Here is a 55,274-nt window from a genome sequence, read left to right as displayed (position 1 = left end):
AAGAGTTCGTCTTCCAAAAATCATACCACTAGCAAGATCGTCGCAAAGTCAATATTACGATTATTTTTTGTTTTGTTCGCGATGTTGCTGGCTTTTTATATCACACAGGATGCCGCTCAATTGAGCAGGATCAACCTTTACTTTACAAATAAATGGGTACTACTTTTCCCATTCGCCCTATTCGTGATTTTCGTTGCACTATTGATTATGGTGTTGAAAAGTAAGTACATGCGTACGGAATTCAACTGGCTCATGTCCTTAAGTGGCGGCTTCCTAATCGCCTATACCTTGCTATTATTTGGGCGGATTTATCCTTTGGTTTTTGGATAAGGTATTAAAGCAGTATCATATCAACGTGAAAAAAGATAAAACATCGTAAATAGGAAATAAATAGCCGTGATAGCTATCAGTTAAAAATTTTCCAAAACATCTGGGCACCGAAAAATTACCCATGGCTACAGAGGTAGCATCTCAATTAGAATCATCATCTTTACCCGACGTAAAATAAAAAAATAGCATGGCGAATATCATTATTACTGGAGCAAGTAGCGGTATAGGTTTTGAAGCGGTCTTGGATCTGACGGCAAAGAAGGAAAACAAGGTTATTGCCTTAGCAAGATCTGCTGATAAATTGCGAAAATTGCATGAAATTACGAGATCACTCAATCCCAACGGCGGAACTTTGTACCCTGCACAGTTTGATATCGTCAATGATAACTACACGGACTCACTAGTTCCTTTTATCACATCCAAATTTGAGCACGTGGATATTTTAATCAATAACGCAGGCGTACTAGTAAACAAACCATTCTTAGAAACTTCTGCGGAAGATTTTGCACACGTATTACAGACGAATTTGCTGGCACATAGCAAGATGATTCAGCACATCGTGCCGATGATGAAAGCAGGTGCTCATATTGTGAATATTGGTAGCATGGGCGGTGTTCAAGGTTCGTCCAAATTCCCAGGATTAGCGGCTTATTCAGCAAGCAAAGGTGCTGTGGCAATCTTGACAGAATGTCTTGCAGAAGAATTTAAACCGTTAGGTATTTCGGTAAATTGCTTAGCACTAGGCTCCGCACAAACAGAAATGTTTGAACATGCATTCCCAGGCGTACAGGCCGGCACACTCGCCTTCGAAATGGGCAGGTACATCGCAGAATTTGCGCAAACAGGACACAAATTTTTTAATGGCAAAGTACTGCCCGTGGCCAATACAACTCCGTAGATCTGCTCACATCAGACGCAGCTACAATCCTTTAATCCAATCGGCAATATTTTTCAACAGTGTTGGATCGATCGTAGTTTCAATAGTATAATACTCTTGTAACCCGCCAGTTTTGGCCGGTTGTAGCAAGTGATTTAAGTTGGGATATGTCTTAATTCTGCTTTGCGGATTGCCCGGAAGATTGGCGACCAATGATTCCTGATTTTCTTTGGCAGGTACTTGCACATCTTTGTCGCCGAATGCCGCATATATTGGGATGTTGATCTTTTGAATAAAAGGCACGGGATCTATGCGCATAAAATAGCGGTAAGGCTCTAGCAGCATCACTTGCAGCTCTTTCTTCAGCGCACCAGAAGCGCCACCCACCGACTTCATATTGTCCAGCAACTGTGTCATAGCCTGCGGCGCAGGCAACTCACTTTTGACCGTTTCAAAATTCTTGCGATTGACAGGGCGCACTTTGGCCAATTGTGCTTCGCTCATTCCCTGGCTCTTGCCCACGTGATACAATTGCAACACCATGAGCGAATCGATTGGTAGGGAAGGCCCAGCCAAAGACACGATAAATTTTAGATCGGGTGCATGCTGCCCCGCAAGCAGGAGCGATATCAATCCGCCTTCACTATGTCCGATCATGCCTAAGCGCGTAGAATCTACTTTTGCTTGCGATTTTAAAAACGACAAGCCGGCTAGCGCATCTCGACTAAAATCAGCAATATTACTTTGTATAAAATTACCAGTGGATTGTGCTACTCCGCGATCATCGTACCGCAGCACGACCACACCTTGGCGCGTAAGATAATCGGCTAACACTTCAAATGGTTTGTGATCCTCGACTTCCGAATTACGATTTTGTGGCCCAGAGCCACTCACTAAGATCACCGCAGGATATTTCCCCGGCGCTTTTGGTTGGGTCAGGGTGCCAGCCAGTGTTATCTCACTCGACGTATTATCAAAAGACACCTCTTTCAAGTCATAAGGAAAAGGGGCTACAGGTTGTTGCGGTCGTTTGACTGTTTGCGTGCTATCATATCTTCCCAATTGCAGAGGCGCCGTATAATTACCTTGACGAAAAGTGCCTTCTACATGTTCGCCATCTGCTGTGATGCGACCATGATATGACATGCCTAATGCGGCAGATTTCAGATGTATAGAATCTCCGATAACTTCAATGACGTTGAGTTTAAAATCTAATCGTGTTTGCGACGGACTGCGCATCGTACCGGTCCACGTATCTCCTTTTTCCAGAGAAAACTGAAGTGGCAAGGTGCCCGTTGGCACCGCTAAATCACCTTTCCATCCTCCTTCAAACGACTGCGAAACACCGCGACAGGAGTAAATAAGCGTCATCAATATTATAAAAGCAATTCTCATTTTATCTATTTAACGTAAGGGCCCCACAAATGAAGCAGTGTATCTGCTAACAAGGTGACTAATATAATCCATACCGCGTGAACCCTTTTCTTAGAATTCATGGCTATCTTCATGCCAACAACCAATAAGTAGAAAAAATAAACGAGCATAGCCAATCCAATTAAGCCTGTAATGGCGGTTACAAATAGATCAAAAGGCGCCACTGTTTCTAACCTCATGTCGCCTGCTTGCACCGCAGCAAGCAGCAATTCACTTTTGGATCTGGCATAAGGATTCATTATCAAAAAGCCGGTAATATAATTGACCGCTTGCGATAGTAGCAGCACGATCAGCACATCCTGCCAGCGAACCTGATGGTAAAGCACCTTGGCCAGCAGCCACAATAGCGCAGCTGGAAATAGAATATTGATCGCGACATTGACAAAACCGGCATACCATGAAACTTCCGCCACTAGATGCTGCTGAAAAACACCATCAGGCACATAGCGAAATAAATAAACTTGTACCGAAGCCCACACATAAGCGATTAAACCAACCCGAAGCATGGTGCGGTCAGATAAATTAGCAAAAGGATTTATTAAGACTTGGCTAAAGCTGTTCATGCTTGATTTGATCTAAAAATTGTTGTACTTCTTCAGTCCGTTGCGTGCCGACCAATATCTTTTCCCCATTTTTTAAATGGATTTGAAAACCATACTTTCCTTTTACCGTATATGCCGTACCCTTGGGACCTATCCGATATCCCCACCCTCCGTAATCCAACAAACTGTACTTTTTAATTTGCACATCAGCGATTTTGTCCCAGCGCCACACCTTACGCCATAGAAAAGGTTTAAAATCGACCATTATCCCAGTTCTATCGACCGAAGTGCGCAGCCTGACAAAAGCAAAAAATACAATCGTCAAGAAAATGATAGACAAGCCAATAATCGGCTCTAAACTCCACTCCTTTTCTCGGATCGCGCCAAAAACGCCTACTCCAACTAACAATAGGAATAAGACGAAGAACCATCGCGACCAAAAGCTTTGGGTTTCTACATAAATATTATTCTTCATAATCTATGATTTTAAAAGCGTCTACCGACTTATCACTTATTGGTTTTTGTGCTTTTTAACTTTGAGATAAGATCATCTAACTTATTTCTGACCGTCGGATAACTTTTGCCCATCTGGCTGGCCATTTCTTTCAAGCTACCCGAATTTTCTAAAAAGCGAATCACAAACTCCTGCTCTTCTCGATCCAGCAACATCAATGGTGGCAAATCGTATGTGCCACTCACCGCTGTACCGCAAGCAAGGCATTCCAATTGGGCAACGCGGAGATCGGCATCGCAACTAGGACATATAGTGGGTAGTCTCATCTTCAATTTTAACTTTATTAAATATAATATAAATAATATTAAAAACAAAATTAACATTGTAAACACATTCGCTTTGCTCGAGCTATCGGACATTTTGTATCTTTGCAAGTAGTTTAAATTATGAGAAAAATTATTGGTTATCTGCTATCACCGATCTTCTACGCCGCGTTTGGTGTGCTGATTGTGATCTTTCATCCTATTCAATGGCTTTGCTTGAAATTAGGAGGTTATGCTGCGCATAAGCGCAGTGTAGACATCTTGAATGGGGGCTTGGTGGCTTGCAATTATTTACTGTTCAATCGTGTACGCTTTATCGACAATCCGCGATTACCCACTGGCAGACCGATTGTGTTCGTCGCAAATCATCAAAGTATGTACGATATTCCGGCGCTCATTTTCTTTCTACGCCGTTTTCACGGAAAATTCATCTCCAAGATAGAGCTGGCCAATGCTAGCATTCCGAGTATCTCGTTTAATCTAAAACATGGTGGTGCGGCCAACATTGATCGTAAAGATCCCAAACAATCTATTGCCGAAATTTTGAAACTTGCGCAAAATATGCATGATCAACAATGGTCTGCCTTTATATTCCCAGAGGGCACACGCACTAAAACCGGACAGATGAAGACCTTCTCGATTGGCGGCATTGCTACGCTATTGAAGAAAAATCCGGATGCATTGGTGGTGCCGATTGCGATTAATGGCTCGTACAAAATGGTGCAATGGGGTATGTTTCCATTAAGACCTTTTACGACGATGTCTTGGGAAGTATTGCCTGCTTTAGAAAAAGGAGATCTGCTGTTGGATGAAATCGTATTGGCCGCGGAGAATGCGGTTCGTGCAAAGATAGACGCTTAATTTTTTATTTGACGGTCCGCCCCTTCCAATCGTATTTGCCAATATTGCCGGCTACACCAATATAAACAAGGTACAAGGCGTGTGCAAACGATAAGAAAGGAAGATATCGTAATAACTCTGTACGACGAACAAATTGGGTAATGGGCAACAGAAATATAAACTCTACCGCCACTTTTAGTACAACGCAGATAGCAAATACCCAATCAAACACAGGGAGCATATAAAAGAAGTGCACCGTTCCCCACAATAGTGCCAGATTGAACAGCCAAATCACAATGCCTAGCGCCACAATGCGCTTATCTTTATATTTCGTACTCTTAGATGCCCAACGTTTTCTTTGGCTGATGAAAGAAGCTAGCGTAGGTTTGGCTTCGGTGTATACGATTGCATCAGATGATCTGCAGAAACCAATTCGATGCGCTGCGCCCTCTGAAACTTTATGCAGCAATAATTCATCATCCCCCGATGCCAAATCATCTATTCCTTTAAAACCACCAACTCTATAAAAGGTTTCTTTGCGGTACGCCAAATTCGCACCATTACATGTAGTGGGTATGCCATTGCCAATTCCAGATGCTCCCAAGCCAATTAGGTAGAGAAACTCCAGAGTTTGTAACCTTTCGAATAGTGACTTCTCTTCGTGATAAGCGACAGGAGATGATACCATTTCTAAACTGCCGCGTTCCATATAATCTACGACGGTTTTCGCCCAATCAGCCCCCATCCGACAATCTGCATCGGTGGTCATGATGATATCACCGGAAGAAAGATCAATCGCCTTCGCAATAGCTAGTTTTTTATACGAATTGAGCTTATCACCTTCATCCAATTGCAGCAAACGGACTCCTTGATCTTGGTAGCTACGTACAATTTCGGCCGTGAGATCGGTAGAATGATCATCAATCACAATCACTTCTAACAAATGCTTGGGATAAGATTGCGCGATCATACAATCTAAGGTTCTGCCTATATTATCCTCCTCATTTCGAGCGGCGATTAACACAGATACCTTATTTACATTACTTTCCTGTGTGCGTATGACCGAGAGGCCCGTACGATACCAACCGAAACGCATATACAGCACTAAACCCACGTACACCAACGTGACTAGCAATAAACAACCGTTAAGACTTTCCATTACCCCCAACATAATTAACTTGAAACACAAAGAAAGTACCTATAATAGCTGGTAAGATCAGGTTGACAAACCATACAAAAGACACGATTGCCATGACTGCAATTTCCTGCGTGGTAATGTAGGCATATAAATTACTCGCGACGAAGCTGCGCACGCTGAAATCAAAAAGATCCAGAGAAGGCACCGCGGCCTGCACAAAAAATAAGATAAAAATCATTAATACCATGGATAACACTGGTAGCTCTGGCAAGAAGAAAAGCATGAGCACCATATATTGCGACGTGAAGATAGCAAAGCGCGCAAAAGAAATCAATAGTACGTGCCACAATTCGCGAGAAGAGAAGTTTTCCAAAATACCGAAGAAGGGCTTGACCTTGGCCAAAAACTTAACTTTCCCAACCAAAGTATCGATCCAGTGCACATTGAAATAAAGTATAAGGAAAGCACCAGCGTAGATACTGGCTATCATCCAAACGGCCAACTTTACAAAAACGGGTGTAGGGAGAAAAGTCTGTACAAACCAAGCAATACTCAATGCACCAAATACAGTGGTCAGCACGAGCTGCGCGAATAATCCAACGCCCATGGCGACTGCTCCTGAAGCGCGATTCTCGGGCTGTAGCAACAGCACACGTCCGCCATATTCTCCAATGCGATTGGGGGTAAAAATTGCCCAGGTTAGTCCACAAAAAACCGATCGAATGGCAGTCCACCAACCTAGTGGTTCAATCTTTTGACTCAAATGGCGCCACTTTACGACTTCCAGAAACCAATTCCCAAACATCATTACGACGACCAAACCCAAAATCAACCAGATGGACGATCCGTCGAATTCGTTGATCAAATCGTTGAACTGCTTCAAGTTTTGTTGATGACTGATCTTGCTGTATACAAACCACGACGTCAACGCTACGATGAGCACTTTGATGAATATATTGAGATATGTCTTCTGTATTTTATTCAAGATAATTTTGAAAGCACAATGTTAAGAATTTTTTAACACATACTCGGGCAAACAGATCGGTAATTTATTGGTGATTTGAGCGTATCTACACGCACTAGACCGTGTAAACCGCGATCCAGACTGTCCATAATATTTTGTAATATTGCTCCATGCAAAGGGAGAAGGCGAAAGAGCGAATTATATTGGGGATAGATCCCGGCACGGTCGTATTAGGTTACGGCGTCGTGAAGGAGGTTGGCAGTAAAATTACGCTGGTGAGCATGGGCGTCATTAAGATGGGACATCTGGACGATCATGCACTCAAGCTACAACGGATCTTTAAAAAAACCACTTCGCTAATCGAACAATATAAACCCGATTGCATGGCTCTGGAAGCTCCTTTCTATGGCAAAAATGTACAGGTAATGCTAAAACTAGGGCGCGCACAAGGTGTAGCCATGGCGGCAGGACTGAACTACGATCTGCCGATCTTCGAATATGCTCCACGCAAAATAAAACAGTCGGTAACCGGAAGCGGAAATGCGACGAAAGAGCAAGTCGCTGCTATGCTCAAAAGCCTTTTGCAATTTGAGGAAAGCCCCGAATTCTTGGATGCGACGGATGGTTTGGCCGTAGCCGTTTGTCATTCCTTTCAAAAAGTCGGTACATCAGGCAAAAGCTCCAGCTATTCTGGCTGGGAATCCTTCGTGAAAGACAATAAATCGCGGATAAAGTAAAACACCTACAAACGTACCTGTCGGATCACATTTTTTACATTCAACTCTACAATATCGATCATCGTCTTGCATCGTTCGTACGCGCTGTTTTTATAAAATTCCGCATAGCCTGATTTGAGCTGTTGAATATTTTCCGGCGTAGATACGGGCTGCATACGCGAAGCATCACGCAGATCCTTGATGCGATGCCGTTCGCTACGTACGCGATGCACAATAGACGAATGCTCCTCTTGCTGATATTGCAAAACCGTCCGCTCCGTAAGATATTCCATAGAAAGCTTCACGTATGGAAAGTTTTCTTTAAAAAACTGCGGCATGTACACTTTGGGATTGCCTTCGTAGAATTGCTGATCGAAATCTATCGCTCTAATCCGGAATTGATAATCGTCGAAATCTGGCGTAATCTGCATGACAAAATTATAGGCACGCATATCTCCTAGCAGTGATATGATACAACGTTCATTAAATTTCACAAACTCTTTGGCAATCCGAGTTTGGTTGAAATCTTCTCGATGCATACTGGTTTTTGAAAACACATCACCAGGGATGCCCACGATATGCTCCTCTACCAAAGTATCCCGATCATAAATATAATTGACCTGATTGGGCGAGATGATCTCCTCCAACTCTAATCCTAATATGCGCGAAGCATCAGCCTGCTTGATGTAGAAGTAGTCGTACACATCGTTCAAGCGATTAATAATCCGTACCCTAAAAGGTTTCGTATTCCCAAATGCACAATATTCAATCCGATCTACAATCTTGTGCTCTACAATCTTGGTGTTACCAGATGCTTTTAGACTAGCGTACACGACCTTGAGTTTGGCGTGCAACTGCTCCAATGTATGCTGCGGATACAGCGGAGATTCCCAATAGGTATCTTCCCCATGTTTATCGTATACGGGCACCGATTCATCAAATTCTAGCAAATCGGTATAGGTTAATGGCAAGCGTGCATCGCGCTGATAAAATTTGAGGTACTTGGATAACCCAGCATGTACCGGAAAACGCGGCTTCTTTCTGGAAATATTTACATCATCTTGCATCTGTCTTGATATTGAATTTGAGTGTGGTAATACGCGCCTATGTCATTAGCAACTAGAAAATCAGCTATTTATTAAATACATCAGGAAATCTTTCGACGCTATGAACGAAGGCCTGCTATCACTGTAACCTCATAAATTTAAGCAATCTATTTGAGTCGTACATATCCTACAAGTATGATAATATCATAAAAAACAGCCCTCAATATTACAAACAAAACATAATAATACGGTTAAATCTTATTATTTTTGAAAAAGTTTAATCTACTGACTTAACTGAATTTTATATGGAAAAGAAATATGCGAATTATGATCTAGATAATTTGGATGTTCAAATCTTGTCAATTCTAATGGAGAATGCATCCATACCTTATACGGAAATAGCTAAAAAGCTAATCGTATCTGGTGGAACGATCCACGTGCGCATGAAAAAAATGGAGGAGTTGGGCATTATCCGCGGCTCTCACTTGATGATAAATCCTCAGAAAGTCGGATATGACATCACTGCGTTTCTAGGTATTTATTTAGAAAAAGGCTCACAATACTCTGATGCGGTGGATCAGTTAAAAGAAATCAAAGAAGTCGTGGAGCTTCATTATTGTACTGGACAATACAGCGCATTTGCTAAGATTGTTTGTCGTGATACGGCACATCTTAGAAAGGTGCTGAACGAAGATATTCAAGCGCTAAAAGGTATACAACGCACGGAGACTATCATCTCTCTGGAAGAGAGTATCAAAAGACAGATTACGTTATAAAATCTCTTGCAGTAGCTGGATATAGAGCTCGACACCGTCGTTGATCTCGGCTACATAGATAAATTCATCCGCGGAATGGGAGCGTGCGGAGTGCCCTGGACCTACTTTTAATGAGGGAATTGGAAGTAAGGCTTGGTCGCTCATCGTCGGGCTCCCATACGTCTTTTTGCCCAGTTTCACTCCCGCTTTCACGACCGGATGATCCATGGATATCGTTGACGAGTTCAGTCGGGTAGAACGTGGCGTTACGTCGGACTGCACTTGTGAGCGGATGATTTCCAATACTTCGGCATTACTATATACATCCGTTGTTCGCACATCGACCACATAATGGCATTCGGCGGGCACAACATTGTGTTGCGAACCTGCATTTACCATCGTGACCGACATTTTTATAGGACCTAAATAATCGGATACCTTGGAAAATTGATACGAGCGAAACCAGTTAATATCTTCGATTGCTTGGTAAATAGCATTTATACCTTCTTCACGTGCGGCATGTCCAGATTCACCGTGCGCTACGCAGTCTAGTACCATCAAGCCTTTTTCTGCTACGGCCAAGTCCAACAAGGTCGGCTCGCCCACAATCGCAAACTCGCAGGGTTTGATAGATGAATAAGCCAACTCAACCCCATTCTTGCCAGACACTTCTTCTTCGGCTGATGCAATGAGACATAAATTATAAGCTAAATTGGGTTTCTCATAATAATGGCAGAAAGCGGCTATCAAAGCAACCAAGCAACCACCTGCATCATTAGAACCCAAGCCATACAATTTACCATCAACGATCTCGGCTTGAAATGGATCGCGGGTATATCCTGGATTTGGTTTTACCGTATCGTGGTGCGAATTCAGTAAAATGGTCGGTTTTGCGGTATCGAAAAATTGGTTGTAAGCGATTACGTTATTTCCCACACGTTGAGAAATGATTTCTTTTTGAGTCAGGAAGTTTTCAATCAATTGCGCGGTATGCTCTTCTTCCCTGCTAAATGACGGTATTTGAATCAGCTGCTGCAGTAAGACAAGGCTGTCTTGTTGCAACCGCTCAATCGTGCTTTTACTCATCGTACAGTCCTCCTGCTTTTTGTGCAGATAATTTGATGCCTTTGATGAATGCAGAGCTAAAACCATGATGTTCCATCTCGTTGAGTCCGGCTATGGTACATCCTTTTGGCGAAGTCACTTTGTCGATCTCACTTTCTGGATGCGACTGCATTTGCAACAATAAATCTGCGGCACCTTTGGCGGTTTGCACCGCCATTTTTAAGGCATCATGCGCGTGAAAACCTATTTCTACACCGCCTTGTGATGCTGCACGAATACTGCGTAAGAAGAAAGCGATTCCGCAAGCGCACAAAGCCGTCGCTGCAGTCATCAATTCCTCTTGGATAACGACGACAGAACCGACGGTATTGAACAGTTTTTCGACCACGGCTACTTCATCGCTGGTGGCATGATCGGTCGTAATACACGTCATCGACTGCCCGATGGCAATGGCGGTATTGGGCATAGCGCGTACGATAATCGCTTGCTCACCCAATATGGCACGCATGTCGGCACAGGAAACACCAGAAACAACCGAAACGATGACCTGCTCCGGTTGAAGTGCTGCACGAATCTCTTCCATCACCAGCTTTGCTTGTTGTGGCAAAATGGCTAGTACGACAATCTCCGCTCCTAGTACGGCCGCTGCATTATCTGCGCTGACGGAAAAACCAGCCGCAGATTCTTGCGTGAGAGACTGTACTGAGCGCCTGGTCAACGTAATATCTCCAGGTCTATAAATGCCTGCCTGGGCAATCCCCTTGGCTAGAGAAAACCCGATGTTGCCACTTCCGATGATGGTGATTCTAGCCATGATGCTCTGTTTTGAAATTTTATAGCCGGTTATGCAGACAGCCGCGTACCGAATTTTTGTTGTTGAAAATGATGTAGATTGTCGGCATTGCCGATAAATACATCTACTACTCCTTTTGCAATCGCATCAAAAGCATTTTGCAATTTTGGAATCATACCAGCGTGTACGACCTGATTTGCTTTCAGCGATTCAAATTCGCCACTTCTAATGACTTCAATCACCGAGCTATCATCATTGACATCTCGTAATACACCATCTTTCTCAAAACAGTATAATAGGGAAACATTGTACGAAGACGCTAAACCTATAGCAAGTGCTGATGCAATCGTATCGGCATTGGTGTTGAGCAACTGGCCTGTACCATTGTGTGTGATAGCCGAAAACACGGGTGTAAAACCCGATTCCAGAAAACGTTTGATCGCATGCTCGTTCACGGAATCTGCTAAAATATCCCCCGCAAAACCATAATCAATCTCACCGACTGGTCGCTTTACCGCTTTGATGGCATTACCATCTGCACCACTTAAGCCAATGGCATCGCAAGAATATTTTTGCAAGTACGCGACGATTGATTTATTAGTGAGACCCGCGTACACCATGGTTACTACTTTTAGCATTTCTGCATCGGTAATACGTCGACCATCTACCATTTGTGCTTCCAAACCTAAATCCGAGGCCAAGCGCGTCGCAATTTTGCCTCCGCCGTGTACTAAGATTTTTTTTCCGGGCAGTGCTGCAAATTTCTCGAGAAACGCATTCAATCTGGATGAATCATCAATGATATTGCCGCCGATTTTTATAATACTTAAATCCGAATGATTTGACATGTTTAGTATACGTGCTATTTAAGGTTTTCCAACATACGTTTCAGCACCAATTGTGCTGCCCAGACTCTATTGCTGGCTTCCTGTACGACAAGGGAATGTGGACCATCCAACACTTCAGCTGACAGTTCCAGATCCCGGCGCACAGGCAGACAGTGCATAACCTTAGCAGCATTTGTCTGCTCTAATCTTTTGTGTGTAATCAACCAATCTTCTTCTACCGGATATACTTTACCATAATCCTGAAACGAAGACCAGTTTTTGACATAGACAAAATCTGCGTCTACCAGCGCTTTGTTCAAATCATTAGTAATGTTTACTCCGTTGGTAAACTCCTCCGATAATTCATATCCTGCGGGATGTGCAATCACGAAATCGACCAATCCTTGTTCCTGCGCTTTGCCCATCCATTCGCTGAATGAATTGGGTACCGCCTGTGGCAATGCTTTAACATGTGGCGCCCACGCGAGTACAACTTTAGGTTTCTCGACCTTTTTATGTTCTGTGATCGTGATAAGATCCGTCAAACTTTGCAAAGGATGGCGCGTTGCACTTTCTAAAGAAACGACGGGAACACCACAGAATTTGATAAATTTATTAAACAAATCTTCGGTATAGTCGGCTTCCTTGTCTTTCAAGGATGGAAAAGAACGTAAGCCTAAGATATCACAGTACTCTCCCATCACGGCGGCAGCTTCACGAATATGCTCTACGGTGGTGCCATTCATGACTACGCCGTCCTGCGTTTCCAATGCCCAGCCATCTTTATCCATATTCATGACCATCACATCCATTCCAAGTTGAACAGCAGCCTTTTGCGTGCTTAAGCGCGTACGCAGGCTAGGATTTAAAAAAACGAGGCCTAAAGTTTTGTACTTTCCCAATTCAGCGTGTGCTCTTGGGTTGGCTTTCAATGTTAACGCTTCTTGTACAGCTTCAGACAAATTGTCAATGTCTGCTGCTGAGAAAAATTTTTGCATGCTTGTATTCTAAAGTTATGTTTGCTGCTTCTATTGGAGCAATCTATTGCTGATAAATCAATTTGATCCTGCCCGGATCTATTAAGCCGTAACCTGTGCTGCTTGGAGCTGTTCTGCAAATGCTGCCAAAAACTGGTCGGCGTGCTCCATACTAAGATTCAAAGCAGGTAGTAGTCGAATTACATTTGGCTTCGCCTCACCTGTGAAGATTCTACTTTTCATTAAAAGATCTTTCTTCACTTGGCTCAATTCAGCTGGTAATTCTATTCCAATCATTAGACCACGACCGCGCACTTCCAATACCTGATCAAATGCTTGCAATTGCTCAATCAGGTAATTCCCAACTTTGGTCGCATTGCTCATCAGATCTTCTTGTTCCATTACATCCAACACGGCGATCGCGGCTGCACAAGCTAAGTGATTGCCCCCAAAAGTGGTACCTAACATACCGTAGGACGCTTTGAATTTGGGCGAAACAGATATCGCTCCAATTGGGAATCCATTTCCCATTCCTTTGGCCATGGTATAAATATCGGCTTCTACGCCGGCATAATCGTGCGAGTAAAATATTCCTGTACGACCATAACCACATTGCACCGAATCAGCGATGTAGATTGCTCCGTACTGATCACACAAACGTCTGATGGCTTGCAAAAATGAAACAGAGGCTTCACGAATACCGCCTACGCCTTGTATGCCTTCAATGATGACGGCGGCAATATCGTTTCCTTGCGAAGCAAAGACTTGCTCTAATGCTTCCTCATCATTGAAAGCGCTAAAAATAATATTATCGGTTTCGTTTATTGGAGCCACAATCGCTGGGTTGTCGGTAGCAGCTACCGCTAGTGAAGTACGTCCGTGAAACGCTTTGGAAAAAGCCAATACTTTTTTTCGTCCGGTATGAAAGGAAGCTAATTTTAAGGCATTTTCATTGGCTTCTGCACCCGAATTACAAAGAAATAGTTCAAAATCTTCTTTACCGGATACACGACCTAATTTCTCGGCCAATTCTCGTTGTAGAGGCATCTCCACAGAATTGGAATAAAACCCGATACGATCTAGCTGCTGCTTCAGCATATCCACATAATGCGGGTGCGTGTGGCCAATGGAGATCACGGCATGACCACCGTAAAGATCGAGGTACTGAGTGCCTTTATCATCCCAAACGGATGATCCCATTGCCTTGCTAATGCTAATCGGGTTAATGGGGTAAACGTCAAATAGTTTCATTGCAGTAGTAATTTGCCAGCTCTACGAATTTGTAAACATCTGTACTAGCAAATATAGCTAAGGAGAATTGAAAAAGGATGGAAAATAGTAATTATCAATAGCATAAAAAAGCCTGTCGTGCATTTGCACAACAGGCTTTCTGTAAGTTAGAAACTAATAAAGTATTAGTCTTTCTTTTCTTCTGAAGAATCTTCTTCTGTAGCTGGAGTTTCTTCTACAGCTGGTGTAGCGTCAACTTCTTCTACTGCTACTTCTTCCGCCACTACTGTTTCTTCAACAGGAGCTGCTTCTTCAGTTGCTTTTTTCTTTGCACCACCACGACGACGAGTTGTTTTCTTCTCTGTCTGTGCAGTTTTGCCGTAGATCTCGTTATAGTCTACCAATTCGATGAATGCCATCTCTGCGTTATCACCTAAACGGTTTTCCATTTTGATGATACGAGTATAACCACCTGGACGATTAGCTACTTTCTCAGAAACCTCACGGAAGAGCATAGTAACAGCATCTTTATCTTTAAGATAAGCAAATACTGTACGACGAGAGTGCGTAGTATCATTTTTAGATTTAGTGATTAATGGCTCTACATATTGACGTAAAGCTTTCGCTTTCGCCAAAGTAGTGATAATACGTTTGTGCATGATCAATGAAGTCGCCATATTCGCTAGCATAGCTTTACGGTGACTGTCAGTGCGGCCTAAGTGATTAAATTTTTTTCCGTGTCTCATTTTTTTTTGTTTTTGTGCGTACCGTTCTAATTCGAAATAAAAAGTATCCAGTAAATAATCTCATTACTCAATACCAATTACTCAATACTACTTAGAGGAATTACGCAACAGGTCGCTTAAAATTATTTTTAATTCTTACTAATCTTCTTCCAATTTGTACTTAGACAAATTCATACCGAAAGAAAGACCTTTTGCTTTCACCAGCTCTTGAATCTCGCTCAATGACTTCTTACCAAAGTTACGGAACTTCAACATATCTGCTACGTCGTACGTAACCAACTCCGCCAAAGTACGGATATCCGCAGCTTTAAGACAGTTAAGGGCACGAACAGAAAGATCAAGATCTACCAATTCCGTTTTCAAGATCTTACGCATGTGCAAGATTTCCTCGTCTACAACTTTGGTTTCTTCTTTTGTCTGCGATTCCAATAGCATATTCTCATCAGAGAACAACATGAAATGCTGAATCAAGATACGAGCAGCTTCTTTCAAGGCATCTTCTGGATGAATAGATCCATCAGTAGAGATATCCAATAACAATTTCTCGTAATCGGTCTTTTGTTCTACACGATAGTTCTCAATGGTATATTTCACATTTTTGATCGGCGTGTAGATAGAATCAATCGCGATGACACCTACTGGACCATCAGTTACTTTGTTTTCTTCCGCATTGACGTAACCGCGACCTTTAGAAACAGATAGCTCTACTTCGATAGTCACAGATGGATCCATATTGCAAACCACAAAATCAGGATTCAACACCTCGAAGTTGTTAGAAAACTTAGAAATATCACCTGCTTTAAACTGATCTTGTCCGTTCAGCACGATAAAGATTTTCTCTGAATCACCTTGATCACCGGTTTTCTGGAAACGTACTTGTTTTAGGTTTAAGATGATATCAGTAACGTCTTCAACAACGCCTTTGATAGTCGAAAATTCGTGCGAAACGCCTGAAAATCTTATTGACGTAATTGCATATCCTTCTAATGAGGACAATAAAATACGGCGCAAAGCATTACCAATAGTTACACCAAAACCTGGTTCAAGTGGACGAAACTCAAAAGTACCATCAAAATCAGTCGATTTCTGCATGATTACCTTATCCGGTCTTTGAAATGCTAAAATTGCCATTTATCTGCTTTTAATTTTGTTACAAATTATATACTTACACAATAGCATTAGGATAGTGAATACCACTATCCTAATGCTATCATTTCTTATTTAGAGTACAACTCTACGATTAAGTTCTCTTTGATATTCTCTGGGATATCAGATCTTTCCGGGTAGGAAATAAAAGTACCCTGTAAATCGTTTGCGTTCCACTCTAACCAACTGAATTTATTGATTTTGTGACCAGCAACTGAATCCGTGATTGCTTCAACTGATTTTGAACGCTCACGTACAGCTACTACATCACCCGGACGTAAACTGTATGATGGAATGTTAACGACTTCGCCATTAACAGTAATGTGCTTGTGGGATACGAATTGACGAGCAGATGAACGTGTTGGCGCAATGCCTAAACGGTATACTACGTTGTCTAAACGCGCTTCTAGCAATTTCAAGAAGTTCTCACCAGTAACCCCTTGTTTTGAAGAAGCTTTGACAAATAGGTTAGAGAATTGGCGTTCCAAAACTCCGTATGTGTATTTTGCCTTTTGTTTTTCTAACAACTGAATAGCGTATTCAGATTGTTTTCCTCTTCTTTTTGATGGTCCGTGCTGACCAGGAGGATAGTTCTTTTTATCTAACGCTTTATCTGGGCCAAAAATAGGCTCTCTGAATTTACGTGCAATCTTGGACTTAGGTCCTGTATATCTTGCCATTTTTTCTTATCTGTTTGAAGTATCAATCAGCCTATAACTGATGAATCTTATCTTAAACAATTCTATTAATTAAACTCTTCTACGTTTCGGAGGGCGACAACCATTGTGTGGAAGTGGCGTAACATCTTTAATAAGCGTTACATCGATACCCATCGTTTGTAGTGTACGAATAGCGGACTCGCGACCTGATCCAGGACCTTTCACGAAAACCTCTACTTTACGCAATCCCAAATCATGTGCGACTTTACCGCAATCTTGAGCTGCTTGTGATGCCGCATAAGGTGTGTTCTTTTTAGAACCTCTGAAACCCATTTTACCGGCAGACGACCAAGAGATAGTTTGTCCTTGGTTGTTTGTTAAAGTTACGATAATGTTATTAAAAGTAGCGCTGATATGGGCTTGACCCACTGGCTCCACAATAACAATACGCTTTTTAGTAACTTTTTTAGTTTTAGCCATTTCTTAATTCTTATTTAGTAGCTTTTTTCTTGTTTGCAACAGTCTTACGTTTACCTTTACGGGTACGAGAGTTGTTTTTAGTACGCTGACCACGAAGTGGTAAGTGCTTACGGTGACGAAGACCACGGTAACAACCGATGTCCATCAGACGTTTGATGTTCAATTGAACTTCAGAACGCAATGCACCTTCTACTTTAATCTCCTCGTTGATGATCGTACGAATAGTTGTCAATTGCTCATCATCCCATTCTTGTACTTTCACATCGTGGCTAATGCCCGCTTTATCTAAGATATACTCAGACGTCGAACGACCAATCCCGAAAATGTACGTAAGGCCGATAACTCCTCTTTTGTTTTTAGGTAAATCTATACCTGATATCCTTGCCATATAATACTTTAGCGATTATGTTAATAACTACCCTTGGCGTTGCTTGAACTTAGGGTTCTTTTTGTTGATTACAAATAGTTTTCCTTTGCGGCGGATTACCTTACAGTCCGCACTGCGTTTTTTAATTGATGCTCTAACTTTCATGTTTAATAAGATTTTTAAAAGCTGTAAAACCAAATGGGAATTACCCGCTATTTGTAACGGTAGGTAATTCTTCCTTTGGTTAAATCATATGGGGACATCTCCAATTTCACCTTATCCCCAGGCAAAATCTTGATATAATGCATCCGCATTTTGCCAGAAATATGGGCGATGATCTCATGCCCATTCTCCAACTCTACACGAAACATAGCGTTGGAAAGTGCTTCCCGGATAATTCCGTCTTGTTCTATTGAGGCTTGCTTAGCCATATATCCCTTGTAATTTACGTGTTAAAAGCCTGCACAAACAGGAGTGCAAAGATAAACAAAATAATTGAAAACCAATTACTTTTTACTCAAAACCTCTTCGATTTCCTGAAAGTCCAGCAGTACATCCGGACGACCTTTTCGAATTGCTACCATTTGCTCAAAATGAGCAGATAGCTTTCCATCGATCGTACTAACCGTCCATCCATCATCCCAAAACTTGATTCCTGCCTTACCAGCATTAATCATGGGTTCGATACAGATCACTACACCTTCTTCTAACTTAGATCCCGAGCCGCGTTTACCATAATTGGGCACCTCCGGTTTTTCGTGCAACTCAAATCCTACGCCATGTCCGACTAGTTCACGTACGATTCCGTAGTGGTACGGCACGACGTGATCTTGAACTGCCGCAGAAATATCACCCACACGCTTACCTGCTACTGCCTGCTCTACTCCTTTTACCAAAGCCGCTTTCGTTACATCAAGCAACTGCTGCGCTTCGGCAGAAATAGTACCTACAGCAAAGGTATATGCCGAATCACTGATGAATCCATTCAGGTTCACGCCACCATCTACCGATACAATATCGCCATCTTTCAACACGTAATCGCTTGGAAAGCCATGTACGACTTGATCGTTGACAGAAATACATAAAGAATAAGGGAAGCCCTGATAATTTAAAAACGCTGGCGTACCGCCATGGTCTTTGATGAATTCAAAAGCGAACTTATCTAGGGATAAGGTGGTAATGCCCGGTTCGACACGACCTGCAATTTCAGCTAATAAATGCGAGAGTACCTTAGCGGACTCTCGCACTTGCTCGATTTCTTCGTCTGATTTCAGAAAGATCTTCGACATGTATTGATTTTATAATGCCGATTGATCTACACCTTCTACTGCAGCAGCCGAACGGCCTTTCACACGACCAGTTTTCATCAAACCGTCGTAGTGACGCATCAATAGATGACTTTCAATCTGTTGCAATGTATCTAACACTACACCAACCAAGATCAGTAATGACGTACCTCCGAAGAAGTGTGCAAACTGATTGTTGACGCCAAATAGCGCTGCAATAGCTGGTAAAATGGCGATAATTGCTACAAAAACAGCGCCTGGGAATGTGATATGTGAAATCACATTGTCAATGAATAAATTGGTATCGTGCCCCGGCTTGATGCCTGGGATAAAGCCACCATTCTTCTTCATATCTTCCGACATTTGCTGCGGATTCACCATGATAGCTGTATAAAAGAATGTAAATGCAATGATCAGGATGGCAAACACCATGTTGTACGTGAATGACGTATAGTTACTCAAAGACCGAAGAAATTCGGATTGAATATCTGGAAAGAACTGAATCAAAGACATCGGTAAAAACATGATCGCTTGTGCGAAGATGATTGGCATTACGCCCGCTGCGTTTACTTTCAACGGAATGTATTGTCTTACACCACCCACTTGCTTATTTCCAACGATTTTCTTAGCGTATTGTACCGGGATTTTCCGCACACCTTGTACGACCAAGATGGTAAAGATTACCACGAATAACAATGCGACAAACTCCACTAATAATGCTATCGGACCACCCTGGCCTCCCATACGAGAAACCGTTTCTGCTGAAATACCAGCAGGAAGCTGCGCGATAATACCCGACATGATGATCAAGGAGATACCGTTTCCAATTCCTTTATCTGTAATTCGTTCACCTAACCACATGACAAATAACGTACCCGCCGTCAAAACAATCGCTGCCAGAATAGTAAACATCGGATCAGCAATCAATTTGGCATCAGGAGTAATTTGCGTTCTGACGTAAGCAATGGCTTGTACCACCGTAATCGCTACCGTTAGGTAACGGGTGATCTGAGTCAATTTCTTACGACCGGATTCGCCTTCTTTCTGCATTTTCTGAAAAGAAGGCACTGCTATTCCCAAAAGCTGCACAACAATGGATGCGGAGATATACGGCATCACGCCTAAGGCGAAAATAGCCGCACTCGAGAATGCTCCCCCAGCAAACATGTTGATGATATCAAGTATGTCTGTCCCGTCTCTACCACTTCCTATCATCAATTGAGCCGGATTTACTCCAGGCAAAACAACGTGACATCCTACACGGTAGATAAAAAGCAACAAGAAGGTATACAAGATACGCTTACGAAGCTCTTCGATCTTCCATATATTGGTTAATGTTGTGATTAGTTTATTCATGAATTAAATTTTAACGATAGAACCTCCAGCTGCTTCAATAGCTTTCTGAGCTGATGCCGAGAAGGCATGAACTTGTACATCTACTTTAGCGCTTAACTCGCCACGACCTAGTAATTTTACTAAATCATTTTTAGATGCAAGACCATGAATTTTTAAAGTTTCGAAATCTACCGTAGTAAGATTGTGCTTAGTAACTAATTCTTGTAATACATCCAAGTTTACACCTACGTATTCTACACGGTTGATGTTTTTGAAACCTACTTTAGGAACGCGACGTTGCAAAGGCATCTGTCCACCTTCGAAACCGATTTTCGTTTTGTGACCAGAACGAGAACCTGCACCTTTGTGACCACGAGTGGAAGTACCACCACGTCCAGAACCTTGACCACGACCAATACGTTTTTTGTTTTTTGTTGATCCTTGAGCCGGTTTTAAATTACTTAAATTCATTTTTGTTAAAATTGTGTTATGCCTTCGCTCTCACTAAACAGGCGATAACGATAAATACTAGATAATAAACTATAAATGGAAAGAACAGTGAGTGTCCTTTCCATAGATGTCCTTACTTAGACGGTCTCTACTTTTACTAAGTGGTTGACCTTTCTTACCATACCGATAATAGCTGGTGTGGCTTCGATTTCAACGGAGTGATTGATTTTACGCAATCCCAAAGCCGCTACTGTTCTTTTTTGGCGCTCGCTTCTGTCGATAACGCTCTTTATCTGGGTGACTATAATTTTTGCCATGATATTAACCGTTAAATACTTTATTCAAATCGATTCCACGTTGCTGCGCTACTGTATAGGCATCTCTCATGCTACCCAAAGCTTCGATAGTCGCTTTTACCACGTTATGTGGGTTGGATGAACCTAGTGATTTTGCCAATACATCTGTAATACCAGCACTCTCCAATACGGCACGCATCGCACCGCCGGCAAGTACTCCAGTACCACTTACTGCAGGCTTGATCAAAACTGATCCACCTGAGTATTTACCCAATTGTTCGTGAGGCACAGTACCGTGAATGATAGGAACTTTTACCAAGTTCTTTTTCGCGTCATCGATTCCTTTAGTGATCGCTTCAGTGACTTCTTTAGCTTTTCCTAGGCCAAAACCTACGATACCATTTTCGTCACCTACAACAACGATAGCAGAGAAACTGAAGGTACGACCACCTTTAGTTACTTTCGCTACACGCTGAATGCTTACTAAGCGATCTTTCAATTCCATCTCGCTTGATTTTACTCTTTTAATATTGCTTGTTGACATCTCTTCGTTTGATTAAAAGTCTAAACCACCTTCACGAGCACCTTCAGCCAATGACTTGATACGGCCATGGTACAAATACCCATTACGGTCAAACACTACTTTTTCTACACCTGCAGCTTTTGCTTTCTCAGCAACCATAGTACCTACGGCTTTAGACTGATCTACTTTGTTGCCTGTTGAAGCAAATTCTTTCGAAATGCTAGACGCAGACGCCAATGTTTTACCAGTACTATCGTCGATCACTTGTGCGTAGATCGCTTTATTACTTCTGAATACGGTCAAACGTGGACGTGCAGTTGTTCCGGTCAGGTGTTTTCTAATTCCTTTTTTGATTCTCGTTCTACGAGATAATTTACTTCCTGCCATCGTTATTATTTTTTAGCTGATTTACCTGCTTTTCTTCTTAACACTTCGCCAGCAAACTTGATACCTTTACCTTTGTATGGCTCTGGCTTGCGTAGGCTACGGATCTTAGCCGCTACTTGACCGATCAATTGCTTGTCAGTAGATTCCAACGTGATTGTTGGGTTCTTACCTTTATCGGCAGTAGTCGTTACAGTGATCTCTTTTGGCAGTACGAAAACAATCTGGTGCGAGAAACCTAAAGTTAACTCTAGTGTATTACCATTGGCAGTGGCACGGTAACCCACACCAACCAACTCTTGCGTAGTTTTGTATCCTTCAGTAACACCAACAACCATGTTGTTGATCAATGCGCGGTACAAACCGTGCAACGCTTTGTGTCTTTTTTGCTCAGTAGGACGAGTAACTACGATATTACCATCTTCTTGACTAATAGTAATGTCGCTATCTACCTGCTGTAGTAATTCTCCTTTTGGCCCTTTTATCGATACCAGATTCTTATCTGATACAGAAATCGTCACTCCCGCAGGAATGGCGATAGGCGCTTTTCCAATTCTTGACATTTGTTCGAGTTTTTCCTAGATTAATAAACGTAACATAAAACTTCACCACCAACATTTTGAACGCGAGCTTCTTTATCTGTCATTATTCCTTTGGAGGTAGACAAGATAGCAATACCCAAACCGTTCAACACGCGAGGCATGTCGTCCACACTTGCATACTTTCTTAAACCAGGTTTACTCACACGGGTCAAGGTGCGAATAGCCGAGATTTTGCTAACTGGATGATATTTCAAAGCCACTTTGATAGCGCCTTGAGGACCTTCCTCTACGAATTTGTAATTAGCAATGTAACCTTTGTCGAAAAGCACTTTCGTGATTTCTTTCTTCAGGTTCGATGCAGGAATTTCAACAACCCTGTGGTTGGCCTTAATGGCATTCCTTACTCGTGTAAGGTAATCCGCTATTGGATCTGTATTCATTATATAAATAAAATTGTGACAACGGTTTCCACGTGCTAACCTTAGCTGCGGACCTGTTATCGGTTCATAAAATTGCAAAGCAAATGCCCTGATAAGCTATTTGTAAGCTTATCGGGGCAAAAGTAAAGATTTTTTTTAAATTACCAAGAGGCTTTTCTCACTCCCGGGATCTTACCATCAAGAGCCATCTCACGGAAAGTTACACGAGAGATACCAAATTGACGCATATATCCTCTAGGACGACCAGTCAATTTACAACGATTGTGCAAACGAACTGGAGAAGCATTCTTAGGCAATTTGTCCAATGCAGCATAATCTCCGGCAGCTTTTAATTCTGCGCGTTTATCAGCATACTTTGCGACTAACTTTTGACGCTTGATTTCGCGTGCTTTTACTCCTTCTCTAGCCATTGTTGTTGGTATTTTGATTTTTGAATGGTAAACCGAATTGTTTCAATAACTCCAATGCTTCGATGTCATTGTTAGCAGAAGTCACGAAAGTGATATCCATACCTTGGATCTTGTTGATTTTATCAATGTTGATCTCTGGGAAGATAATCTGCTCAGTAACACCTAAGTTGTAGTTACCACGTCCGTCAAAACCTTTATCATTGATACCGCGGAAATCGCGAATACGTGGCAATGATACAGAGATCAAACGATCTAGGAATTCGTACATATTGTTGTCACGTAATGTTACGCGAACACCAACAGGCATACCTTTACGCAATTTGAAGTTGGAGATATCTTTCTTAGATTTAGTAGATACTGCTTGCTGACCAGTAATCATTGTCAACTCCGCTAATGCGTTGTCGATTAATTTCTTATCTGCTGTCGCAGCGCCTACACCTTGAGATACAACAATCTTCTGCAGTTTAGGAACTTGCATCACGCTTTTGTACTGAAATTTTTCTTTCAGCGAATTACGAATTTCATCCGCATATTTCGCTTTTAATCTTGGTGCGTAAGTCATTATTTAATTTCCTCCCCTGATTTTTTTGCGTAACGAACAATTTTACCATCTTCATTAACCCGACGACCTACGCGAGTAGGCTCTCCTGTTTTAGGATCGATCAAAGTTAAGTTAGAGATATTGATGGCAGCTTCCTTCTCGATGATACCACCGTTAGGGCTAGCTGCGCTAGGTTTAGTGTGTTTTTTTACGATGTTAGCGCCTTCTACGATAGCTCTACCTGAGTCCACTTTGATTTCTAATACCTTACCTTGAACACCTTTAGAGTTACCAGCGATAACTTTCACTAAATCTCCTTTTTTAAGTTTGATTTTGTGAGTAGTTGTTTTTGTCTTTTGTGCCATAATTATAAAACCTCCGGTGCTAGTGATACAATCTTCATGAACTGCTTCTCACGTAACTCTCTCGCCACTGGACCAAAGATACGTGTGCCGCGTGGCTCATCGTTGTTGTTTAACAATACTGCAGCATTGTCATCGAAACGAATGTAAGAACCATCTTTACGACGGATTTCTTTCTTCGTACGGACTACTACAGCTTTAGATACTGAACCCTTCTTCACATTTCCAGAAGGCATCGCGCTTTTTACGGTAACAACAACTTTATCACCGATAGATGCATAACGCTTGCGCGTACCGCCTAACACACGGATTACTAAAACTTCTTTAGCTCCAGAGTTATCGGCTACATTTAATCTTGATTCCTGTTGTACCATTATTTAGCTCTTTCTAAAATTTCTACCAATCTCCAGTTCTTTGTTTTACTCAGCGGACGAGTTTCCATAATTAATACCGTGTCGCCGATACCGCAGGTATTTGTTTCGTCATGAGCTTTAAATTTAGTAGTTTTTTTAACGAACTTACCGTAGATCGGGTGCTTCACTTTACGTTCAACCGTTACGACGATAGACTTGTCCATCTTGTTGCTAACTACTAAGCCGATTCTTGTTTTTCTTAAATTTCTTTCCATTTCGACTTTAATTTATGCCTCAGAGGCTGTTTCTTGCGCTTTCGCTTCGTTTTTACGCTTAGTAATCTCAGTAGAGATACGCGCAATATTTCTGCGAGCTGCTTTGATCACGTTAGGGTTTTCAACAGCAGAAACAGCATGTGCAAATTTCAATTTGTTAAGGGCAGCTTTCTCTTCTTTAAGTTGAGCTACTAAATCCTCTTTTGATAATTCTACGATTTCTGAATTTTTCATCATGTCTAATTTTACCGGGTTATCGCTGATTTATAGAGTGGCTTGTGGGTAACGGCCACAAGCCTAAATCGTTGACATTACCGATGATTATTATGCTTCTACGTAATCTCTACGTATCACAAACTTGGTTTGAACCGGTAATTTCTGAGCAGCTAGGCGCAATGCTTCTTTGGCAACTTCCAAAGGTACACCTTCTGCTTCGAATAACATCCGGCCTGGGCGTACAACTGCCACCCAATACTCTGGAGCACCCTTACCTTTACCCATACGTACCTCTGCAGGTTTTTTGGTAACAGGTTTGTCAGGGAAAATGCGGATCCATACTTGACCCTCACGTTTCATGAAACGAGTAACCGCGATACGCGCTGCCTCGATCTGACGACTGGTGATCCATGCTGGTTCCAATGATTTGATACCGAAAGATCCGAAAGCCAACTCTGCTCCACGAGTAGCGTTGCCTTTCATGCGGCCTTTCTGCATCTTTCTGAACTTCGTTCTTTTTGGCTGTAACATGTTCGTATTCTGTTTAAGTCTGCATCACGCAGACACTTACTTTAATCTAATCAAATTATTAATTATCCTCTTTTAGCACCTGCGCCACCGCCGCGGTTGTTGTTGCCGCCACGTCCGCCATCACGACGTCCGCCACGAGCACCACCACGATTGTCACGACGATCGCCAGCACCTTCGTTGCCGCCGCGTGTTTTGGTGTTAGCCCCTTGTCCGATGTTCGGAGAAAGGTCGCGTTTACCATACACTTCGCCTTTACAGATCCACACTTTTACACCGATCTTACCATAGGTAGTCAAGGCTTCAGCTAGTGCATAATCAATATCAGCACGTAACGTGTGTAGAGGAGTTCTTCCTTCTTTGTACTGCTCGGTACGTGCCATCTCAGCACCACCTAAACGACCAGAACACATAATCTTGATACCTTCGGCACCCATACGCATCGTAGCTGCAATAGTTGTCTTCATGGCGCGACGGAAAGAAATCCTCGCCTCCAATTGTTTAGCGACACCTTCTGCTACCAATTTAGCGTCAAGCTCCGGACGTTTGATCTCGAAAATATTGATTTGAACATCCTTTTTAGTCAGTTTTTTCAACTCTTCTTTGATCTTATCTACTTCTTGACCACCTTTACCGATAACGATACCTGGACGTGCTGTATGGATCGTAACGGTGATGCGCTTAAGTGTTCTTTCGATAACCACTTTTGCTACGCCACCTTTAGAGATACGTGCAGAAAGATATTTTCTGATTTTTTCGTCTTCAACTAATTTATCGGAATAGTTGTTGCCTCCGAACCAATTAGAATCCCATCCTTTGATGATTCCTAATCTGATACCTATTGGATTTGCTTTTTGTCCCATTCTTGTTTATAAATTAGTTATTAACGTTTTTTAAACTATCTACTACCAAAGTCACGTGATTCGAACGTTTACGAATTCTATAGCCACGACCTTGTGGAGCTGGACGCAATCTTTTCAATTGACGACCACCACCTACAGATACTTCTTTCACATACAAAGTGCTATCTTCTACTGTAGCGCCTTCATTGCTAGTTTCCCAGTTTTTGATGGCCGACAGTAATAGTTTTTCAACACGAATAGCAGCTTCTTTACCTGTATGTTTCAAGATGTAAAGAGCGTTTTCTACTTTTTCACCACGGATCAGATCCACTACCAAACGCATTTTGCGCGGAGAGGTAGGGCAGTTCAACAATTTGGCAGTAGAAGCTCCTCCTACTTGAGCTTTTTCCTGCTCTTTGCGCTGTCTAATTAAGACAGATTTTTTGAGTTTTTTTGTTGCTTCCATTACCTATTATTTTTTCTTTTCTGAGTGGCCTCTGAATGTACGCGTAGGTGCAAACTCACCAAGCTTGTGACCAACCATATTTTCCGTTACATAGACAGGGATAAATTTATTCCCGTTGTGCACTGCGAAGGTATGGCCCACAAAATCAGGTGAAATCATAGATCTACGAGACCAAGTTTTGATAACTGACTTTTTGTTTGTTTCATTCATAGAAAGAACTTTTCTTTCTAAGTTGTGATCGATATAAGGACCTTTTTTAATTGAACGCGCCATTATTTTTTCCTTCTTTCAATGATGTAACGATTCGATGTTTTCTTTTTGTAACGGGTTTTGTAACCTTTCGCTAACACACCCGTACGAGAGCGTGGATGACCTCCTGATGAACGTCCTTCACCACCACCCATAGGGTGATCGACCGGGTTCATAGCTACACCACGAACGCGTGGACGACGACCTAACCAACGCTTGCGACCTGCTTTACCCAATACCTCGTTAGAGCGCTCGGCATTAGATACCGAACCAATCGTAGCAACACAAGTAGAAAGAATCATACGTGTCTCACCAGAAGGTAATTTGATAATTGCATATTTGCCATCACGCGCCGATAATTGAGCGTATGTACCAGCCGAACGAGCGATCGAACCGCCTTGACCTGGATTCAGTTCAATGTTGTGAATGATAGAACCCAAAGGAATTTTTGCCAATGGCATTGTATTTCCAATTTCTGGGGCAACTGATTCACCTGCTGATACTGTCATGCCTACTGTTAAGCCGGCTGGAGCAATGATGTAACGTTTCTCACCATCCGCGTAGTGCAACAAGGCAATACGTGCTGTACGATTTGGATCGTACTCGATAGTAGCTACATTTGCAGGGATATCTTTTTTATCGCGTTTGAAATCTATTAATCGGTATACTTTTTTGTGTCCCCCACCGATATAACGCATAGTCATTTTACCGGATTGATTACGACCGCCTGATCTTTTGTTCGTTCCTACTGTTAACGACTTTTCAGGGACGTTAGTAGTCACATCAGAGTAGTCTGCACCAACTCTAAAACGTGTACCAGGGGTTACCGGTTTGAATCTTTTAACTGCCATTTCTTATTATAGTGTAGTGTAAAAGTCAATAGTATCGCCATCCTTAACAGTGATGACGGCTTTTTTGTACTTAGGAGCTCTTCCAGATACATTTCCAGCTTTTGTAAAACGGCTTTTAGCTTTACCTGCTACGACCATGGTATTCACGCCGACAACAGTTACACCAAACATCGCTCCTACAGCTTCTTTGATCTGAATTTTATTAGCTCTATGATCTACTTTGAAAGCGTAACGGTTTTGTTTTTCCGTCCATATAGAAGCTTTCTCCGTTAAGATTGGTTTTTTGATAATTTCCATAATTACTTAGCGAATGCCTCCTCCAAAGTTTTTACAGTATCTGCTGTCAACAATAGTTTCGTTGCGTTCAATACATCATATGTATTCAACTCAGAAGCTACGATTACTTTTGCTTTCTTCAGGTTTCTGCTTGATAAATAAACATTGTTATTATATGCTGGCAATACCAATAAAGTCTTGTCATCAGCAATGTTCAACGCGTTTACTAAAGCCAAGTAGTTTTTAGTTTTGATAGTATCGAAGTTTATTTCGTCTAATACCACAACATTGTTTTCTTGTGCTTTGTAGCTCAACGCTGATTTACGTGCCAATTGTTTCAATTTTTTGTTCAATTTGAAAGAATAGTCACGTGGCTGTGGACCGAATACACGACCACCACCATTAAACAATGGAGACTTGATAGAACCCGCACGAGCACCACCTGTACCTTTTTGCTTGTGTAATTTACGCGTAGAACCAGCGATCTCATTACGTTGTTTTGATTTGTGTGTTCCCTGGCGTTGGTTCGCTAAGTACTGTTTCACATCCAAATAGATCGCATGGTCGCTTGGCTTAACACCGAATACCGACTCAGGAAGCTGCACCTTGGCACCTGTTTCTTTTCCTGATAAATTAAATACGTTAATTTCCATCTCTCTCTACTTGTCTACGATTACATAAGAACCTTTGGCTCCAGGAATGGAACCACTAACCACGATTAGGTTTTGCTCAGGGTAAACTTTCAATACCTGAAGGTTTTGAACTTTCACTCTGTCACCACCCATACGACCCGCCATACGCATCCCTTTGAATACGCGTGAAGGCCATGATGAAGCACCTAATGAACCTGGTGCACGTAGTCTATTGTGCTGACCGTGAGTCGCACCACCTACACCACCAAAGCCATGACGCTTCATTACACCTTGAAAACCTTTACCTTTAGAAGTACCGACTACGTCGACAAACTCGCCTTCTTCGAATAAAGTTACATCAATAGTGTCTCCTAGTGCTTTCTCATCCTCGAAGGTTTTGAATTCCACTAGTTTACGCTTAGGAGTCACTCCCGCTTTTGCGAAGTGCCCTTTTAGAGGAGATGTAGTATTCTTTTCCTTAGCATCATCATAGCCAAGTTGAATAGCAGAATAGCCATCTTTCTCTACCGTACGTATCTGCGTTACCACGCACGGCCCAGCCTCAATTACTGTACACGGGATATTCTTTCCCTCTGTACTGAACAGGCTGGTCATTCCTACTTTTTTACCAATAATTCCTGACATGTTATAAAATAAATAAATTAAACGTCCATCGAAGCAGTAGGGCTTCGCTCAAGACACACTTCCCCCATTTAGGGTTTGCAAAGGTATACATTTTGTTATAACTATCAAATAGTTAGTGTATTATTTTTTTAAAGGTTATTCTGATTTCTATTTTAAGACCAACACGCGAATTGCTCATCACACGATCTGCTATTTCAAAATAAAAAATAAAACTCAGCGTACTACTGACATACTGCTGTCATTGACCGATGCTAAGTTTGTGCCATACATTTATCAATAACATCTCATTAAAAGACATTATCATGAGCACATCACTTATCTCAAAACACGACTTGCTAACACACTGGTTAGAGCATCGCAACTTGACACGTCGCACGCTGGAGAAGTTTCCGGAAGACCAATTGTTTACGTTTCACGTAGAAAACATGCGCACCTTCGCCGACCTTATCAAAGAATTGCTCAGCTTGGCTGTACCCGGATTGAATGGCATCGTGCATCAGGAAATCAAACCGTACGATCATGACCTACCTTACGAGAGCAAAGCAGCATTGCTGCAGGCATGGGATGAGGCTACCCCACAAATTGAAAAGTTGTTTTTGCAGATCCCCGAAGAGCGATTCGAAGAAAACTACAACTTGTTTGGTCAGTTCAACTTCCCAATCATTCACAACATCTTATATTTCGTGGATAATGAAATACATCACCGCGCACAGGGTTTTGTATACTTACGGATGTTAGGCATCGAACCACCGTTTTTCTGGGATCGCAGCAAATAGAAGTTAAGATTTACTCTTTTTCTACAAGAGCTCAGCTAGCCTGAGCTCTTGTTCGCTTAATCAACGGATGGCTGCTCCCACCTGTGCAAGCTAGTCGATAACAAGTCGCGAATTCTGTGACGAAGTCTTACGGGCGCTACTACGCTCGCCTGATCGGCAAACATCATAAACCAGCGCGCGAAATATTCATCCAAATTATCAGTCTGGAAATGCATTTCGACTTCGTCGCCCATCGCCACTTCGTGCGTAAAACCGTAATTTACGCGATCCCAATTCAAATACCTCGCGATAGCTACATCCACCCGAATAATCACATCTATTTTCGGCGCGTGACTTTTCTTCTCCAGATAGAAAGCGAGATCTTGATGCGTTTGTATGAAAGCATCTGTCGTAAGACGTATATACTGGATGCGATCTAAACGAAATTGTCGATAATCTTGACGCATCTGGCAGTATGCCATGACATACCAAAACCGCCCTTCAATAAAAACGCCCACTGGCTCGATGATTCGTTCGTCGGCAGTGGAGTCTGCTGGCTTTTGATATCGTATGTGTACACATCGCTTAGATACAATGCTTTCTAGTAATATGCTCAAGCCATCTGGCAGCTCTTGGTTAAAGACGTTCTCCATCCCATTTACCAGCAACTGAGCATGCGCGTCTTCTAAGTGCTGCTTTTCGGAGTACCGTAGCAAGGCCTTCATCTTGCTGATCGCCTTATTAAAATTGTGTGAAAGCTGCTTGTCGGTATATTGACTTACTAATTTTTCTGCTGCCACAAAGCTCAGCGCCTCCTCTCTAGTAAAAGGGATCGCCGGTAGCCGAAATTCTGGCATCATAGAATAACCTGCACCTGCTTCGCCATAAATCGGAATGCCAGCTTGCAACAAAGATTGCACATCTCGATAAATGGTACGAATACTCACATGATATTTATTGGCAAGCTCGGATGCTGTGACCAGACGTTTTGTCTGCAAATAAATATAAATGGACAATATACGATCGAATTTTTTCTGGATGTCTGACATACGTATCAAAGATACATATTACAAGAATGACGGCATAGTTGTTAAAATATTGTTAAACGTAAAGCTCCAAAAGGCAATGGCACAGATCTTGATTATGTACTAGTATTCATAATTTAGGTTAATAATTGGTTAGTTAGTGAAACACCTGAAGTTCCCCGCTTCAGGTGTTTCTTTTTTATATCTCCAGACTATCGATCTATCTATTCAGGATGCTATTCTTCTGCGATCTTTAAATCATTTGTACCGTTGGTTGTTTGCTATTTAAACAGATGACGGCGACATCTTTTGAGAATGCCGCCGCCGTACATATTAAATATCTTGCTAATATCTTAGAACTGTCCGGTATTCAACATCACTAAGGTACATGCTTCTACCACTTCAATACCAGCAGCATGTGCTTTCTCGCTCAATTCTGGATTTTCTGTACCAGGATTCATGATCAAGCGCTTTGGTTTGGTGTTGAGGATATAATCGTAATAGACCGATTGATTTCTTGGACCCACATATAATGTAATGGTATCAATGTCTGTATGGACCGCTTCTGCCGGTTCGATTTCTACTCCTGCTACTGCTCCTTGTTTCAGACCAACATTTACGATAGTGTGGCCTTTGCGCGTTAGTTTATTCGCTACTAAGTATGAGTATCTCGCTGGGTTGGTGCTCGCGCCCAATATCAATGTCTTTTTCATATCGTATCCAAGTTATTTAGTTTACTAAATCGCCGTTTGAATTGTAGGCGTTTTGTCTCAAAATAGGCATTTTCAGAATTTTATACAAGTCATCTAACTGATTTAAACTTCCGTTTGCCATATTAGTTAACAAAACTATCGTAATATCGTTTTTCAGGTCGCGCACATATAAACTTTTAAAACCATGCCACCAGCCCGTATGGTATACGATTGGGTTATCTACTGGGTTAAATGTGCGCCAACCGTAACCGTAGCTAAACAAACTGCGACGCGCATCGCTACGTGCTACATAACTCGAATCCTGCGTTTCTTGCTTCAGCAAGCGACCATCTCGCAGTGCACGGTCAAACAAAAATAAATCCTGCACGGTGCTGTATGCACCTTTATCTCCTACTGGGCCATCCAAGTAATTTTGTACAACCGATCTACGCCACGTTTTATCATGACCGATCACATCCGTGGGGATTTTTTCGTACACGGCTCGAGAAAGTATAGCGGTGTTTTTCATTCCGGCAGGATTGAACACATGCTCTTTCATATATACCGCAAAATCTTGTCCAGTCACTTTCTCCACGATAGAAGCCAATACCATGAAGTTGGAATTGTTGTAATGGAAGCGGCCATCGGGCGCGCCGTAGCGGTTGGGCTTATGCTCAGCCAATAGTGCCATCGCATCCATATTGCTCATTCCTTTCTTACGATCTTTCCAATGATCTTCGGAGAAATACACATAGTTGGGCAGGCCCGATCGATGGGATAGTAATTGCTGAATAGTGACCCCCGGAAACGGAAATTCAGGAAAGAACTCCGTAACTTTCTGATCAAGGCGTAGCTTGCCGGCTTCCACTAACTGCATCACACCAACGCCGGTTAATGGTTTGGAAACGGATGCTAACTCGAATTGCGAGTTGACATTCAAACTATCTTTCAGCAAATAGTTGGCCCAGCCAAAGGCATTTTGATAGATGATCTTGCCTTGCTTGGCCACCAATACATTGCCGTTAAAACCTTTTCGATGAAGGTTACGCATAAATTGGTCGATCTCCGGATCAGCGTTGACCGGATCGTACACCAAGGCAATACTATCTAAATTGGCTTGCTGCTGCTCTGCTTCGGCTTGCTTCTCTTCAGATGAAGCGCACGATACAAAGATTAATACACTAAATAATATATAGGATAAGATAAACTTCACGCTACGATATTTGCTAAAAAAATAGAGATAATAAAAAAGCCACTTCTAATGAAGTGGCCTTAAATATAAGAAATCGGGTTACGCCAACAAACGAATTGGCGATTCGATCAAACTTTTTACAGTCTGTAAGAATGCGGCGCCGGTTGCGCCATCTACTACTCGGTGATCACAGCCCAATGTCACTTTCATTACATTGCCTGGTACTACTGCGCCGTTCTTCACGACAGGTACTTGCTGTATTGCTCCTACGGATAGGATTGCGCCATCTGGTGAGTTAATGATGGATGTAAACTCATCGATACCAAACATACCTAAGTTAGATACGGTGAAGGTAGAACCTTCCCAATCCGAAGGCTGTAGTTTTTTCGATTTTGCTTTGCCAGCGAAATCTTTTACTTCAGCAGATATGTGTGATAATGATTTGCCATCGGCAAAGCGTACTACTGGTACTAGAAGTCCATCTTCCACCGCAATCGCCACACCGATATTGGTGTGCTCGTTGTATCTCACCTTGTCACCTTGCCACGAAGAATTCACCGCTGGGTGTTTTTTCAAGGCTACAGCTACCGCTTTGATCACGATATCGTTGAATGAAACTTTTACAGGAGCAACCTCGTTGATCTGAGCACGAGCTGCCATCGCATTGTCCATATCCAAACTGATCGTTAGGTAGAAATGTGGTGCAGTGAATAGTGACTCAGACAATCTACGCGCAATCGTTTTACGCATTTGATTAACTGGTTTCTCGGTATAACGCTCTTCGCCGATGTATTGCGGAATGCTGATGGTCGTTTTCTCTGAAGATGCTGCTGGAGCCGAAGCTTCTTTAGCAGGAGCAGATTCCTTCGCCGAAGGCGTGAAATCTTCTACGTCTTTCTTCACGATGCGTCCGCCTTCTGCAGAACCTTTCACCTGAGTCAGATCAATACCTTTATCTTTTGCGATCTTACGTGCCAAAGGAGAAGCTTTTACGCGTGCATCATCAGACGATGATGTGCCTTCTGCGCTCTCTTCTTTTGCGGAAGAATCTTCTTTTTTATCTGCTGATTTTTCTTCTTTCTTGCTATCAGATGAAGATTTTGATGAAGAAGATTTTTTGTTCAACAACGGTTTGATGTCAGTACCTTCTGGCCCTACAATGGCAATGATCTCATTTACTTGAGCCGCAGCGCCAGCTTCTACACCGATGTACAATAATGTACCATCTGCATAAGCCGTCACTTCCATCGTTGCTTTATCGGTCTCCACGTCTGCGATCGCATCATCAGATTTGATGGCATCACCTACTTTGAAGTTCCATTGCGCGATGACACCTTCTTTCATGGTATCACTCAACAATGGCATGGTCACGACAGTCACACCAAGATCTTCTGCCGTAACATCGTCACCTGATGTATCTTCGTCTTCTTCTTCGGTATCTTCTTTTTTATCGGATGATTCCGTTTTTTGCTCTTCTTTCTCATCAGATTTTTCTTCTGATTTATCTTCCGATTTGCTTTCTTTAGAAGAAGAACCACCGTCTTTCAACAAGGATTCATATTCTTCACCTTCTTCACCAAGAACTGCGATAACAGCATCAATTTCTACTGCTTCACCTTCTTTTGGGCCGATGTAAAGGATAGTACCTTCTTGGTAGGACTCAAAGTCCATCGTTGCTTTGTCGGTCTCGACCTCTGCGATCAGATCGCCAGAGTTTACTTTGTCGCCCACTTTTTTGTGCCATTTTGCGATAACCCCTTCGGTCATCGTATCGCTCATTTTGGGCATTTTTACTACTTCAGCCATTTGGTAGGATTCTAATCTATTTAGTTAAAGTAATTATCTAATTTATTAATCCATAATGAATGGATAGTCTTCCTGTACGTAGACATCTTTGTAAATTTCAGATGCATCTGGGTATTCAGACTCCTCTGCAAACTTCACAGATTGTTCTACTTCTTTTTTAACGCCATCTTCGATCTCTTTGAACCAAGCTTCATCAGCATATTTGTTCTCTAAGATGGCATGTTTTACATTGATGAGTGGATCTCTGCCTTTATATTCTTCTAACTCGTCTTTTGTACGGTATTTAGCTGGGTCAGACATCGAGTGTCCTTTATAGCGGTAAGTACGAATTTCTAAGAACGTTGGCCCTTCACCAGCACGAGCGCGTTGTACCGCTTCGTCCATCGCGTTGTGTACAGCTACAACATCCATACCATCTACTGGAGCACTAGGCATATCAAAGCCCAATCCCATTTTGTAGATATCTTGCATGTTGGTGGTACGTTTTACAGAAGTTCCCATGGCATAGCCGTTGTTTTCACAAACAAATATTACCGGTAATTTCCACAACATGGCCATGTTCAAGGTTTCGTTAAACGCACCTTGACGCACAGCACCATCACCCATGTAACAAATATTCACATTATTTGTGCCTAAATATTTTTCCGCGAATGCGATACCAGCACCTAATGGGATTTGTCCACCAACGATACCATGGCCGCCCATGAATTTGTGTTCTTTCGAGAAGAAGTGCATAGATCCACCTTTACCTTTGGAACAGCCAGTAGCTTTACCAAAAAGTTCGGCCATACATGCATCAGCAGAAATACCTTTTGCCAAAGCATGTGCATGATCACGGTATGCCGTAATCATGGAATCCTCTGGATTGATCACCGACATAGTACCCGCAACTACGGCTTCTTGACCGATGTACAAGTGACAAAAACCACGAATTTTCTGCTGTCCATATAGCTGGCCTGCTTTCTCTTCAAATTTACGCATGAGTAGCATGGACTTATACCACTCTAGATAAGTTTCTTTCGTTATAGCTGTTGAACTCATTTCTAAGTATTGAATTTCTTATTATTCTGACTACAAATCTAATAATTAATCACGACATATGTGCCATGGCTTGTGCCGATCGGTCGATATTATCCTAGAGAAAGTGAAGATCGTATTTTTTCGATGGCCGCAGCTTCGTTGAGGATTTCTTGCTCACCGGTTTTCATCTCTTTCACCGCGATGGTATTTGTCTTTACTTCTTCCTCCCCGACAAGCCACACAAAAGGAATGCCTTTATTGTCGGCGTAGCCCATTTGCTTCTTGAGTTTGGCGGGTTCGGGATACATTTCGGCAGCGATTCCTTGCGCACGAAGACGATTTACGATCGGCAACGTATGAATTTCTAAATTTTTCTCAAAGTTACAGATCAGCACCTGTGTCGAGGCGGCAGATTGTTCGGGAAACAAGCCTAATTCTTCCAATACATCATAGATACGATCTGCTCCGAAAGAGACACCCACACCGGTCAGGTTTTTCAAACCAAACATGCTAGTCAGATCATCATAGCGTCCGCCGCCGCCAATACTACCCATCTGCACTTCATTGGTTTTTACCTCAAAGATACAACCAGTATAATAGTTAAGACCACGCGCAAGCGTGATATCGACTTCTACCGAACTGGCAAGCACTTCGCCCGTCGTATCCAAAGCGTGGATGTACGCAAATACTTCTTCTAATTCTGCTACCCCAGCCAAACCAACGCCCGAAGAGGCCAAAACGGTCTTCAAAGCGTGTAACTTTTCTGTGTTGGTACCAGCTAATAGGATAATTGGTTCTAAAACAGTTAAATCATGATCGCTAAAACCACGCTCCAAAAGTTCTTTGTTTACGCCTTCTAAGCCGATTTTATCCAATTTATCAATGGCCACCGTCATATCGACGATCAATTCTGGCTTGCCAATTACTTCCGCGATGCCAGAGAGAATCTTACGATTGTTGATCTTGATATCGAAGTCCGACAAACCCAACGCGCGCAGCGCTTCATGATAGATGAGCACAAACTCGGCCTCGTTGAGCAAAGATGGCGAACCAACAACATCAACATCGCACTGGTAAAACTCGCGATAGCGGCCACGTTGTGGTCGGTCTGCGCGCCATACCGGTTGGATCTGAAAACGTTTGAATGGTAAAGTAATATCGTTCTGATGCATCACGACATAGCGTGCAAATGGCACGGTGAGATCGTAGCGCAATGCTTTTTCTGAAATTTGTGGGATGAGCTTCAGCGAATTTTTATCAGCTAATAATGGTTCCGAGGCTTTGGCCAAATAATCTCCCGAATTCAAGATCTTAAAGATCAATCGATCTCCTTCTTCACCATATTTACCTGTTAGGGTCGTTAGGTTTTCAAACGAAGGAGTCTGTATTTCGTTGTATCCGTATTTGCGGAAGATCACGCGTAGCGTATTGAAGATATGATTACGCTTCTCCATCTCCACTGGAGAAAAGTCGCGCGTACCCTTTGCCAGAGTAGGTTTTACTTGTGCCATGGGGCAAAGGTAATAGAAGAAAGTGATATGTAAAAAGGTTTAAGCACCGAAGACGGACGCTTTATACCACATCCAGGATTTTGAGGTGTTCGCAAGCTTTTTCAGCAGCTAGTTTTTCGGCGCTTTTCTTGTTGAAATCACGACCAATCCCACATTCTTCACCATCTACCATCACACGTACAGAAAACATTTTGGCAGTTTCTCCCTCTGGATTTGCGATCGGTTCAAAAGCGACTTCTTTGTTATTGTGCTGGCACCATTCGATTAGGCGACTTTTAAAATTCGTCTCCGTCATTTCTAAGGTATGGATATCTATATGTGCTTTCACAATCCGCTCTAATAACAGTTCGCGGGTAAATTCATAGCCTTTATCCAGATATACAGCGCCAATAAGTGCCTCAAAAGCATCTCCAAGTAACGAACCTTGTTTGGCAGAAAAATGAATTAATCGCTTATCGTATTCAATCAGCTCGTTCAACCCTAGCTTACGAGAAAGCTGATTAAGATTGGCTCGAGATACGATTTTCGAGCGCATTTCGGTCAAGAATCCTTCGCCTTTGTAGGGATACAATTTGAATAACAATTCTGCGATGACGGATCCTAAGACGGCATCTCCCAGAAATTCTAACCTTTCGTTGCTGTTTTTCACTCCTTCTTTTATAGCTACCGCTACCGACTTGTGTCGGAAAGCCATCTGATAGAGTTTGATATTACCGGGCACGAATCCCAGTATATTCTTCAGCTTCTTATAATATTTCCGTTTGGGAGAAAGGTATAATTTGTAAACGTTGAGCGCCATGCACGATCCTTAAAAAGAAATAGGTAGCCTCGTTTCGAAGACTACCTACCAAATTCTTTATTACTTGTATAATACGATAACCATTACGCTTTATACTTTTTAACAATAACGGTCGCATTGTGACCGCCGAAGCCAAATGTATTGCTTAGTGCGGCATTCACCACACGCTTCTGCGCTTTGTTGAAAGTAAAATTCAATTTACTGTCAATCTGTGGATCGTCGGTAAAGTGATTGATAGTCGGTGGGACAATATCATTCTTCACCGCAAGAATAGAAGCAATTGTTTCTATCGCACCTGCAGCTCCGAGCAAATGACCCGTCATCGACTTCGTCGAACTAATATTCAAATTATAAGCATGTTCTCCGAAAAGATCGACAATTGCTTTTGTTTCGCTGATATCACCTACTGGTGTAGATGTACCATGTACATTGATATAATCAATATCTGCAAAAGTCAACTCCGCATCTTCTACCGCCATTGTCATGGCCAATTTAGCGCCGAGTCCTTCTGGATGCGACGCGGTTATGTGGTAAGCATCGGCACTCATACCGCCACCTACTACTTCTGCGTATATCTTCGCTCCTCGAGCCAAAGCATGCTCTAAGCTCTCTAAAACGATCGCTCCAGAACCTTCTCCCGACACAAAACCATCACGATCTTTATCAAATGGACGTGAAGCAGTAGCTGGATCATCATTGCGTGTAGACAATGCGTGCATCGCGTTGAAACCACCAATACCCGCTTCGTTTACCGTGGCTTCAGAGCCACCCGTTATAATCACATCTGCTCTACCCATCCGAATATACGTAAAGGCATCGATCAAAGCATTTGTTGCCGAAGCACAAGCAGAAACCGCAGAGAAGTTAGGCCCACGCAAACCATATCTCATAGAAATATGCCCTGGCGCGATATCTACCAACATCTTTGGAATAAAGAAGGGATTGAATCGTGGTGTACCATCACCTTTGGAATAATTAACAACTTCTTCCGTGAAAGTGGTAAGCCCGCCTATACCTGATCCCCAGATTACACCGATTCGATTTCTGTTTAAATTTTCAAAATCAAGATTTGCATCTTTGACGGCCTCATCGGTAGACGCGATGGCGTACTGCACAAACGGGTCCACTTTACGTGCCTCTTTCCGATCCATGAATACATGCGGATCGAAGCCCTTTACTTCACAAGCAAATTGGGTCTTGAACTTTGATGCATCGAAATGCGTAATAGGAGCAGCGCCACTTACACCATTTATCAAACCATCCCAATATTCTGAGACGGTATTGCCAATAGGTGTAAGTGCGCCTAATCCTGTAACAACTACTCTTTTAAGCTCCATTAATTATGCTTGGCCTAATAAAAATGTTAGTTAACGTTCTTCTCTAAATAAGTGATAGCTTGACCAACTGTACTGATGTTTTCTGCTTGATCGTCTGGAATAGCAACGTTGAATTCTTTTTCAAATTCCATAATCAATTCAACAGTGTCAAGTGAGTCTGCACCTAAATCGTTTGTGAAAGAAGCTTCAGGTGTAACTTCATTTTCATCAACACCTAATTTTTCAACGATAATAGCTTTTACTCTTGATGCGATATCTGACATGATTCTCTAATTTAATTGTTTAATAAATCTGTGCAAAGAAAAATAAATTTACTCATAAATCAAACTCCGATTTTGAGAAATACAAATAAAGAACAATTCAGCTGCGCTGTTGTTTTGCAGGAAGTGTCTTTCACAGACTATAGACACTCAATTATAGGCATAAATCTACTACTTCGCAACTTTAAATTATCTAAACAATCAAATAATATAAATATAAACTGGCCACACAAAGTGGTTCACACCGAAAATACTACCTTTGTGCGTCCACCAAATGTCGGCAACTTGTGAGTAAAGTTACTTTTAAACTGGAAACAGATTTTGATCTCGAGTTGGATTTTGTACTGATTGGTATCAGTTCCTCCCTCCGAGATTATCGCTTGTGCCATTTTGTAAATAAGCACACCAACCTCCAACTTACACATGGCAAGGAAGACTACATTGACCACAAAGGCATCCCAAAAGAGAAGTCGCGCAATGAGATGGACTACCACATTATCTACGAGCAAAAACGCGGTAAGACTGCCTCTATGCAGCATTTTACGACCTTTAGATATATCAACACAACGTATGACCACGAGTATTATCTGATGAACAACCGCGGCGAAGAAGGTGGCCTGCTGATACCAGAAGCTCCCAATTTCGATTATTTTATTCTCATCAAGCACTTTATCGACCAAGATGATTTAAAAATATTAATCGAAAGCTTAAAGAGTGTCGCAGATATACTCTTAGTAAAAGAAATCGATCCAATAATATTGAAATCCAAAGAAAATCTGATATTTTAGCGATTTATTAAAGTGTAATTGATACACTTACATAGCCTAGGAAAGTTGGATATTCTCCTAAACAACCTGTGCTATTAGTACAAGAATTGATTTAAAGAAACATAAATATAAAGTAAATGGAAAAGCTCAAAAAGCGCACCAAGATTGTCGCTACAATAGGCCCCGCTTCAGCCAACAAGGAAGTTTTAACTCGTTTGATTGCTAAAGGTGTCGATGTATGTCGTCTTAATTTCTCTCACGGTGCGCAAGAGGATCACTTGAAAGTTATCAACACGATCAATGAGATTAATCAGGAAAATCCATTTAACGTTGGAATCCTAGCCGACCTTCAAGGTCCGAAAATTCGGATTGGCAAAATGAAAGAAGGTGGTGCTATTTTGGTGAATGGCAGCCGTGTAGAAATCACGACGCATGAAAAAATCGGCGACGAGAACAGTATTTATATTACTTACCAAAACTTCCCGAACGATGTGAAGGAAAATGAGGTAATCTTGTTAGACGACGGTAAATTGCAACTTCGCGTCATCTCGACTAACCGTAAAGATACCGTTACTTGTACCGTAGTACATGGTGGTATCCTTACATCTCGTAAAGGTGTGAATCTTCCGAATACCAAAGTATCTATTCCATCATTGACGGAAGAAGATTTAGATAACCTAGACTTTGCTTTAGATCACGGTGCAGACTGGATCGCCATGTCGTTTGTGCGTTCGGCGGATGATATCATTCAGTGTAAAGAAATCATTGCTAAAAAAGGCTCTCAGGCGAAGATCATCGCTAAAATCGAGAAACCAGAAGCGATTGAAAATATTGACGCGATCATCGCAGAAACGGATGCAATCATGGTAGCACGTGGAGACCTTGGTGTGGAACTTCCAATGGAAGAAGTACCAGGTTTACAGAAAATCATCGTACAAAAATGTCGTGACCTTTCTAAACCAGTTATCATCGCAACGCAGATGTTGGAAACAATGACTACTACCCCACGCCCTACGCGTGCAGAGGTAAATGACGTGGCTAACTCGGTATTAGATGGTGCAGATGCAGTGATGTTAAGCGGTGAAACTTCGGTAGGTGAATTCCCAGAGATCGTAATCGAGACGATGGCAAAAATCATCACACACGTAGAATCTACTTCTTATCCATACTACAGCGATAAAGATAATGGTGAGTCGGTAAACATCACGAAAATAGCGGATGCGATCTGCAACAGTTCTATTTTCTTGGCAGAAAAAACAAATGCTTCTGCGATCGTAGCCATGACTTCATCTGGTTATACGGCATTGGAAATAGCAAGTTTCCGTCCGAATGCAGATATCTATGTATTCACTGGCAACAAAAAATTGTTGACTATGCTTAGCTTAGTATGGGGTGTACAGACATTTATCTACGATAAATTTGAAAGTACAGACGGTACAATCCAAGATGTCAATGAGTTGCTAAAAGAGCACAAATTGGTAAATCCAGGACAGATCGTGATCAACACGTCTTCTACGCCATTGCATGCTAAAGGCAGAACGAATACTATCCGCGTTTCTGAAGTTCAGTAATTTGAGATATTAGTATTATAAATACTATATTTAAACAGTCACCAAGGCATGCCTTGGTGACTGTTTTGGTTTATTGCAGTATAGTTACGATTAATCAGCTGCGCTAAATGCTGTTAAATTGTGTTAAACTCACTGTAGACCGCATTTGCCTAATTATTTTTGCACCTATGAAGAAGAGAAGTATTACTTTAATTATCTGGTTCATGTCTATTGCCCTGCTCGGTGTGATGGCCATGCAGTACTTCTTTATTCGCCAATCATATATTCAGAAATCTCAAATATTTGACGAGAGTGTCAAGGCTTCTTTATCGGTTGTAGCCAATAAGATAGAACGCCAAGAGGTATATGAATACACAAACAAACAAGCTAAGTTAAATCAGAAAAAATTCGCAGAAGATCAAAAAATACAACGAGAGAAAGAGATCATCCTAGCCGAACAAATTGCTTTGCAGGATGAGATCAACAAGCTTAGGGTAAAGAACTTTGATGCGCGCGACCGCTACAGAAATGAAGAAGAAGATCTCAAAAGAAACTTTCCAAATGCCGCTTATGTGAGCAATGCTTTCTTCGAAACGTACGTACGAAGAAAGGATTATCATCATTTAATTACGTTCTCGATTGAGAAGAGTTACGATATTTTAGACCCGACCTTACCCACAATTTCTACCGTAGTAGGTGCTAGAAAGCGCATTGCCGAAGTCGGCGGTCGTGATGACAGTACGCGTTTCATCATCCCAATTGTGAACGACGCTACGCTACAAGTACATTCATTTGCTTGGGCCACTTTGCCACCTACAGAAGATGCAGCCACTCGAGTGCGATTACAAGAAGTGGAACAAGAATTAAAAAAACTAAACTACCGAAAGCTTTCGGTAGCGACCAATTTATACGATACGATCGCCATCTTGGGCGGTAAAGACAATAAAGTGATGGAGGATATCACGGCGAGCATCGCGATGTCCAAGCGCCCACTGAAGGAAAGAATCAAAACAGACTTGGCCATACATTATCTGCAAGAAGAATTATACAATCGCGGCATTGTATCACCTTTCTTGATGGAAATCCGATCCAATCCGAGTGCCCCACTCATTATACAGGCAGCATCTCAGGTGGATGATCGTGATTTGTTGCGCCTCAAAGACGCCGTTGAATACAGTACGGCACTATTTCAGGGCGATCAAGGCAAATCTCCCGGCTTGCTCTCTATTTATTTCCCGTATAAGGAAAGTCATATCGCTGGCAACATGACTTTTATGGTGATCGCTGTGCTTGCCTTACTGTCATTACTTGTGGGTTGTTTTGCGTATACGCTAACCATCATTTTTAGACAGAAAAAGATCTCCGAGATGAAGACAGACTTCATCAACAACATGACGCACGAATTCAAAACGCCTGTAGCCACGATCATGATTGCTAGCGAATCGCTCCGTGATAAAGAGATCGCTTCGAATGAAAATCGGGTAGCCAAACTGGCCAACATCATCTATGATGAAAATGTACGCCTTGGTTCTCATATCGAGCGCGTGCTCAATATTGCCCGTCTAGAAAAAGAAAACCTGAACATCGAACGCACCAAGGTGCATATGAATGCGCTAGTAACTGATGTATTGGAAAGCATGAATTTGCAAATGGACAAGGCAAATGGTACATTACAAGTAGATCTGGCGGCTACACGCGATGTCGTGATTGGCGATGAGCTGCACCTTTCGAATGTGATGTTCAATCTTTTGGACAATGCCATTAAATACAGTAAAGATTCGCCGCATATTACAGTCAAATCATTCAGCACCAAAAACAGCATTACCATTTCGGTAGCGGATAAAGGCGTCGGCATGTCCAAAGAGCATCAGGAAAAGATTTTTGAGCAGTTTTACAGGATACCAACAGGTAATATTCATAACGTTAAAGGCTTTGGATTAGGACTTAGTTATGTCAATAACATCATTAAGATCCTCCATGGCAAGATTTCTGTAAAAAGCGAAAAAGATAGAGGCACACAATTTGAGGTGACATTACCACTTCATGCTACCAAAAGCACAAGCATAGCTTGATTATTAACACATATTAAAACGAACTTATGTCTCAAAAAATACTACTAGCAGAAGACGATCCCAATCTAGGCGATCTCTTAAAAGATTACCTCGAACTAAAGGGCAAGTTTGACGTTGTGCTGTGCAAAGATGGCATTGAAGCACTGGAAGCATTCCGCAAAGATGAATTTGATCTATGCATCTTCGATGTCATGATGCCAAAGAAAGACGGATTCTCGCTAGGCAAAGATATCCGCAAAGTGGATCAAACAGTTCCAATCATTTTTGCGACAGCCAAGGGAATGATGGAAGACAAAACACAAGCCTTTGAGTTGGGTGGCGATGATTATATCACCAAACCATTCCGAGTAGAAGAGTTATTGCTCCGCATTAATGCCCTTCTCAAGCGTTCATCGCGTGATAAAGACGACGAAACGCCAGACAAATTTGAAATTGGCGGATATTTCTTTGATTACACCAATCAGGTGATATCGTACAAAGGGCAACAACAGAAATTATCGACCAAAGAAGCCGAACTATTGCGTTTACTGTGTTTGAAGAAGAATGATGTACTGACGCGTGAAGAAGCCTTGGTAAAAATCTGGCATGATGACAATTATTTTACGGGCAGAAGTATGGATGTATTCTTGAGCAAACTTAGAAAGTATTTGAAAGAAGATCCAAACGTCGAAATTGTGAATGTGCACGGCAAAGGATATAAACTTTTGGTAAGCTAAACCTTTTTTCATTGCTCTTTTCGCAAGAAATTTGGAATTTATATATTTGTTACATAAGTTTGTGATGCTTATAGAGAAAGGCAGAGGGAATAGACCCGTTGAAGCCTTGGCAACCTGTCACTTGGACAAGGTGCTACATTCTACTCTTACCCTGTACGGGAGCGATAAGAGAAAGATAAGCTGAAGTCACTGTTTCTGGTGCCATTCTCTGATAGCAAATTAGTACATCCGAAAAAAATTAGAGAAATAAAACTATGTTAACGACAAACAACTTAGGTTACCCAAGAGTAGGTCCTTTCCGCGAATTGAAAAAAGCGAATGAGGCGTATTGGGCAAAAAAAATCAGCCAAGAAGAACTTCTACATACCGCAAAAAGCATCCGCGAAGCCAACTGGAAATTGCAACAGGACAATGGCTTTACATTGATTCCATCGAATGATTTCTCATTTTATGATCAAGTATTGGATTTGTCGCTGACTATCGGGGCAATTCCTGCGCGCTACCAATCCCTTTTAAACAAGATTGATGGCGACTACAGCTTAGACCTATATTTTGCCTTAGCAAGAGGTTTCCAAGCAGAAGGAGTGGACGTTACGGCTATGGAGATGACCAAATGGTTTGATACCAACTACCACTACATGGTACCTGAATTCACCAAGAATCAGGAATTCAAATTAACTTCCGAAAAATTCTTAAAAGAATACAACGAAGCAAAATCATTGGGTATCGAGACCAAACCGGTATTGATTGGTCCAATTACGTACCTGTTGTTGGGTAAAGAAAAAGAAGAAGGTTTTGACCGCATCGACCTGATCGAGCGTTTGTTGCCGGTATACGAAGAGATCGTTTCCAAATTAGCGGCGGCTGGTGCACAATATATCCAGATTGATGAGCCGTACTTGGCGTTGGATATCGACGAAAAAGTAAAAGGATTGTACAAAACGGTCTTCGAAAAATTGAATGCAGCGGCGGGCGACACCAAATTGATCGCTACAACGTACTTCGAGGCACTAAAAGACAACGAAGATCTAGCATTGAACCTGCCAGTCCACGCATTACACATCGATTTGGTACGCGGCGAAGATCAACTGGATACCATCTTAGCAAAAGTTCCTGCTTCCTTAACCCTTTCTTTGGGTGTGGTAGAAGGACGTAACATTTGGAAAAATGACTACGAAAAATCCTTGAGCAAAATCCAACAAGCAGTCGATGCATTAGGCAAAGAGCGAGTTTGGGTAGCTCCAGCTTCTTCCCTATTGCACGTACCATTTGATTTGGATAATGAAACCAACGAAGAGTCGCTTCCTGCTGAAGTTAAAAACTGGTTGGCATTTGCTAAGCAGAAATTAGCCGAGGTAAAAGACCTAGCTACTTTAGCGGATGGTGAAGTGGATGCAGAAACAGAAAAACGTTTTGAAAGCAACAAAGCGGCTGCAGAAAGCCGTCGTACATCGCCATTGATCCACAAGCCAGAAGTAAAAACGCGTACGAGCAACATCACCGATGAAGATGCCAAACGTACGTCGGTATTTGCGGATCGTAAAACGGCACAACAAGATAAATTCAATCTTCCAGCGTTTGCAACCACCACAATTGGTTCATTCCCACAAACGAAAGACGTGCGTAAATGGCGTGCAGATTTGAAAAAAGGCGCTATTACGCAGGAAGAATACGATAAAGCGATTGCAGAAGAAACCGAAAGCACTATTCGCTTGCAGGAGCAATTGGATATCGACGTATTAGTACACGGTGAGTTCGAAAGAAACGACATGGTGGAATATTTCGGTGAGCAATTGGCTGGATACGCATTCACACAATACGGCTGGGTACAATCCTACGGTTCTCGTTGTGTAAAACCTCCGGTTATTTATGGAGATGTATACCGCCCACAAGATATGACGGTACGTTGGTCAGCTTACGCACAATCATTGACAAACCGTCCAGTAAAAGGGATGTTGACAGGACCGGTAACGATCTTACAATGGTCATTTGTTCGTAACGATCAACCACGTTCTACGACGACTTACCAAATCGCCTTAGCGATCTTGGACGAGGTACAAGCGTTGGAAAAAGCGGGTATCAAAATCATTCAAATCGATGAGCCAGCTATTCGCGAAGGATTGCCTTTGCGGAAAGCAGATCAAAAAGATTACCTGACATGGGCAGTACGCGCCTTCCGCGTATCTTCTTCGAATGTAGATGATGATACACAGATCCACACGCACATGTGTTACTCCGAGTTCAACAATGTGATTGAAGATATCGCAGCGATGGACGCAGACGTAATTACCATTGAGACTTCTCGTTCTCAGATGAAATTGTTAAATGCATTTGCTGGTGATTTCAAATATCCAAACGATATTGGACCAGGTGTATACGATATCCACTCACCACGCGTGCCTAGCACCGACGAAATGGTGGAGCTATTGCGTAAAGCAAAAGCGGTGGTGCCTGCTGCACAACTGTGGGTAAACCCTGACTGTGGATTGAAAACTCGTGCTTGGCCAGAAACCAAAGCGGCGTTGGAATCTATGGTAGAAGCTGCCAAAATTTTACGTGCAGAGTAATCCTCCGGTCGTTAAAATATAGAACATATATATATAACCCCGAGACGACATGACGTCTCGGGGTTATTTTTTTACCGACAAAAAAGGTATTTCACGCAGTTGTGTCAAACATTACGGCTCTACTATTGTTCGTACATGTAAACAAAATAATTATGAAAAGATTTATACCTATGGCGTTGCTATTTATATTAGCCGCTAATCTATTGACAGGCTGTCAAGCCATCGAAGGAATTTTCAAAGCTGGTATGTGGACTGGTGTGATCGTAGTGGTCGCTATCGTTGCACTGATAATTTGGATTATCTCCAAAGTAGCCGGCGGAAAGAAATAATAATCGGCCAACAAGGCATCTATCAAGAAAAGCGGCCTCATCAAATTATTGATGAGGCCGCTTTTCTTGATAGATGCTATATTAAGCAGCTTGTTCTTCTTTTTTGGAAAGCACGAATTTGCGCACGATCCATTTTTCAATTTCTACCACCACAAAAACTGCCACACCTAAGTACACCGGATATTGCCAGAATGATAAAGCGATCGGCTTCGTATCAAAAATTGTATTCATAAACGGCAAGTAGGTAATCGCTGCTTGCAATACAAACAAGATGACTGCCACAATATAAATCGCTTTGTTGGTAAAGAATTTTCGATCGAATGCCGTACCATGAATACTGCGGCAATTGAACAAGTGAAATAATTGCGCAATCACAATGGTTTGCATCGTAATCGTACGGATCGTACCATTCTCTATACCCTGCGCCGATAAATACTGCACCAAATACAACGTACCGCCACCAATAAGCACCGAAACGAATATAATACGCCAGATGAAATAACCACTCAATAGCGGTTCTTTTTCCTTACGCGGTGGTCTTTTCATCGTGCCATCCTCAATTTCTTCAAATGCCAATGCCAAGGATACGGTCACGGAAGTCACCATATTGACCCAAAGGATTTGCAGCGGCGTCAGCGGCATCATATAGCCAAACAGAATACTGGCCATAATCAATAAACTTTCTGCGCCATTGGTTGGCAAAATGAAGAGAATGGTTTTCTTCAGGTTGTCGTAGATCCGTCTTCCTTCTTCTACCGCGTCGACAATCGTGCGGAAGTTGTCGTCGGCCAGCACCATTTCCGAAGCGTCTTTGGTAACCTCGGTGCCTTTAATGCCCATGGCGATTCCGACATCTGCTTTCTTTAATGCAGGCGCATCGTTCACGCCGTCGCCTGTCATAGCGCAAATTCGCCCTTCGGCTTGCAACGCCTCCACCAAACGCAGTTTGTGCTCTGGGCTCGTACGTGCAAAAATATCGTACTCTTTCACGGCTTTGCGCATTTCTTCGTCGCTCATCTTTTCCAGATCCGCACCACGACACGCTTTCTCCCCGTCTCCGATACCCATTTCTTTACCAATCGCTTTGGCAGTATCCACATGATCTCCGGTAATCATTTTTACACGAATGCCGGCATCTGTACAAATTTTGATCGCTTCGATCGCCTCTTCGCGCGGCGGATCGATGATGCCTGCCAAACCAATAATCACCAAGCCATCTTCCAAATCATCGTGATCAATCTTCTCGCCGCTCGACTCTAATTTTTTATACGCTGCCGCAATAAGGCGTTTGCCTTCCTTGGCTAATGCAGATACTTGCTCTTCCCAATAATCTGCATCCATATCGACTTCTTCGCCATCTTTACCCAATTGTTTGGTGGCCAATTCAATCAGGCGATCTGGCGCTCCCTTTACATACATCAACCCTTCACCATCCTGCTCGATGAGCGTAGCCATGTATTTATAGTCCGAATCAAATGGTATCGTAGATTCGCGTTTGGGTTTCTCTTTCTCCAATCCGCTTTTCTCATACAGCGTGACTAATGCCCCTTCGGTAGGATCTCCCTTAATGCTCCAATCGCCATCCTTGTCTTTGTCCAACGAGGCTTCATTACAGATGTACATGCAGCGCAATAGCGCTTGAAGGTTTGCGTCATCTTCCACGTTTACCGCTTTGTCTTCTTGTTGGATTTCACCTTCTTCTGGCGAATAGCCAATGCCGGTTACGGCGTATTGCTCTTGTGCTAACACGATATCTTTCACCGTCATTTCATTCCGCGTCAGCGTACCTGTTTTGTCAGAACAGATCACTGAAACAGATCCTAAGGTTTCGACGGATGGCAAATTGCGGATAATCGCATTCCGCTTCGCGAGGTTTTGTACACCAATGGCGAGAATAATAGACAAGATGGCTGGCAAACCTTCTGGAATGGCTGCTACCGCCAAACCAATGACAGACATCAGCAATTCTTCGGAGTCATAATCACGAAGGTAGTAGCCGTAGGCAAATGTTGCAGCCGCTAATACCAGCGTAGCTAATGCCACGGTTTTACCAAATTGCGCTGTTTGCCGAAGCAAAGGCGTCGTTAACTGCGTTACATCAGACATCATCTGATTGATCTTGCCGATCTCTGTATCTTTTCCAATCGCGATCACCACCCCCTTTCCCGTTCCGTTGCTCACGGTAGTACTGGTATAGGCCATATTCTTGCGGTCGCCCAGATCCATATCTTCTTCCAATGGCTCTGTATTTTTTTCGGACGATTCGGATTCGCCCGTCAAGGCAGATTCTTCAATTTTGAGATTATCCGATTCGAACAGCCGCAGATCGGCAGGTACTTTATCGCCAGCGGATAGCAAAACGATATCACCCGGCACGACTTCTGTCGCATCAATTTCTTCCCGCTTGCCATCGCGCAGCACCGTCGCTTTGAGTGATAAGATACCCTTTATACTTTCCAGAGCTTTCTCTGCTTTTCCCTCTTGCACAAAACCGATCGCCGCGTTGATAATAGCGACCAAGATGATGACAATTGTATCGGTATAGTGACCTAGAATAGTGGTGACGACCGCAGCCCCCAACAAAACGTAGATGAGCACATCGTGGAAATGCTTGATAAAACGGATAAAGGTACTTTCCTTTTTCTTTTGCGGAAGTTCATTACGACCGTGTTTTTTTAGCAGTTTTTCTGCAGTCGCCTTATTAAATCCTTCAGAGGAATCAGCTTCTAGCTTGGATAGTACGGTATCTACATCTAGTGCGTGCCAATACTCCGCCTTACTCTTTTCCTCTTGGGTAGAATTTGCCATTTGAAATAATTGTTGGGTTTATTTATAAAAATTTTATTACCATTTAAACAAATAAATCAATACAACTGTTTTAGCATTTTTCAGTCTGTTGTACACTGAATTTCATACCGAAATAAAAGCCGATTAGGAATTATGTCTGCTTTGGTTGTAGCTTTGCATTTTAAATTGGGATTATACCATCACCATGGCGATTAAGCGTAGTACAAAAATCAGTAAAAAGAAAAAGGTTACGAAAAAGAAGAACAGGGTTCTCTGGTGGGCTGGACGAATTTTTCTCGGCTTGATCGCTTTCAGCTTCTTGTGGGTTATTGCGCTGCGCTTTATTAATCCGCCGATCACCTATTTGATGATCAAACGCGGATTCGAATGGCAATCGCAAGGCAAAGGTTTTAAGATTGATAAAACCTGGCTTCCTTACGATGATATGTCTGATAACCTCAAAAAAGCAGCTTTGGCTGGTGAAGATGCTTTCTTTATGACGCATCATGGGTTTGACACCAAAGCAATTGAGCAAGCCTTGAAACGCAATCAGTCGGGCGATGCGCTGCGCGGCGGTAGTACAATTAGCCAACAAGTGGCCAAAAATGTCTTTCTATGGCCAGCAAGATCTTGGTTTCGCAAAGGATTGGAAACTTATTTCACGGTCTTGATCGAGTTTTTTTGGCCTAAGAAACGGATTTTAGAGATGTACCTCAATGTCATCGAGATGGGACAAGGTGTGTATGGAGCAGAGGCAGCATCACAATACTATTTTGGCAAATCGGGTAGAAGTTTAAGCCGTAAGGAAGCGGCGCTGATTATTGCGATCTTGCCCAATCCACGGAAATGGGATGCGCGCAGACCTTCTGCTTACATAAACAGACGTGCCAACAGCATCGTCCGATACCTCAACCATTACAAAATTCCAGAATAATTAAAAAGCCAGTTGTTGCCTGATCTCCGAATCAGGCAACAACTGGCTACAGTTAGTTTGTGTTAGGTGTTTAGCGTTTCTCTACGGTAAGCACCGCCGCTTGATTACCCGCGCTTACATCTACGGTAAGCACATAAGTGCCACCTGCTTCTAATGACGCTCCGGTAGTGATGCCCAAATTACCAGAATCTCTGCCATTGATGCCATCACCGATAAAAATCAATTCACTTTCTGTGCGAATGTGCGTGCCGCCAAATTCATCGCCCCATCCTTTCTGATGGAAAAATTTAAAGTTGATATTGTCCGCACGCAAGGATTCTCCGCCTACTACTGTAATGCGATAGCGTTTGTTTCCAATTGGCGCCATACATAATGCTTTCTCCGTCGTCCAACCGACTTGGTTAGCTAAATTTGGTTTTCCAATGCCTTCGCCAATAATCCAGATCGCTCCAGTTCCATCGGTGTTTAGCTTCGCTAATTGGCCAGCTTGCAGCGCTTCGATAATAAAGTATTTACGGACGAAATCGGCCGTAATGCGGTATGTTCCATTCATGGCATCAAAACGATATTCGCCGTTCTCCTGGCGGATATAATCGGCATCGATAGACCAATCTGCTAAATCTGCAATGCCGTCAATACGCAATACTTGATCTTTCTGCAATGATAAGTCGGCGGTATACAGCTCTTCACCAGATAGCAAGAGATCTACATCGTTGATGCTGTAACTCAAAAACGGACCCGCTTCGTAATTAAACGTATTAAAACTAATCGGATATATTCCATCAGAAAGGTACGAGAACGAGATCAGACTGTTTGTACCTTGTGTGATTTTATCACCCGTATAGCCGAATTGTACCACATTGCCATGTTGACCAAAAGCCGGCGCTTCGATGTAGCCTTTGAGTTTCATCGGGAACTCTTTCTCTACCGTATAGTGATAAAGCGCTGTTCTACTCATCTCATGCCGCGTTCCGTCTTCTGCCACCAACGTAAGGTGTGGATAATCCGGACGTTGAAGCGGCACCACTATTTGCTCTTCTCTTGTTCCCTTGTTAATATTTTGCAATACCAACTTTAACGTAGCAGCGCCATTCGGGATTTCTGCATAATATGGAGCAAATAGTTTGCCTTCGTAGCGGCCATATTCTTTGGTGCGGATGGTCTTTTCCGACACGATCTCATCGCCATAGTACAAATACGCTTTTACCGTGGATAAGGGAACTCCACTGCCATCGCTAACATCTACACTAAACTGTAGACTGTCAGCAAAATAAGCTGTTTCAAAGGTAGTATGTAGGGTCAATTCCAGGCTGCCGTCCATCGCAGATTGCTCTTTCTTGCAGCTAGTGGTCGCCATGAGAGCGATCACGCACCCGATCAAAAAGGTATATCTTTTCATACGAAATCTTATTTACTCCATTGATAAGAAACAACCGAGTTAGCCGGCACGATGTGCGTGAAATGCTTATCGCCATCACTAAAAGTCACCGATGTATCTACCGAGTTGCTATTCGCCAATACAATCGCAAAGCTATTGTCTGGATTGCGGAATGCGCTGTGTACGATTCCTTCGGGCGTTTTACCTTTTGAACCAATGCGTACCGCACCCGATTTCACCACGGCCGAAAGATGGCCAACCACGAAGTAATGGGAGTTTTTCTTGATGGTACGATAGTCGGCAGCGATATCCACCGCACCATAACAGGTAAGACAACCGCCTTCACGCGTTGGGCCGCGATCGGCATCCAACATCAAGTTCCACACAATGACGCCGCGACTCCAGTTGTTGATCGTGCCTAATCCTACCTCGCGCATATCCGCGATTAATTGCGTGCTCAATACATTTCCGTTGTTCCACGTACCGATGGAAGTTTCAGAAAAGATCAACTCTTTATCTGGGGCTTTGGCATGAATATCCAACAACTCATTGCGATCGCCACCGTAGTTATGATACGCTGCGCCCGCAATGTATTGCGATGCTTCGGTATCCTCATAGATGCGTACGGGATAACTTTGTTGATCGGCCATATTATCATAGTTGTAGTTATGATCGTAGGCATAGATCTTCGTTTGCAATCCCGCGCCGCGTAATTTAGGCCCTAAAGCTTGCTTGATGAAATCACGTTGTTCTTCCCACTTCATTACCATCGAGGCCGAATTCAAATGATTCAATGGTTCATTTTGCGGTGTGATGGAATGGATATGAATTCCGTGCGATTGCATTGCCTGAATCCAATTGACAAAATAAGTTCCGTAATCTTGGTAGTAAGCCGGATTGAGATGTCCACCGGTCCAAGATGCGTATGGAGCACGTTCTTGTAGGTTATTGATTTTCATCCACAAAGGTGCCGTCCATGGAGAGCCCATGATCTTGATATCCGGATTGATGGCCAAGATCTCTTTCATCACGGGGATGATATATTCCAGTTCTTCTTTTTGCAGGGCAAAGTTCTCGATACCAGGCTTATCGTTGAGCGTATATTCACTGAGCGAAAAGTCTGAACAGCCAATCGCAATACGCACATAGCTTTGTCCCATACCTTCCGTCGTAGAGAAGGTTTCCTTCAGGAATTGTGCACGATCTGCTGCAGACATTTTTAACAGGTTGTAAGCAGAAGATCCGGTGATCGCCGCGCCAAAACCGTCCATCGTCTGGTAGGTTTGCTGCGGATCTAAAAATAAGGTATTAGGCGATAGATTGTCATTCGCACTAAAGTTGAGGTACGTTTTCTTGAATTCCTGAATACGGTATCCGGAGGTCACGTATAAGGTCACATCGCCAGAAGTTGGCTCAGGTTCTGGAATCATTTCTGTGAACGAACTCTCGGAACCGCAGGAAAGCATTAGCAAAAAGCCTAAAGAAAATTGTAGCATCATATGTCGTTTTATCATGGTTATCATCATTTATCGGTTAATAGCCTGGGTTTTGGTTTAATTTTAAATTCTGATCCAATACGCCTTGCGGAATAGGCAACAAGTAGGAATCAGTGCTGAAAGAATATACTTGTGGACGGCGACCAGTATCACGGCCGTATACGCCATTCATCACTTCTTCTACCTTTTCCCAACGCACGAGGTCAAACCAGCGTTCGCCTTCAAAAGCCAGCTCCAGGCGTCTTTCTTTCATCAAAGCTTGTAGCAATTGATCGCGATTGTTTCGTACCGCAGCCGACAATACCGGCAAATCAACCCGTTGTCTTACTTGATCGATGATCGCTGCGGCTTCCGTCAGGTTGGTAGACGGACCGAGTAGCAACGCTTCTGCTTTCAGCAAAAGGATATCCGCATAGCGGTACTTGATAATGCTATTGAATGCCGAGCGCGTTTTGAACATGAATGGGTAATTGTTGGATGGATAATAGTTGCTCCAACCTGTTGTATAATACACGACAGATTCGCGGAAACGTACTTCATCATTTTCCGCTTGAAATACGCGAATCAAATCACGTGAGGGCGTAATCCATTTGGCCCAAGAGAATTGGTTATTGTAGTTGGACAAATCACGCCCCAACATCCAAGTCACCCAGTTACCATTACCAGCAAA

67 protein-coding genes and 1 riboswitch (2 of these 68 cut by a window edge) are annotated in these 55,274 nt (G+C 42.5%); of the genes, 13 read left to right on the top strand and 54 right to left on the bottom strand.

Annotated features, from left to right (window positions below; translation table 11 throughout):
• Nucleotides 1–330: the 3' portion of a hypothetical protein gene (locus AC3IRT_RS02185; RefSeq protein WP_489394901.1), read on the top strand. Its footprint begins 3 nt before the window's first position; the window shows 330 of its 333 coding nt (coding positions 4–333); the start codon falls outside the window, past its left edge; its stop codon occupies nt 328–330.
• Nucleotides 331–517: 187 nt separating this feature from the next.
• Nucleotides 518–1,228 (top strand): SDR family NAD(P)-dependent oxidoreductase, encoded by a 711-nt coding sequence (locus AC3IRT_RS02180; protein WP_489394900.1) that lies wholly within the window; start codon nt 518–520, stop codon nt 1,226–1,228.
• A 21-nt stretch (nt 1,229–1,249) separates the two neighbouring features.
• Here AC3IRT_RS02180 and AC3IRT_RS02175 read toward each other — a convergent pair whose 3' ends face one another.
• The 4 genes from AC3IRT_RS02175 to AC3IRT_RS02160 are packed head-to-tail and all read right to left on the bottom strand — an operon-like array spanning nt 1,250 to nt 3,963.
• Entirely contained in the window at nt 1,250–2,602 is a 1,353-nt protein-coding gene (locus AC3IRT_RS02175; protein ID WP_489394899.1) for an alpha/beta hydrolase family protein, read from the bottom strand.
• Nucleotides 2,603–2,607: 5 nt separating this feature from the next.
• Nucleotides 2,608–3,204, bottom strand: a complete 597-nt coding sequence (locus AC3IRT_RS02170) for a hypothetical protein (protein ID WP_489394898.1) — start codon at nt 3,202–3,204, stop codon at nt 2,608–2,610.
• Nucleotides 3,191–3,658, bottom strand: coding sequence for a hypothetical protein (locus tag AC3IRT_RS02165; protein ID WP_489394897.1), 468 nt, complete (start codon nt 3,656–3,658; stop codon nt 3,191–3,193). Before AC3IRT_RS02165 ends, AC3IRT_RS02170 begins: the two co-directional genes overlap by 14 nt.
• Before the next feature lie 32 nt (nt 3,659–3,690).
• Nucleotides 3,691–3,963: a DUF2089 family protein gene (locus AC3IRT_RS02160; RefSeq protein ID WP_489394896.1), complete on the bottom strand. Its 273-nt coding sequence runs from the start codon at nt 3,961–3,963 to the stop codon at nt 3,691–3,693.
• 120 nt (nt 3,964–4,083) lie between these two features.
• On the opposite strand from AC3IRT_RS02160, the gene AC3IRT_RS02155 reads away from it, so the two are divergent.
• Complete coding sequence (locus AC3IRT_RS02155) at nt 4,084–4,821, top strand: lysophospholipid acyltransferase family protein (RefSeq protein ID WP_489394895.1); 738 nt, start codon at nt 4,084–4,086, stop codon at nt 4,819–4,821.
• 4 nt (nt 4,822–4,825) lie between these two features.
• On the opposite strand, the gene AC3IRT_RS02150 is transcribed toward AC3IRT_RS02155, so the two are convergent.
• Both AC3IRT_RS02150 and AC3IRT_RS02145 read right to left on the bottom strand, forming a co-directional pair.
• Nucleotides 4,826–5,959 carry a glycosyltransferase family 2 protein gene (locus tag AC3IRT_RS02150; protein ID WP_489394894.1) on the bottom strand — a complete coding sequence of 378 codons (1,134 nt, stop codon included), beginning with the start codon at nt 5,957–5,959 and terminating at the stop codon, nt 4,826–4,828.
• Complete coding sequence (locus AC3IRT_RS02145) at nt 5,946–6,923, bottom strand: hypothetical protein (protein WP_489394893.1); 978 nt, start codon at nt 6,921–6,923, stop codon at nt 5,946–5,948. The genes AC3IRT_RS02150 and AC3IRT_RS02145 overlap by 14 nt, the downstream gene beginning before the upstream one ends.
• A 149-nt stretch (nt 6,924–7,072) precedes the next feature.
• On the opposite strand from AC3IRT_RS02145, the gene ruvC reads away from it, so the two are divergent.
• Entirely contained in the window at nt 7,073–7,639 is a 567-nt protein-coding gene (gene ruvC, locus AC3IRT_RS02140) for a crossover junction endodeoxyribonuclease RuvC (RefSeq protein ID WP_489394892.1), read from the top strand.
• A 5-nt stretch (nt 7,640–7,644) separates the two neighbouring features.
• On the opposite strand, the gene AC3IRT_RS02135 is transcribed toward ruvC, so the two are convergent.
• On the bottom strand, nt 7,645–8,685 hold the full coding sequence (locus tag AC3IRT_RS02135; protein ID WP_489394891.1) for a hypothetical protein: 1,041 nt from the start codon (nt 8,683–8,685) through the stop codon (nt 7,645–7,647).
• Between the two features lie 284 nt (nt 8,686–8,969).
• Here AC3IRT_RS02135 and AC3IRT_RS02130 point away from each other — a divergent pair, with 284 nt between their 5' ends.
• Nucleotides 8,970–9,440 carry an Lrp/AsnC ligand binding domain-containing protein gene (locus tag AC3IRT_RS02130; protein ID WP_116776313.1) on the top strand — a complete coding sequence of 157 codons (471 nt, stop codon included), beginning with the start codon at nt 8,970–8,972 and terminating at the stop codon, nt 9,438–9,440.
• On the opposite strand, the gene AC3IRT_RS02125 is transcribed toward AC3IRT_RS02130, so the two are convergent.
• From AC3IRT_RS02125 to rplC, 34 genes are all read right to left on the bottom strand, one after another.
• Nucleotides 9,435–10,505: a M20 family metallo-hydrolase gene (locus AC3IRT_RS02125; protein WP_489394890.1), complete on the bottom strand. Its 1,071-nt coding sequence runs from the start codon at nt 10,503–10,505 to the stop codon at nt 9,435–9,437. The genes AC3IRT_RS02130 and AC3IRT_RS02125 overlap by 6 nt on opposite strands.
• Complete coding sequence (gene proC / locus AC3IRT_RS02120) at nt 10,498–11,298, bottom strand: pyrroline-5-carboxylate reductase (RefSeq protein WP_489394889.1); 801 nt, start codon at nt 11,296–11,298, stop codon at nt 10,498–10,500. Before proC ends, AC3IRT_RS02125 begins: the two co-directional genes overlap by 8 nt.
• Nucleotides 11,299–11,327: 29 nt before the next feature.
• Entirely contained in the window at nt 11,328–12,125 is a 798-nt protein-coding gene (gene argB, locus AC3IRT_RS02115; protein WP_489394888.1) for an acetylglutamate kinase, read from the bottom strand.
• Nucleotides 12,126–12,139: 14 nt separating this feature from the next.
• Nucleotides 12,140–13,102 (bottom strand): Rossmann-fold NAD(P)-binding domain-containing protein, encoded by a 963-nt coding sequence (locus AC3IRT_RS02110; RefSeq protein WP_489394887.1) that lies wholly within the window; start codon nt 13,100–13,102, stop codon nt 12,140–12,142.
• A gap of 81 nt (nt 13,103–13,183) precedes the next feature.
• The gene (locus AC3IRT_RS02105; protein WP_489394886.1) at nt 13,184–14,332 is read right to left on the bottom strand and encodes an aspartate aminotransferase family protein; all 1,149 of its coding nucleotides are present in this window, start codon (nt 14,330–14,332) and stop codon (nt 13,184–13,186) included.
• 164 nt (nt 14,333–14,496) lie between these two features.
• Nucleotides 14,497–15,057, bottom strand: coding sequence for a 50S ribosomal protein L17 (gene rplQ, locus AC3IRT_RS02100; RefSeq protein ID WP_489394885.1), 561 nt, complete (start codon nt 15,055–15,057; stop codon nt 14,497–14,499).
• A gap of 138 nt (nt 15,058–15,195) precedes the next feature.
• The gene (locus AC3IRT_RS02095) at nt 15,196–16,188 is read right to left on the bottom strand and encodes a DNA-directed RNA polymerase subunit alpha (protein WP_489394884.1); all 993 of its coding nucleotides are present in this window, start codon (nt 16,186–16,188) and stop codon (nt 15,196–15,198) included.
• Between the two features lie 86 nt (nt 16,189–16,274).
• On the bottom strand, nt 16,275–16,883 hold the full coding sequence (gene rpsD, locus AC3IRT_RS02090) for a 30S ribosomal protein S4 (protein ID WP_489394883.1): 609 nt from the start codon (nt 16,881–16,883) through the stop codon (nt 16,275–16,277).
• Nucleotides 16,884–16,952: 69 nt separating this feature from the next.
• Complete coding sequence (rpsK, locus tag AC3IRT_RS02085; RefSeq protein WP_489394882.1) at nt 16,953–17,342, bottom strand: 30S ribosomal protein S11; 390 nt, start codon at nt 17,340–17,342, stop codon at nt 16,953–16,955.
• Between the two features lie 10 nt (nt 17,343–17,352).
• Nucleotides 17,353–17,730, bottom strand: coding sequence for a 30S ribosomal protein S13 (gene rpsM / locus AC3IRT_RS02080; protein WP_489394881.1), 378 nt, complete (start codon nt 17,728–17,730; stop codon nt 17,353–17,355).
• A 27-nt stretch (nt 17,731–17,757) separates the two neighbouring features.
• On the bottom strand, nt 17,758–17,874 hold the full coding sequence (gene ykgO, locus AC3IRT_RS02075) for a type B 50S ribosomal protein L36 (protein WP_082784980.1): 117 nt from the start codon (nt 17,872–17,874) through the stop codon (nt 17,758–17,760).
• Nucleotides 17,875–17,921: 47 nt separating this feature from the next.
• Nucleotides 17,922–18,140 carry a translation initiation factor IF-1 gene (gene infA, locus AC3IRT_RS02070; RefSeq protein ID WP_002997456.1) on the bottom strand — a complete coding sequence of 73 codons (219 nt, stop codon included), beginning with the start codon at nt 18,138–18,140 and terminating at the stop codon, nt 17,922–17,924.
• A 75-nt stretch (nt 18,141–18,215) separates the two neighbouring features.
• Nucleotides 18,216–18,998 carry a type I methionyl aminopeptidase gene (map, locus tag AC3IRT_RS02065; protein WP_489394880.1) on the bottom strand — a complete coding sequence of 261 codons (783 nt, stop codon included), beginning with the start codon at nt 18,996–18,998 and terminating at the stop codon, nt 18,216–18,218.
• A gap of 9 nt (nt 18,999–19,007) precedes the next feature.
• Nucleotides 19,008–20,351 carry a preprotein translocase subunit SecY gene (secY, locus tag AC3IRT_RS02060; protein WP_066754781.1) on the bottom strand — a complete coding sequence of 448 codons (1,344 nt, stop codon included), beginning with the start codon at nt 20,349–20,351 and terminating at the stop codon, nt 19,008–19,010.
• Between the two features lie 3 nt (nt 20,352–20,354).
• Nucleotides 20,355–20,801 carry a 50S ribosomal protein L15 gene (gene rplO, locus AC3IRT_RS02055; protein WP_489394879.1) on the bottom strand — a complete coding sequence of 149 codons (447 nt, stop codon included), beginning with the start codon at nt 20,799–20,801 and terminating at the stop codon, nt 20,355–20,357.
• Between the two features lie 116 nt (nt 20,802–20,917).
• The gene (gene rpmD, locus AC3IRT_RS02050) at nt 20,918–21,097 is read right to left on the bottom strand and encodes a 50S ribosomal protein L30 (protein WP_489394878.1); all 180 of its coding nucleotides are present in this window, start codon (nt 21,095–21,097) and stop codon (nt 20,918–20,920) included.
• Nucleotides 21,098–21,101: 4 nt separating this feature from the next.
• On the bottom strand, nt 21,102–21,620 hold the full coding sequence (gene rpsE / locus AC3IRT_RS02045) for a 30S ribosomal protein S5 (protein WP_066754775.1): 519 nt from the start codon (nt 21,618–21,620) through the stop codon (nt 21,102–21,104).
• Nucleotides 21,621–21,632: 12 nt separating this feature from the next.
• The gene (gene rplR / locus AC3IRT_RS02040; protein ID WP_489394877.1) at nt 21,633–21,986 is read right to left on the bottom strand and encodes a 50S ribosomal protein L18; all 354 of its coding nucleotides are present in this window, start codon (nt 21,984–21,986) and stop codon (nt 21,633–21,635) included.
• 5 nt (nt 21,987–21,991) lie between these two features.
• Nucleotides 21,992–22,546, bottom strand: a complete 555-nt coding sequence (gene rplF / locus AC3IRT_RS02035; protein ID WP_489394876.1) for a 50S ribosomal protein L6 — start codon at nt 22,544–22,546, stop codon at nt 21,992–21,994.
• A 20-nt stretch (nt 22,547–22,566) separates the two neighbouring features.
• The gene (gene rpsH, locus AC3IRT_RS02030; protein ID WP_489394875.1) at nt 22,567–22,965 is read right to left on the bottom strand and encodes a 30S ribosomal protein S8; all 399 of its coding nucleotides are present in this window, start codon (nt 22,963–22,965) and stop codon (nt 22,567–22,569) included.
• A 140-nt stretch (nt 22,966–23,105) separates the two neighbouring features.
• Nucleotides 23,106–23,375 carry a 30S ribosomal protein S14 gene (rpsN, locus tag AC3IRT_RS02025; RefSeq protein ID WP_066754762.1) on the bottom strand — a complete coding sequence of 90 codons (270 nt, stop codon included), beginning with the start codon at nt 23,373–23,375 and terminating at the stop codon, nt 23,106–23,108.
• A complete protein-coding gene (rplE, locus tag AC3IRT_RS02020) occupies nt 23,368–23,937 on the bottom strand; it encodes a 50S ribosomal protein L5 (protein WP_489394874.1) in 570 nt (189 codons plus the stop codon). The genes rpsN and rplE overlap by 8 nt, the downstream gene beginning before the upstream one ends.
• On the bottom strand, nt 23,937–24,281 hold the full coding sequence (gene rplX / locus AC3IRT_RS02015; RefSeq protein ID WP_489394873.1) for a 50S ribosomal protein L24: 345 nt from the start codon (nt 24,279–24,281) through the stop codon (nt 23,937–23,939). Before rplX ends, rplE begins: the two co-directional genes overlap by 1 nt.
• A gap of 2 nt (nt 24,282–24,283) precedes the next feature.
• Entirely contained in the window at nt 24,284–24,652 is a 369-nt protein-coding gene (gene rplN, locus AC3IRT_RS02010) for a 50S ribosomal protein L14 (RefSeq protein WP_066754756.1), read from the bottom strand.
• Nucleotides 24,652–24,906 (bottom strand): 30S ribosomal protein S17, encoded by a 255-nt coding sequence (gene rpsQ, locus AC3IRT_RS02005; protein WP_066754754.1) that lies wholly within the window; start codon nt 24,904–24,906, stop codon nt 24,652–24,654. Before rpsQ ends, rplN begins: the two co-directional genes overlap by 1 nt.
• 12 nt (nt 24,907–24,918) lie before the next feature.
• Complete coding sequence (gene rpmC, locus AC3IRT_RS02000; protein ID WP_489396092.1) at nt 24,919–25,140, bottom strand: 50S ribosomal protein L29; 222 nt, start codon at nt 25,138–25,140, stop codon at nt 24,919–24,921.
• Between the two features lie 90 nt (nt 25,141–25,230).
• On the bottom strand, nt 25,231–25,653 hold the full coding sequence (gene rplP / locus AC3IRT_RS01995) for a 50S ribosomal protein L16 (RefSeq protein ID WP_066754750.1): 423 nt from the start codon (nt 25,651–25,653) through the stop codon (nt 25,231–25,233).
• Nucleotides 25,654–25,715: 62 nt separating this feature from the next.
• Nucleotides 25,716–26,513: a 30S ribosomal protein S3 gene (gene rpsC, locus AC3IRT_RS01990; RefSeq protein ID WP_489394872.1), complete on the bottom strand. Its 798-nt coding sequence runs from the start codon at nt 26,511–26,513 to the stop codon at nt 25,716–25,718.
• A gap of 13 nt (nt 26,514–26,526) precedes the next feature.
• A complete protein-coding gene (gene rplV, locus AC3IRT_RS01985; protein ID WP_116776329.1) occupies nt 26,527–26,958 on the bottom strand; it encodes a 50S ribosomal protein L22 in 432 nt (143 codons plus the stop codon).
• Between the two features lie 6 nt (nt 26,959–26,964).
• Nucleotides 26,965–27,231 (bottom strand): 30S ribosomal protein S19, encoded by a 267-nt coding sequence (rpsS, locus tag AC3IRT_RS01980; RefSeq protein WP_489394871.1) that lies wholly within the window; start codon nt 27,229–27,231, stop codon nt 26,965–26,967.
• Nucleotides 27,231–28,058 (bottom strand): 50S ribosomal protein L2, encoded by an 828-nt coding sequence (rplB, locus tag AC3IRT_RS01975; RefSeq protein WP_489394870.1) that lies wholly within the window; start codon nt 28,056–28,058, stop codon nt 27,231–27,233. The genes rpsS and rplB overlap by 1 nt, the downstream gene beginning before the upstream one ends.
• A 6-nt stretch (nt 28,059–28,064) precedes the next feature.
• Nucleotides 28,065–28,355 carry a 50S ribosomal protein L23 gene (gene rplW, locus AC3IRT_RS01970; protein WP_489394869.1) on the bottom strand — a complete coding sequence of 97 codons (291 nt, stop codon included), beginning with the start codon at nt 28,353–28,355 and terminating at the stop codon, nt 28,065–28,067.
• Between the two features lie 2 nt (nt 28,356–28,357).
• Nucleotides 28,358–28,987, bottom strand: a complete 630-nt coding sequence (gene rplD, locus AC3IRT_RS01965) for a 50S ribosomal protein L4 (RefSeq protein WP_489394868.1) — start codon at nt 28,985–28,987, stop codon at nt 28,358–28,360.
• A gap of 6 nt (nt 28,988–28,993) precedes the next feature.
• Nucleotides 28,994–29,611: a 50S ribosomal protein L3 gene (gene rplC, locus AC3IRT_RS01960; RefSeq protein ID WP_489394867.1), complete on the bottom strand. Its 618-nt coding sequence runs from the start codon at nt 29,609–29,611 to the stop codon at nt 28,994–28,996.
• 302 nt (nt 29,612–29,913) lie between these two features.
• On the opposite strand from rplC, the gene AC3IRT_RS01955 reads away from it, so the two are divergent.
• On the top strand, nt 29,914–30,387 hold the full coding sequence (locus tag AC3IRT_RS01955) for a DinB family protein (protein ID WP_489394866.1): 474 nt from the start codon (nt 29,914–29,916) through the stop codon (nt 30,385–30,387).
• Nucleotides 30,388–30,443: 56 nt separating this feature from the next.
• Here AC3IRT_RS01955 and AC3IRT_RS01950 read toward each other — a convergent pair whose 3' ends face one another.
• The 9 genes from AC3IRT_RS01950 to AC3IRT_RS01910 all read right to left on the bottom strand — a co-directional run bounded on the left by AC3IRT_RS01950 (nt 30,444) and on the right by AC3IRT_RS01910 (nt 40,011).
• Entirely contained in the window at nt 30,444–31,415 is a 972-nt protein-coding gene (locus tag AC3IRT_RS01950; protein ID WP_489394865.1) for a helix-turn-helix transcriptional regulator, read from the bottom strand.
• Nucleotides 31,416–31,744: 329 nt separating this feature from the next.
• Nucleotides 31,745–32,104, bottom strand: a complete 360-nt coding sequence (locus AC3IRT_RS01945) for a CoA-binding protein (RefSeq protein WP_489394864.1) — start codon at nt 32,102–32,104, stop codon at nt 31,745–31,747.
• Nucleotides 32,105–32,120: 16 nt separating this feature from the next.
• Nucleotides 32,121–33,296 carry a serine hydrolase domain-containing protein gene (locus AC3IRT_RS01940; protein WP_489394863.1) on the bottom strand — a complete coding sequence of 392 codons (1,176 nt, stop codon included), beginning with the start codon at nt 33,294–33,296 and terminating at the stop codon, nt 32,121–32,123.
• 78 nt (nt 33,297–33,374) lie between these two features.
• Nucleotides 33,375–35,081, bottom strand: coding sequence for a dihydrolipoyl dehydrogenase family protein (locus AC3IRT_RS01935; protein WP_489394862.1), 1,707 nt, complete (start codon nt 35,079–35,081; stop codon nt 33,375–33,377).
• Between the two features lie 45 nt (nt 35,082–35,126).
• A complete protein-coding gene (pdhA, locus tag AC3IRT_RS01930; protein WP_489394861.1) occupies nt 35,127–36,122 on the bottom strand; it encodes a pyruvate dehydrogenase (acetyl-transferring) E1 component subunit alpha in 996 nt (331 codons plus the stop codon).
• Nucleotides 36,123–36,211: 89 nt separating this feature from the next.
• The gene (gene hisS / locus AC3IRT_RS01925) at nt 36,212–37,612 is read right to left on the bottom strand and encodes a histidine--tRNA ligase (protein ID WP_489394860.1); all 1,401 of its coding nucleotides are present in this window, start codon (nt 37,610–37,612) and stop codon (nt 36,212–36,214) included.
• Nucleotides 37,613–37,673: 61 nt separating this feature from the next.
• Complete coding sequence (rnc, locus tag AC3IRT_RS01920) at nt 37,674–38,411, bottom strand: ribonuclease III (RefSeq protein WP_489394859.1); 738 nt, start codon at nt 38,409–38,411, stop codon at nt 37,674–37,676.
• Between the two features lie 83 nt (nt 38,412–38,494).
• Complete coding sequence (fabF, locus tag AC3IRT_RS01915) at nt 38,495–39,748, bottom strand: beta-ketoacyl-ACP synthase II (protein ID WP_489394858.1); 1,254 nt, start codon at nt 39,746–39,748, stop codon at nt 38,495–38,497.
• Nucleotides 39,749–39,774: 26 nt separating this feature from the next.
• Nucleotides 39,775–40,011 (bottom strand): acyl carrier protein, encoded by a 237-nt coding sequence (locus AC3IRT_RS01910; protein WP_066754720.1) that lies wholly within the window; start codon nt 40,009–40,011, stop codon nt 39,775–39,777.
• Nucleotides 40,012–40,295: 284 nt separating this feature from the next.
• Here AC3IRT_RS01910 and AC3IRT_RS01905 point away from each other — a divergent pair, with 284 nt between their 5' ends.
• The 6 genes from AC3IRT_RS01905 to AC3IRT_RS01880 all read left to right on the top strand — a co-directional run bounded on the left by AC3IRT_RS01905 (nt 40,296) and on the right by AC3IRT_RS01880 (nt 48,009).
• Nucleotides 40,296–40,796: an IPExxxVDY family protein gene (locus tag AC3IRT_RS01905; protein ID WP_489394857.1), complete on the top strand. Its 501-nt coding sequence runs from the start codon at nt 40,296–40,298 to the stop codon at nt 40,794–40,796.
• A gap of 116 nt (nt 40,797–40,912) precedes the next feature.
• A complete protein-coding gene (gene pyk, locus AC3IRT_RS01900) occupies nt 40,913–42,346 on the top strand; it encodes a pyruvate kinase (RefSeq protein WP_489394856.1) in 1,434 nt (477 codons plus the stop codon).
• A 167-nt stretch (nt 42,347–42,513) separates the two neighbouring features.
• Complete coding sequence (locus AC3IRT_RS01895; protein ID WP_489394855.1) at nt 42,514–44,397, top strand: sensor histidine kinase; 1,884 nt, start codon at nt 42,514–42,516, stop codon at nt 44,395–44,397.
• 26 nt (nt 44,398–44,423) lie between these two features.
• Nucleotides 44,424–45,113, top strand: a complete 690-nt coding sequence (locus tag AC3IRT_RS01890; RefSeq protein WP_489394854.1) for a response regulator transcription factor — start codon at nt 44,424–44,426, stop codon at nt 45,111–45,113.
• 65 nt (nt 45,114–45,178) lie between these two features.
• Nucleotides 45,179–45,284, top strand: a riboswitch (SAM riboswitch).
• An 83-nt stretch (nt 45,285–45,367) separates the two neighbouring features.
• Nucleotides 45,368–47,680: a 5-methyltetrahydropteroyltriglutamate--homocysteine S-methyltransferase gene (gene metE, locus AC3IRT_RS01885; protein ID WP_489394853.1), complete on the top strand. Its 2,313-nt coding sequence runs from the start codon at nt 45,368–45,370 to the stop codon at nt 47,678–47,680.
• A gap of 152 nt (nt 47,681–47,832) precedes the next feature.
• Nucleotides 47,833–48,009 (top strand): hypothetical protein, encoded by a 177-nt coding sequence (locus AC3IRT_RS01880; protein ID WP_489394852.1) that lies wholly within the window; start codon nt 47,833–47,835, stop codon nt 48,007–48,009.
• An 81-nt stretch (nt 48,010–48,090) separates the two neighbouring features.
• Here AC3IRT_RS01880 and AC3IRT_RS01875 read toward each other — a convergent pair whose 3' ends face one another.
• Nucleotides 48,091–50,817: a cation-transporting P-type ATPase gene (locus AC3IRT_RS01875; protein WP_489394851.1), complete on the bottom strand. Its 2,727-nt coding sequence runs from the start codon at nt 50,815–50,817 to the stop codon at nt 48,091–48,093.
• Between the two features lie 184 nt (nt 50,818–51,001).
• Here AC3IRT_RS01875 and mtgA point away from each other — a divergent pair, with 184 nt between their 5' ends.
• Entirely contained in the window at nt 51,002–51,730 is a 729-nt protein-coding gene (gene mtgA, locus AC3IRT_RS01870) for a monofunctional biosynthetic peptidoglycan transglycosylase (RefSeq protein ID WP_489394850.1), read from the top strand.
• A 70-nt stretch (nt 51,731–51,800) separates the two neighbouring features.
• On the opposite strand, the gene AC3IRT_RS01865 is transcribed toward mtgA, so the two are convergent.
• The 3 genes in view from AC3IRT_RS01865 to AC3IRT_RS01855 are tightly spaced (at most 34 nt apart) and all read right to left on the bottom strand, a layout consistent with a single transcriptional unit that may run on beyond the window.
• Nucleotides 51,801–53,129: a DUF5125 domain-containing protein gene (locus AC3IRT_RS01865; protein ID WP_489394849.1), complete on the bottom strand. Its 1,329-nt coding sequence runs from the start codon at nt 53,127–53,129 to the stop codon at nt 51,801–51,803.
• A gap of 8 nt (nt 53,130–53,137) precedes the next feature.
• Nucleotides 53,138–54,607, bottom strand: a complete 1,470-nt coding sequence (locus AC3IRT_RS01860) for an endo-1,6-beta-glucanase (protein ID WP_489394848.1) — start codon at nt 54,605–54,607, stop codon at nt 53,138–53,140.
• Nucleotides 54,608–54,641: 34 nt separating this feature from the next.
• Nucleotides 54,642–55,274: the 3' end of a RagB/SusD family nutrient uptake outer membrane protein gene (locus tag AC3IRT_RS01855; RefSeq protein ID WP_489394847.1), read on the bottom strand. The gene runs 885 nt beyond the window's last position; the window shows 633 of its 1,518 coding nt (coding positions 886–1,518); its start codon lies off the right edge, out of view — the gene reads right to left on this strand; its stop codon occupies nt 54,642–54,644.

The sequence above is a fragment of the Sphingobacterium sp. KH_072 genome, from assembly GCF_057837975.1.
This window is presented reverse-complemented; position numbering and strand designations above follow the sequence as displayed.

Bases quoted from the DNA above. Each gene is read 5' to 3' on its own strand.
- map (WP_489394880.1), bottom strand. From the start codon at position 18,998: ATGTCGAAGATCTTTCTGAAATCAGACGAAGAAATCGAGCAAGTGCGA.
- AC3IRT_RS02130 (WP_116776313.1), top strand. From the start codon at position 8,970: ATGGAAAAGAAATATGCGAATTATGATCTAGATAATTTGGATGTTCAA.
- AC3IRT_RS02110 (WP_489394887.1), bottom strand. From the start codon at position 13,102: ATGCAAAAATTTTTCTCAGCAGCAGACATTGACAATTTGTCTGAAGCT.
- ruvC (WP_489394892.1), top strand. From the start codon at position 7,073: ATGCAAAGGGAGAAGGCGAAAGAGCGAATTATATTGGGGATAGATCCC.
- rpsQ (WP_066754754.1), bottom strand. From the start codon at position 24,906: ATGGAAAGAAATTTAAGAAAAACAAGAATCGGCTTAGTAGTTAGCAAC.
- rpsN (WP_066754762.1), bottom strand. From the start codon at position 23,375: ATGGCTAGAGAAGGAGTAAAAGCACGCGAAATCAAGCGTCAAAAGTTA.
- AC3IRT_RS02095 (WP_489394884.1), bottom strand. From the start codon at position 16,188: ATGGCAATTTTAGCATTTCAAAGACCGGATAAGGTAATCATGCAGAAA.
- rplE (WP_489394874.1), bottom strand. From the start codon at position 23,937: ATGACTTACGCACCAAGATTAAAAGCGAAATATGCGGATGAAATTCGT.
- AC3IRT_RS01950 (WP_489394865.1), bottom strand. From the start codon at position 31,415: ATGTCAGACATCCAGAAAAAATTCGATCGTATATTGTCCATTTATATT.
- AC3IRT_RS02105 (WP_489394886.1), bottom strand. From the start codon at position 14,332: ATGAAACTATTTGACGTTTACCCCATTAACCCGATTAGCATTAGCAAG.
- rpsE (WP_066754775.1), bottom strand. From the start codon at position 21,620: ATGTCAACAAGCAATATTAAAAGAGTAAAATCAAGCGAGATGGAATTG.
- AC3IRT_RS02170 (WP_489394898.1), bottom strand. From the start codon at position 3,204: ATGAACAGCTTTAGCCAAGTCTTAATAAATCCTTTTGCTAATTTATCT.
- AC3IRT_RS02175 (WP_489394899.1), bottom strand. From the start codon at position 2,602: ATGAGAATTGCTTTTATAATATTGATGACGCTTATTTACTCCTGTCGC.
- AC3IRT_RS02155 (WP_489394895.1), top strand. From the start codon at position 4,084: ATGAGAAAAATTATTGGTTATCTGCTATCACCGATCTTCTACGCCGCG.
- AC3IRT_RS01935 (WP_489394862.1), bottom strand. From the start codon at position 35,081: ATGGCTGAAGTAGTAAAAATGCCCAAAATGAGCGATACGATGACCGAA.
- rplV (WP_116776329.1), bottom strand. From the start codon at position 26,958: ATGGAAGCAACAAAAAAACTCAAAAAATCTGTCTTAATTAGACAGCGC.
- rplB (WP_489394870.1), bottom strand. From the start codon at position 28,058: ATGGCAGTTAAAAGATTCAAACCGGTAACCCCTGGTACACGTTTTAGA.
- rpmD (WP_489394878.1), bottom strand. From the start codon at position 21,097: ATGGCAAAAATTATAGTCACCCAGATAAAGAGCGTTATCGACAGAAGC.
- hisS (WP_489394860.1), bottom strand. From the start codon at position 37,612: ATGGCACAAGTAAAACCTACTCTGGCAAAGGGTACGCGCGACTTTTCT.
- mtgA (WP_489394850.1), top strand. From the start codon at position 51,002: ATGGCGATTAAGCGTAGTACAAAAATCAGTAAAAAGAAAAAGGTTACG.
- argB (WP_489394888.1), bottom strand. From the start codon at position 12,125: ATGTCAAATCATTCGGATTTAAGTATTATAAAAATCGGCGGCAATATC.
- AC3IRT_RS02125 (WP_489394890.1), bottom strand. From the start codon at position 10,505: ATGAGTAAAAGCACGATTGAGCGGTTGCAACAAGACAGCCTTGTCTTA.
- AC3IRT_RS02165 (WP_489394897.1), bottom strand. From the start codon at position 3,658: ATGAAGAATAATATTTATGTAGAAACCCAAAGCTTTTGGTCGCGATGG.
- AC3IRT_RS01945 (WP_489394864.1), bottom strand. From the start codon at position 32,104: ATGAAAAAGACATTGATATTGGGCGCGAGCACCAACCCAGCGAGATAC.
- fabF (WP_489394858.1), bottom strand. From the start codon at position 39,748: ATGGAGCTTAAAAGAGTAGTTGTTACAGGATTAGGCGCACTTACACCT.
- rplC (WP_489394867.1), bottom strand. From the start codon at position 29,611: ATGTCAGGAATTATTGGTAAAAAAGTAGGAATGACCAGCCTGTTCAGT.
- AC3IRT_RS02135 (WP_489394891.1), bottom strand. From the start codon at position 8,685: ATGCAAGATGATGTAAATATTTCCAGAAAGAAGCCGCGTTTTCCGGTA.
- rplQ (WP_489394885.1), bottom strand. From the start codon at position 15,057: ATGAGACACGGAAAAAAATTTAATCACTTAGGCCGCACTGACAGTCAC.
- AC3IRT_RS02180 (WP_489394900.1), top strand. From the start codon at position 518: ATGGCGAATATCATTATTACTGGAGCAAGTAGCGGTATAGGTTTTGAA.
- metE (WP_489394853.1), top strand. From the start codon at position 45,368: ATGTTAACGACAAACAACTTAGGTTACCCAAGAGTAGGTCCTTTCCGC.
- pyk (WP_489394856.1), top strand. From the start codon at position 40,913: ATGGAAAAGCTCAAAAAGCGCACCAAGATTGTCGCTACAATAGGCCCC.
- AC3IRT_RS01955 (WP_489394866.1), top strand. From the start codon at position 29,914: ATGAGCACATCACTTATCTCAAAACACGACTTGCTAACACACTGGTTA.
- proC (WP_489394889.1), bottom strand. From the start codon at position 11,298: ATGGCTAGAATCACCATCATCGGAAGTGGCAACATCGGGTTTTCTCTA.
- AC3IRT_RS01890 (WP_489394854.1), top strand. From the start codon at position 44,424: ATGTCTCAAAAAATACTACTAGCAGAAGACGATCCCAATCTAGGCGAT.
- rpsS (WP_489394871.1), bottom strand. From the start codon at position 27,231: ATGGCGCGTTCAATTAAAAAAGGTCCTTATATCGATCACAACTTAGAA.
- AC3IRT_RS02160 (WP_489394896.1), bottom strand. From the start codon at position 3,963: ATGAGACTACCCACTATATGTCCTAGTTGCGATGCCGATCTCCGCGTT.
- rplW (WP_489394869.1), bottom strand. From the start codon at position 28,355: ATGGAAATTATCAAAAAACCAATCTTAACGGAGAAAGCTTCTATATGG.
- rpsK (WP_489394882.1), bottom strand. From the start codon at position 17,342: ATGGCTAAAACTAAAAAAGTTACTAAAAAGCGTATTGTTATTGTGGAG.
- rplF (WP_489394876.1), bottom strand. From the start codon at position 22,546: ATGTCAAGAATTGGAAAAGCGCCTATCGCCATTCCTGCGGGAGTGACG.
- pdhA (WP_489394861.1), bottom strand. From the start codon at position 36,122: ATGAGTTCAACAGCTATAACGAAAGAAACTTATCTAGAGTGGTATAAG.
- rpmC (WP_489396092.1), bottom strand. From the start codon at position 25,140: ATGAAAAATTCAGAAATCGTAGAATTATCAAAAGAGGATTTAGTAGCT.
- rpsD (WP_489394883.1), bottom strand. From the start codon at position 16,883: ATGGCAAGATATACAGGACCTAAGTCCAAGATTGCACGTAAATTCAGA.
- rplP (WP_066754750.1), bottom strand. From the start codon at position 25,653: ATGTTACAGCCAAAAAGAACGAAGTTCAGAAAGATGCAGAAAGGCCGC.
- infA (WP_002997456.1), bottom strand. From the start codon at position 18,140: ATGGCTAAGCAAGCCTCAATAGAACAAGACGGAATTATCCGGGAAGCA.
- rpsM (WP_489394881.1), bottom strand. From the start codon at position 17,730: ATGGCAAGGATATCAGGTATAGATTTACCTAAAAACAAAAGAGGAGTT.
- rplD (WP_489394868.1), bottom strand. From the start codon at position 28,987: ATGGAAATTAACGTATTTAATTTATCAGGAAAAGAAACAGGTGCCAAG.
- rnc (WP_489394859.1), bottom strand. From the start codon at position 38,411: ATGGCGCTCAACGTTTACAAATTATACCTTTCTCCCAAACGGAAATAT.
- rpsC (WP_489394872.1), bottom strand. From the start codon at position 26,513: ATGGGACAAAAAGCAAATCCAATAGGTATCAGATTAGGAATCATCAAA.
- rplX (WP_489394873.1), bottom strand. From the start codon at position 24,281: ATGGCACAAAAGACAAAAACAACTACTCACAAAATCAAACTTAAAAAA.
- rplO (WP_489394879.1), bottom strand. From the start codon at position 20,801: ATGAATTTAAGTAATTTAAAACCGGCTCAAGGATCAACAAAAAACAAA.
- rpsH (WP_489394875.1), bottom strand. From the start codon at position 22,965: ATGAATACAGATCCAATAGCGGATTACCTTACACGAGTAAGGAATGCC.
- ykgO (WP_082784980.1), bottom strand. From the start codon at position 17,874: ATGAAAGTTAGAGCATCAATTAAAAAACGCAGTGCGGACTGTAAGGTA.
- AC3IRT_RS01895 (WP_489394855.1), top strand. From the start codon at position 42,514: ATGAAGAAGAGAAGTATTACTTTAATTATCTGGTTCATGTCTATTGCC.
- AC3IRT_RS01880 (WP_489394852.1), top strand. From the start codon at position 47,833: ATGAAAAGATTTATACCTATGGCGTTGCTATTTATATTAGCCGCTAAT.
- rplR (WP_489394877.1), bottom strand. From the start codon at position 21,986: ATGGCAGGAAGTAAATTATCTCGTAGAACGAGAATCAAAAAAGGAATT.
- secY (WP_066754781.1), bottom strand. From the start codon at position 20,351: ATGAATAAACTAATCACAACATTAACCAATATATGGAAGATCGAAGAG.
- AC3IRT_RS01875 (WP_489394851.1), bottom strand. From the start codon at position 50,817: ATGGCAAATTCTACCCAAGAGGAAAAGAGTAAGGCGGAGTATTGGCAC.
- AC3IRT_RS01865 (WP_489394849.1), bottom strand. From the start codon at position 53,129: ATGAAAAGATATACCTTTTTGATCGGGTGCGTGATCGCTCTCATGGCG.
- AC3IRT_RS01860 (WP_489394848.1), bottom strand. From the start codon at position 54,607: ATGATGCTACAATTTTCTTTAGGCTTTTTGCTAATGCTTTCCTGCGGT.
- rplN (WP_066754756.1), bottom strand. From the start codon at position 24,652: ATGGTACAACAGGAATCAAGATTAAATGTAGCCGATAACTCTGGAGCT.
- AC3IRT_RS02150 (WP_489394894.1), bottom strand. From the start codon at position 5,959: ATGGAAAGTCTTAACGGTTGTTTATTGCTAGTCACGTTGGTGTACGTG.
- AC3IRT_RS01910 (WP_066754720.1), bottom strand. From the start codon at position 40,011: ATGTCAGATATCGCATCAAGAGTAAAAGCTATTATCGTTGAAAAATTA.